Below are 57,671 nucleotides of genomic sequence, written 5' to 3'. Positions count from 1 at the left end.
CGCAGGCTCGCTCACGCTGATCAACCCTACCCCTTACTACCTGACGGTTACTGAACTCAATGCCGGTACCCGAGTGCTTAAAAATGCGCTAGTCCCACCGATGGGTGAAGCCAGCGTCAGTTTGCCGTCCGATGCAGGTAGCGAGATTACCTACCGGACCATTAACGACTACGGCGCGCTGACCCCGCGAATGAAAGGCGTAATGCAGTAATTAACTGGGGAGCAGCGCTCTCCCCTTGAACGATAAAAATACCGATTGCCGGGCGACTTTGGACCGGAGGGACTATGTCACATCTTAAATATGGACTTGACCGTTTGGATACCCGGCGTATGACTCCAGGATCTGCGCGCATATTCGCGCAGATCCCCATTGCCTTTTTACTTGCCTCACCCGTATTTTCCGCGCAGGCAGAACTCTATTTCAACCCACGTTTCCTGGCGGACGATCCCGCTGCCGTGGCGGATCTGTCCGGTTTTGAAAAAGGCCAGGAACTGCCGCCGGGAACCTATCGCGCGGATATTTACCTGAATGACGGGTATATGACCACCCGCGATATCACCTTTAATGCTGGTGAAAACGGCCATGGATTGACGCCCTGCCTCACCCGCGGGCAGCTTAACAGCATGGGAGTGAATACACCTGCCATCCCAGGTATGGGCGCACTGGCGTCTGATACCTGCGTACCATTAACTGAATTGATCAAAGATGCCACTACCCGCTTTGACGTCGGTCAGCAGCGGCTTTATCTGACCATTCCTCAGGTGTTTATGGGGAATCAAGCGCGTGGCTATATTCCGCCTGAACTCTGGGACCACGGAATTAACGCCGGGCTGCTGAACTACAACTTCACCGGCAACAACGTCCACAATGGTGTAAGCGGCAGCAGCAACTACGCTTACCTGAACCTGCAAAGCGGGCTGAACCTCGGTGCGTGGCGTCTACGTGACAATACTACCTGGAGCTACAGCAGCAGCGGCAGCTCGTCGACCAATGAAAACAAGTGGCAACACATCAACACCTGGCTTGAGCGCGATATCACCGCGCTCCGTTCGCGCCTGACCATGGGCGACAGCTATACCAACGGCGATGTTTTTGATGGCATCAACTTCCGCGGCGCGCAGCTCGCCTCCGATGACAATATGCTGCCGGACAGCCAGAAGGGATTTGCTCCGGCGATCCATGGGATCGCCCGCGGCACGGCCCAGGTCTCCGTGAAACAGAACGGCTATGAGATCTACCAGAGTACGGTACCGCCAGGCCCGTTCACCATCAACGATCTTTATGCTGCAGGCAACGGCGGCGACCTGCAGGTGACCATCAAAGAGGCCGACGGCAGCAGCCAGGTTTTCACCGTCCCCTACTCTTCCGTTCCGGTCCTCCAGCGTGAAGGTCATACCCGCTACGCCGTCACCGCCGGGGAGTACCGCAGCGGTAGCAATCAGCAGGAAAAACCAAAGTTCTTCCAGGGTACGCTGCTGCACGGGCTTCCAGCAGGCTGGACGCTATACGGCGGTACCCAACTGGCGGACCGCTATCGCGCCTTTAATCTCGGCGTGGGTAAAAACATGGGCGAACTGGGTGCCCTGTCTGTGGACATCACTCAGGCCAACGCCACCCTGCCCGATGACAGCGATCATCAGGGGCAATCGGTACGTTTTCTCTATAACAAATCGCTGGCAGATACCGGAACCAATATTCAACTGGTGGGCTACCGCTACTCCACGCGCGGCTATTTCAGCTTAGCTGACACCACTTACAGTCGGATGAGCGGCTACAACGTCGAGACCCAGGACGGCGTGATTGAAGTGAAGCCTAAGTTCACCGACTACTACAACCTCGCTTACAACAAGCGCGGAAAAATACAGGCCAGTATCACCCAGCAGTTGGGGCGTACGGCCACCTTCTACCTGAGCGGTAGCCACCAGACCTACTGGGGCACCGATAAGGCCGATCAGCAGCTACAGGCCGGACTGAACGCCGCCATCGATGATATCAACTGGACATTGAGCTACAGCCTGACCAAAAACGCCTGGCAGCAGGGACGTGACCAGATGCTGGCGGTCAACGTCAATATTCCGTTCAGCCACTGGATGCGCTCGGACAGTAAATCCGTCTGGCGGCATGCCAGCGCCAGCTACAGTATGTCGAACGATCTCAACGGCAGAACAACCAGCCTCGCAGGCCTGTACGGCACGCTACTGGAGGACAATAACCTGAGCTACAGCGTGCAGACCGGCTACGCGGGCGGCGGCGAAGGCAACAGCGGCGGTACCGGCTATGCGGCACTGAACTATCGCGGCGGCTACGGCAACGCCAACGTGGGTTACAGCCACAGCGATAACATTAAGCAGTTTTATTACGGCCTGAGCGGCGGCGTGCTGGCCCACGCCGACGGTATCACCCTGAGTCAGCCAATGAATGACACCGTCGTGCTGATCAAAGCCCCTGGTGCAGATGGGGTAAAAGTAGAAAACCAGACCGGTGTTCAGACCGACTGGCGCGGTTACGCCGTGCTGCCCTATGCCACCGAATACAGGGAAAACCGGGTGGCGCTGAACACCAACAGCCTTGCCGATAACGTCGATCTGGACGATGCGGTGGCCAGCGTGGTCCCGACCCACGGCGCGATTGTCCGCGCTGAATTTAAGGCCCACGTCGGACTCAAGCTGCTGATGTCGCTTATCTATAACGGTAAGCCGGTTCCCTTTGGCGCACTGGTCACAGCGGATGGCAGCCAGGGCAGCAGCATCGTCGCCGATAACGGCCAGGTCTATCTGAGCGGAATGCCGCTGATCGGCAAAGTACGGGCGAAGTGGGGCGAGGGTCCGAACGCCAGCTGCGAGGCCGACTATAGTCTGCCGCCAGAAAGCCAGAACCAGACGCTAAGCCAGCTGTCAGCCGAGTGCCGCTAAGGAAATCATGATGATGAGAAAAACACTTTACCTGCTGAGCGCCGTTATATCGCTGGCGGTTGCCAACGCCAGAGCGGCGGACAGCACCATCACCATCAGCGGCTACGTTCGCGATAACGCCTGCGCCGTCGCCGCTGAATCAAAGGATTTTACCGTTGACCTGATGGATAACGCCGCAAAGCAGTTCCATACGCCTGGAGCCACCACGCCCCTCGTGCCCTTTCGCATTGTTCTCTCGCCCTGCGGCAGCTCGGTCACGGCGGTGAAGGTAGGCTTTGTTGGTATTGCCGATAGCATCAATACCGAGCTGCTAAAACTCGACGGCGGAGCGACAGCCGCAGCGGGCATGGGCGTGCAAATCCTTGACGCACAGCAGGCAGTGCTGCCGCTCAACGCAACATCATCCACCATCCAGTGGACCACGCTGACCCCCGGTCAGACCAACACGTTGAACTTTTATGCCCGACTGATGGCCACTCAGGTACCGGTGACCGCCGGACACGTAAATGCAACCGCAACATTCACTCTCGAATTTCAGTAAGCGGAGGCTCTGATGAAATTTACCCACGCTGGGTGGCTTCTGGCCACGGTGCTGGCAGCGTCTACCCCAACGCTACAGGCCGCCGACGTCACCATTACCGTTAACGGCAAAGTGGTGGCCAAACCGTGTACCGTTTCCACCCTTAACGCCACCGTTGATCTCGGCGACCTCTACACCTTTAGTCTGGTGTCTGCCGGCTCCTCTTCGCCGTGGCACAGCGTAGCGCTCAACCTGAGCAACTGCCCGGTCGGCACGTCCCGGGTTACCGCCAGCTTCAGCGGCACGGCAGATGCCACTGGCTACTACAAAAATCAGGGTACCGCAGGAAATATCCAGCTTGAACTGCAGGATGACGGCGGTACCACGTTGAATACCGGCGCGAAAAAAGAGGTCCAGGTGGATGATGCAACCCAGTCCGCCAGCTTCCCGCTGCAGGTCAGAGCGCTGACGGTCAACGGCGGGGCCACCCAGGGAACTATTCAGGCAGTGATTAACGTCACCTACACCTACGCCTGAGCCAGGAGAACAGAGTAATGAGAAAAATATTAACCCTGCTGATGACGCTGCTGCTGGCGGGCTGGTCGCTCAGCGCCTGGTCATTCGCCTGCAAAACCGCAGCCGGTGTCACTATCCCCATCGGCGGCGGTACCGCGAACGTTTACGTGAATCTCGCCCCGGCGGTCAGCGTCGGACAGAACCTGGTCGTTGACCTGTCAACACAGATTTTTTGTCATAACGACTTTCCGGATACGATTACCGATTACGTTACCTTACAGCGCGGATCGGCCTACGGCGGCGTGCTGTCGAGTTTTTCCGGTACCGTCAAGTATAACGGTACCAGCTATCCGTTTCCGACAACCAGCGAAACGGCGCGGATGACTTATGATTCCATCATGGATAAACCCTGGCCTACCGTCCTTTACCTGACACCTATCAGCACCGCAGGCGGGGTGGCAATTTCCGCCGGATCGTTAATTGCTGTGCTCATCCTGCGTCAGACCAACAACAAGGATAACGACGACTTCCAGTTCGTGTGGAACATTTACGCCAACAACGACGTGGTGGTTCCGACGGGCGGCTGCGACGTTTCTGCCCGCGATGTGACGGTGACGTTGCCGGAATATCCCGCTTCGGCCGCAATTCCGCTGACGGTTTATTGCGCGCAAAGTCAGAAACTAGGCTATTACCTCTCCGGCACTACGGAAGGCGCTGGCAATTCTATATTTACCAATACCGCGTCGGCCTCCCCGGCCCAGGGAATTGGCGTTCAGCTGACGCGCAATGGCAGCGTCGTTCCCGCTAACAGCATTGTGTCGTTAGGATCCGTGAGCACCTCAGCGGTCAGCCTGGGATTAACCGCCAACTATGCACGTACCAGCGGACAGGTGACAGCGGGTAACGTGCAGTCAATTATCGGGGTGACTTTTGTTTACGAGTAACGCCTCTGACCCAGGCAGCGGGCCGCAGCTCAACTACATACTGTCACCCTGCTCGCTGGTCGCCGAAGGACTGGTACGAATAATAGAGGAAGGTGGCACACGTCCCGTCGTGCTGCAGTCAGAGTTGCCGGCAATACCCGCCAGCCCTCGCCGAGTTATCGTATTTTTGCCAGAAGCCCCCGGCAGGCTGCTTATGACCCTACAGCAGGCTGCCTCGCTGCTGGAGCTGTCTGCGATACCGCTGCCGATGCTGATCCTCAGCCGCAGCCCGGCCAGCTGGCTGTGGCATACCCTGCTGCACCAGGTTAACGATCGCGGTCGGCTTTCTAAAGTGCAGGCCGCCGCTTCCGACCTACCGGTTCCCTGCCTGGCCACGCTGCTGCGGGACTCCATCCTTGAAAAATATCCATCACTTGAGCAACTGGCTGAGGAAGAAACGCGGGTTGCCGGAAAACGTCCAGGCGGACTCACCCGACCGGAACTCAACGCCATCCTCGGGTTGCTCTGCGGATACAGCGCCAGCACGCAGGCAAAACGCCGCGGCATCAGCCACAAAACCCTCTACAACCAAAGAACTGCAGGACTGAAAAAAATGGTGGAACACCACCCTCAAATGGCTACCCGTTTTCCCGGCAACCAGATAAGAGAACAGAAAAGCGAACCCACCGCCCTCTCCGCTTTTGAGCGCGAGTTTGTTCATGCCATCCATAGCCGACAAATTTTCCCGGTCTTCCAGCCCATTACCGATGAACATCTACAGGTACGGGGAATAGAGATCCTCTCACGCTGGAACCGAAACGGAAACGTTCTGCCTGCTGGTGATTTTCTTCCGCAGGTACATTCTGAGTACGCGTGGCTGGTACTAACCGCTTTTGTGCTTCAGGAAGCCGTGCAAAATATTAATCAGCACCATGGTGAGTTTTATTTCTCGGTGAATATTCCCGCCGCTATCGCCAGCAATGAAAACCTGATCCGCATGATGGAAACAGCCCGCCAGCAGCTGCACCAGCGGCAAATGGCAGAAAGACTGGTGCTGGAGTTAGCCGAAAACACCGACCTCAACCGCCATGATAAAATAGCCGAGAATATAACCCAGCTACAGAAGCGCGGCTTTCGTATCATGCTTGATGACTGTTATTCACAAAGCAGCGTGATGTTTCCGGTACGCACGTGCAGGTTCAACGCCTACAAGCTGGATATGGGCATTGTCAACGATATGCAACGCGATCCGCACGCGCTGGTCCTGATAAAGAGCCTGCTCTACTATTGCCAGCTAACCGGTAGCCAATGTATCGCCGAAGGCGTAGACAGCCGGGAAAAATTCGACCGATTGCAAGCGCTGGGAGTCGACCGCTTCCAGGGATATTACATCTCTGTGCCGGTAGAAAAAGAGAGCGTGGCTGATCTGATTTTCCAGCTTTCGCAGGGGATGGAAGGTCGGTTCGACGATGCGCAAAATGCTCAGCTCTCCCCCTACCAGCCGCAGACGTTGGTCTCTTCATCAGACTCGTAGCCGCGCACGATATTGATCAGGTCTTTAACCGCATCAGCGGCGATGGTTGGATCCTGCAGCTCAGCCAGAGTAGCAAACTCGTTATCGACCGATACGCCGTTATTATTGTTGGTGACCGTCAATATAAATCCTTTTCCCCCAACGTTATCCGCTGACAGTGTAGAAATAAGCTCCGACACGGCCTGCACGGCGATATCAGGAACATAAAGCGCCATCGGCTTAAGATACACTTTTTCTTTTTTATCTTTGTTATTACCGTTAATAACCGCTAACGCATAACCTTTATTTTCACTGTTCATAATATTGCTTATCCCTCGATCAGAATTTTAGGGTCAACGTAAAAATCGACATTAAAAACGGTATCCTCCGTTAACGCCTCAATGCAGTGCCATTTTTCGGGTGGAAAAACGCCAAACTCACCTTCGGCAATCGTCAGCGTTTCCACCGGATCGGCGCTGGTCTCATCAGCAAAGCCCAGATAGCGTATCGCCCCTTTCATTACCGACAGTCGCGGATAGACTCCCTGGCGGGTGCCCGCATCGAGATGGCGTTTCCAGATCGACGCTGGGGCCGTTTCTTTCGTCCACAGCGGCGTGCTACGGGTATGCACATAGTGGGTCGGAATAATGATTCGCTGCATGATTCTGCCTCTCTTTACGCATCATAAATACGGTCGGAAATGGGAAAATATGTTGCATATCATATACCCCTTTTAATCACTGAGGGTATTATTTTTTGCCGATATTTTTCCCTACCTCTATTTATACCCATTAGGGATTACGTAAAACCAAATATAAATACGGAAGATTTCAGATAGACTAAAATCGTCCGTATAAAAGAAAACGTGTTATTTATTATCTGCGGGATTAAGCGGCCCAGGCTTACCGATCAAATACCCCTGCACCAGGTCGCAGCCTAATTTACGTAACGACTTCAGCTGTTCTTCTGTTTCAACACCTTCGGCCACAATACGCATATGCAGACTTTTACCCATGCTGATGATCAGCCGCACAATGTCCAGGTCATCTTTCTGACCGGGAATATTAACGACAAAAGAACGGTCGATTTTTATCTTATCAAACGGGAAGTAGCTTAAACGCGACAGTGACGAGTACCCGGTACCAAAGTCATCAATGGAGATCTGCACCCCAAGCTCGCGCAGTTGGCTAAGGATCTCCAGCGAACGGGTATTTTCGTTAAACACATCGGACTCGGTTATCTCCAGATCCAGGCGATACGGGTCAAGCCCGGTGCTTTTCAGTATGGATATAACGGTATCGGTCAATGAGCTGTTAATCAGCTGAATAGGCGAAACGTTAACCGAGACCTTTAGCGGCGAAGACCAGCTGGCAGCCGTCTCGCAGGCGGTTTTCAGCACCCACTCGCCCAGCGGATTAATCAGGCCAATTTTCTCCGCCACCGGGATAAACTCAGTGGGCGGAACGCTGCCGCGTAGCGGATGAAACCAGCGTACCAGCGCTTCGTAGCCGTATATTTCGCCATTAACCGCATCGGCAATCGGCTGGTAGTAAACCCTGAACTCACCTTTATCAAGCGCCTGCACCAGATCGTCTTCAAAGGATTTGTTCTCCTGCTGGCGCTGAAGCATTCCCGGGCGAAATATCTGTACGTTGCCGGTACCCTCTTTTTTGGCTTCATACAGTGCCAGGTCAGCGCACTTGTAGAGATAATCGGTGCGACTCTCCCCATCTGAAATAACAATCCCGATACAGGCGCCAATATGGATCAGCGAATCATAAATCTGGTACGGCTGGCTAATCTTTTCACGGATAACGTTTGCCCGCTCAAGCGCCATCTCTTCGCTTAAGTCGTGTGAAACCAGGGCAAACTCGTCCCCGCCCAGCCGATAGAGCGTTTCTGACGTTTTGCGAAAGAATGAGAGACGACTGGCCAAATCCTGCAGCAGTTTATCCCCGGCATCGTGCCCCTGGGTATCGTTGACGTCTTTGAAATTATCCAGATCGAACAGCATCACCACTGCCGAACCGTTATAGGGTCGCACCTGGTTGACGACTTCCTGCAATCGTTGCCAGAAAGAGAGTCTGTTAGGCATACCGGTTAACGAATCATGATAGGCATCGTACTGCAACCGACGGTTCTGCACCTGCAGCTTCTCTTTGGAAACCTGAAGATCGTTGGCCAGCAGTTTCATGCGCACATGGGCACGACGCAAAGTATTATTCTGTCTTAGCATCAACAGACCAAGCGTAATACTGAGAATAATCAGCAGGATAGAAATAGCCGAATAGATGTAATACAGATTCTGTATTTTATCGTGGGTCAGGTTAACAATATTAATATCCTGGGCAAGCGAGGTTGATGCGATAGACGTCATCGGCCCGTCCAGGGTACTCATCTCCTGCAGCACGGTTTTTAGCTGCGCGGGGCTCATCGTTTCCAGTTGCTTATCCAACTGGTTCAGGAGACGAATTAAACTATCGACCGTCGCCTTACGCTGTTGGTCCTTACCAATAAACTTTCCCAGATCGCCCTGCTGGAGTAATGCTATCTGGCTCAGCATAATCTCCAGGCGCAGACGCACCTCATCGCGGTTGCTGCCCTCCACTCCCAATCCCATCGCACTTAATCGCGCTTCAAGGCGCATGTATTCGGAGACTATCTGGGACACGGACCACGAATCGGTATAGCGAGTTAATTTTTGTAGCTCACTTTGCCGCTCGTGTACCAGATAAGTAATGTAACCGGTAACAATGAAAAGCGACAAAATAATGGCAGTGAGTATTCGATTCAAGATCAAACCCTTACTCAATTATAATCTTAGAAACCTGCCAGGCCGAACGGGAATAATAGATCTGATTCTGCAATTCCGGGCTACTGTCATACGGGTATACAATAAATAAAGGCCCTTTATCGCGAATGCGCATATATTCGCCGTTCATTTTTAAAGCCAAAATTACCGGAAATTTATGAAAGTCATCAAGCGGAACGATCGTCGTATAATCGTTAAGCGCCAGCACCCTGGCCGATTTGCCTTTCGCGCCAACTAAATCCATGAGTTTACTGAGGGAAACGCCGTCAAACCGGACCTTTCCCGAGTACCATGGGGTGGTTGTCACGACCGTTTTCAGGCCCAGTTTTTCTAATGCCGCAACGTCAAAAACGGCAGTATTGCCCTCATTCGTATTACCAATCAGGCCAGAAATAGTTAAAACAGGTTTGCCCACAGGCGCTGGCAGTTTTTCTGCAAAAGCGGAAGGCAAAATCATGGCACAAAATAAAGCTGCAAAAATTAAACGCATTTAACTCACCCTTCCGAATCTGGAGATTAGTTAATTGTAAACCATTTAAGTCATTTCTTAAAAGCCGTCCTCATTAGGTGCAAAAATTAAAATTAAAAACAATAAGCGAACTCTGAAGCTCACATTCTGAGCGCTTCAGTGAACCACCGTCCTCCCCTCGGGCATGCGCTTTATGCCTTTAAAAGCGCCAGGCAAGTAAAAATCTTTTCTCTTGTCCGTCTGCGCGGTAGTCTCAATGCAGGCGCAAATCTGGAAAGCGTCTCATTCCAATAATTAAAAACTCAGCAACAGACAGGACAGGTATGGACTCAACGTTAATTTCTAACCGCCCCGGCAAGGAGGCATGTTCGCTCAATCGCGCCCGCAGGGCGGCCTGGGGTAGCTTCGCAGGAGCCGTGGTCGATTGGTACGATTTTCTCCTCTATGGCATCACCGCCGCGCTGGTGTTTAACCGGGAGTTTTTCCCGCAAATCAGCCCGGCGATGGGGACCCTCGCCGCCTTTGCTACCTTTGGCGTCGGGTTCCTCTTTCGCCCGCTGGGCGGCATTATCTTCGGCCATTTCGGCGATCGCCTCGGGCGCAAACGCATGCTGATGATGACCGTCTGGATGATGGGGATCGCCACCGCCTGCATTGGCCTGCTGCCCTCGTTCAACCAGATTGGCTGGTGGGCGCCGGTTCTGTTGGTTCTGCTGCGCGCAGTTCAGGGGTTTGCAGTTGGCGGTGAATGGGGCGGCGCGGCGCTGCTGGCGGTAGAAAGCGCACCGAAAAATAAGAAAGCGTTCTACAGCAGCGGCGTACAGGTAGGCTACGGCGTAGGGCTGCTACTCTCAACCGGCCTGGTGTCGCTGATTAGCTCATGCACGACCGATGAACAGTTCCTCAGTTGGGGCTGGCGGCTGCCGTTTTTGTTTAGCGTGCTGCTGGTGCTCGCGGCGCTGTGGATCCGCAACGGCATGGCGGAGTCTGCTGAATTCGAACAGCAGCAGCGCGAACAGCAGGTACAACCCAAAAAACAGCGTCTGCCGGTAGTGGAGGCCCTATTCCGCCATCCGGGCGCGTTTTTAATGATTATCGGTCTGCGCCTGTGTGAGCTGCTGACGATGTATATCGTCACCGCCTTCGCCCTTAACTATTCGACGCAGAATCTCGGTCTGCCCCGAGAACTATTCCTTAATATCGGCCTGCTCGTCGGCGCCATCAGTTGCCTGACTATTCCCTGCTTCGCCTGGCTGGCGGACCGCTTTGGGCGACGTCGGGTGTACATCACCGGAGCGCTGATCGGTACGCTTAGCGGTTTCCCATTTTTTATGGCGCTCGAAAGCCAGTCCTATTTTTGGATCCTGTTCTTCGCGCTGATGCTGGCGAATATTGCGCACGATATGGTGGTTTGCGTCCAGCAGCCGATGTTTACTGAAATGTTTGGCGCCAGCTATCGCTACAGCGGAGCTGGGGTCGGGTATCAGGTCGCCAGCGTCGTCGGCGGCGGCTTTACGCCGTTTATCGCCGCCGCGCTGGTCACCTTCTCCGGCGGCTCCTGGCACAGCGTTGCCATCTATTTAACCGCGGGCTGTCTGCTTTCCGCCCTGACGGCGCTGTTGATGAAGCCCAGCCGCCACGCCGAATAGTCGTTAAGGAGATATCATGGCTCAGGATCCCTGCTGGCCGACGCGCTTTAGCCACCCGCAGCTGCCGGTTCACTACTGCGCCGATCCGACGCTGGCTGAACAACCGCTGTTTGACCGTGCTCGCGACGGGGAAGCCGTCGCTCAGCTCTGGCAGGCTCCGCAGGGGTTTGTGGTTCCCGGAAGCTACCGCAAATTTGCGCAACTGTCGGCGGTGAGCGAACTGTTTTCCCGGCAAGGATGGCCGGTCTGGCTACGCCGCTCCGGCGGCGGGCTGGTGCCGCAGGGGCCAGGAATTATCAATCTCAGCCTGGCCTGGCCAGTTTATCAATCGCTGGGCGAAGCCGCAGAACCCATTTATCTTTTCCTCTGCGGCCTGTTACAGCGAACGCTGGCGAGCTTCGGCGTAGCCAGCCACTTTCAGGCGGTCAGCGGTTCATTTTGCGACGGTCGCTATAATCTGGCCTGCGGCGAGGGCGAGCAGGTGCGGAAAATCGCCGGTACGGCTCAGTACTGGCGACCCATGCCGGAAGGTAAAGGCCACGTGGTGCTCGCTCACGCGGTAATATTACTGGACGCCGATCTGGCCTCTGCCCATCTGGCAGCCAACGATTTTGAAACCCGACTCGGCAGCGGGCGACGATATCGCGCCGATAAAACCGTCACGCTGGCGAAGCTCATCCCGGACGAAACCGATTTGCTCCTCCGTTTTCGCGAGGCGCTGGCGCAGCAGCTACAAAATATCAGCTGAAGGTCGCCTTCAGATAGCGGCTAAAGGTCTCTACCGCCCGCGATACGCGCGGCGTGTAGGGACGGATAACGTAAAGACTTTCCGCAAACACATCCACCGGTCGCCAGCCCGGTAGCAGCTCCTGTACCAGCCCACGACCAATGGCGTCTCTGGCGCTAAAATCCGGCAACAACGCAATTCCCAGCCCCGCCAGCACCGCATCGCGCAGGGATTCGCTATTATTGGTGGCAAACGGCCCTTGTACTTTTACACTCACCCGTTCATCGCCGCGCTCAAAGGTCCAGTGCGGGCTTTGCGGCCCACGCGGATAGGTCAGACAGTGATGCTGGCGCAGTTCATCAGGTGACTCAGGCCTGCCAAAACGGCGAATATAATCCGCCGAGGCAACCACCAGGGTCGCCGTCCGGCACAGCGGCCACGCCACGTGAGTCTCCGGTAGCAGTTCCCGGCGACAGTGGCGAATAGCGAGATCAAATCCTTCGCTGGCCAGCGATACCAACCGGTCGGTCACCTCCAGCTGGAGATGAAGCTGCGGATGCTGGTGTAAAAAAGGTGTGATCGCCGGGACCAGCTGCTGGCGCGAAAAGGCGACCGGCGCGGTCAGGCGCAGCGTTCCACGTAGCGGCCCGCCCTCATCGTCACAGGTGCCGGTAAAGATCTCGCGGATCTGCCCAAACGGCTCGTTAAGCTCCGCCACCAGCCGCAGGCCGTCATCGCTTAAGGTGACGCTACGGGTGGTTCGATGCACCAATGTCTTACCGGTTACCCGCTCCAGCTCGCTAATTTTCTGGCTAATGGCCGATTTGCTCACCGCCAGCTTTTCCGCGGCGCGGGTATAGCTTTTTTGTTCCTCCAGCACCGTAAGCCAGTACAGATGGGTCCAGTAAATTTCCGGGCGGATCTCGCTCATATCGATTGTTCACATAGAAAAACAATGAGTTCAAATATAGCGGTTTTTACCTGAATCAGCATTGGTTAGCATCACTTCACAGACCGTTAATCCGACAATAAGGACCATCTGCTATGCCATTACTGACGTTTGATATCATTGAAGGCCGTACCGAAGACGAGATAAAAACCCTGCTGGACGCGGCACACCGCGCTGTCGTGCAAGCGTTTAAGGTACCGGAGCGCGACCGCTACCAGATTGTTCACGAAAACAAAGCCCACCACATGATCATTGAAGATACTGGCCTGGGGCTGATGCGAAGCCGGGATGTGGTGGTGGTGAGAGTCTATACCAGCCCGCGCAGCGAAGAGCAAAAGCAGCTTTTCTATGCCACCCTGCAGGCTGAGCTACAGGAACACTGCGGGTTAAGCGGCGATGACCTGATGATCTCGGTGATCAGCAACCACAAAGGCGACTGGAGCTTTGCCCGCGGAGTAGCACAGTACATCACCGGCGAGCTCTAACCCTGGTGGCGATGCGACTGGCGCACGATCGGTTCCCCGGTGCGCCACGCCGCCGCCAGACCTTCGGTGGCATCGATTAGCCGATTCAACGCCTCCTCAACCAGACACTCGCGTCGCTGATCGTAGGTAGTCAGCTGCCATTCCGGCGCCGCCGCCTCGTCGATATTATCGAAACCGACAATACCCATCTTTAAATCGCGCTCTCGCAGCGCCTGCAGTGCGCCAATCGCCAGAATATCGTTTTCGCAGAATAAGGCGTCGACCCGTTCGTCTGCGGGCGTCGCGTCAAGATAGTCGCTCATCACCGTATATCCCCGGGTACGCAAATATTGTCCCGCGACCAGCAAGGTATCAAGCCGGCAGCCCGCTTTCTCTAGCGCCGCCTGGTATCCCTCCATCCTCATTAAATGGTGCGAGGCGGTATCCGGCCCTTTCATATAGCCAAATGTACGATGCCCCTGAGCCAGCAGCAGCTCGGCAATCTGCTTTCCAGCAAGCATACCGTCAATGTTCACCACCTGGATTTCCGGGTTCTCGGTATTACGGCCAATCTGCACTAGCGGTACGCGATGAATTTCAGTCGCAATAGCAATCAGTTCTGGCGTCAGCACCGTTGCCATAAACAGAATACCGTCGACCTGAAGCTGGTAAGCCAGCGCCATCGCCGTGCGGGTGTTTTCCTGGTCGGTGACGTTTATTACCAGCGCCATGTAGCCGCGATTTTGCAGCTGGCGGGTCACTTCGTTAAGCAGCAGCACCATGTTGGGATTGCGTAGCTCGTCTACCGCCACACCGATGATATGGGTTTGTTTTTGCGTCAGACTGCGTGCCAGCAAATTTGGCCGATATCCCAAAGTATTGGCGGCTTTCATCACCTCTTCTCGGGTTTTTGGCTGGATGGAGGCCCCGGGGGTAAATGCCCGGGAAACGGTCCACTTTGAGACTCCCGCCAGTAACGCAACGTCGCTGGCGGTCGCTTTTTGTCGTTTAGGGGCGCTCATACTCGGTTTTAACGTTCCTGATAAATAACATCCAATAGAACGTAAAATACAGCAAGATAGAATCTGCTCAACAAAAAACGCGCCGCGTTCTCCCGCCCCCCGGAGGGAAAACGCGGCCCGTTGTCACTGACTTAACGTTGCGTTGAGGGCATCAATCGACGTCCGCAGCCCCGCTTCAACGCTCATTGTCAGGTCCTCCATCTCCAGCGACACATAGCCGTTGTATCCGGTCATGCGCAGCACCGAGAAGAACTCTTTCCACCACTTCAAATCCTGTCCGCAGCCAACCGCCACGTAGTTCCAGGTACGACTTTTGGTTTCCGTCACCGGCTGATACTCCAGCAGGCCATCGACATCCGCCAGCCCACGCTCAATACGCGCGTCTTTGCCATGGACGTGATAAATCACCCCTTCCAGCTTCCGGGCAGCGGCAATCGGATCGGCCCCCATGGCAATCAGATGCGACGGATCGAGGTTCATCCCAATAATGTCGCCAACCGCATCGCGCAGGCGCAGCAGCGTGCTTGGGTTGTACACCAACTGACTGGGGAACTCTTCGAGGGCAATCTGCTCAATGCCATGCTCGGCCGCATGACGGGCAAAAGCCTGCCACCACGGGATGGCAACCTCATTCCACTGGTAGTCGACAACGCCTGGCATATAGTCCGGCCAGGAAACCGTTGAGGTTATCCAGTTAGGGATTTTATCGTCCGGGCCGCCGCCCGGCAGACCGCTCATCATGACAATCTTTTTCACGCCGAGCTTCGCCGCCAGCTCAACAGTACGATAGCTGCTGGCGGTATGCTTCTCACCCAACGCACCGGGGGCCAGCGGGTTACCCGAACAGTTCAGCGCGACGATTTCGATTCCGCGTTTTTCCAGCTCCCCGCGAAACGCCGCCAGCTTAGCCGGAGAAGCCAGCAGTTCCTCGGTTTTAACGTGCGGACAAGGCGACCAGCCGCCAGCGGTCATCTCCACGCCGCTGATCCCGTACTGCTTAACGCGGTCAAGCATTTCGGGGAAAGCCAGGTCAGCAAGAACATCAGTACAGAGTGCCAGTTTCATAGTCTATCCTTCTTAAATGAGTGACCTTCGAGGATCTGCATAAACGCGTCTTTGCTGTCGGCGCTGGCCAGCAGCGTTGTTTTCACTTCATCATCAAGCAGGTCAGCCAGATCCGCGATAACATCAATGTGTTCGTTATTTTTTGCCGCCACGGCGACCACCAGGAAAGCTACCTTGCCTTCCCCCCAGCCCACGCCATCCGGAAACTGAAACAGCTGGAAGCCGGTTTGCCGTACCAGGTCAATGCCCTCTTTGCTGCAGTGAGGCATCGCCACGCCCGCCCCGAGCCAGGTAGAGAGCACCTTTTCGCGCTCCACCATCGATTCAAAAAAGCCTTCGCTGACGTAGCCGCTGGCCTGCAGGGAGTCTGCAGCGATACGCAGCGCTCTTTTCTTTGAATTCGCCCGACAGCCAATAAAAATATCTTCTTGCTTAAGGGTTAACATGCGCCTCTCCCGTACGTTAAAGGGTTAGCGATACAACGCCGGGCATTCAGGCAGAGAGACGGCATGCTTTTCGCCATCCGTCAGCGAAGCCAGCCCGGCATCGCACACCATCGCCACCACAAACCCATCCCAGGAGGATGGCCCGGTCATTTCCCCCCCTTCATTCACCCGGTCAACAAAATTCTGCACCTCACGGTCGTAAGCGGTAGCGAAACGTTCCATGCAGGTTTGGGGGATTGCGCGGCTATAGCCTTTCGCCGAACGGGTCGTAGTGAGCGCCTGCTCGGTCAGCGCGCTAATGGCGTTTTCACCAATCACTTCACAACGAATGTCGTAACCGTAGTCACAGTTCACAAACAATTCATCATCGATGCGTACGCCAGATTCGGTTTCAAAAATCACGATCAGCGGATCCTGCAGATGCGCGCAGGCTCTGTGCGTTTTCTTACGCGGCTTATCCACGCGCACCGATACGATATTTTCGTTGAGCAGATAGCGAATAATGTCGATTTCGTGGGTAGCCGAATCGTTAATCGCCATTTCCAGGGTGTAGCTCTCCGGAACAGAGGCGTTGCGGTGGGCGCAATGGATAAGCAAAATCTCACCCAGCTCGCCGCTGTCCAGAGTCGCTTTAAGCTGGTTATACCCCGGGTCGAAACGGCGCATGAATCCAAGCTGCAGCATACGTTTACCGCAGGCCACTTCAGCGTCGATAATCGCTTTGGCTTCATCAGCGGTCGGGGTCAGCGGCTTTTCGCAAAATACTGGCTTACCCGCTTTAATCGCCGCCAGTATTTGCTCTTTGTGAACCGGACCAATGGAACAAATAAAAACGGCATCCACGTCGTCCGACTGAATCATCTCCACCGCATCGTAATAAGCCTGTGCGCCATATTCGCGGGCAATAGAGTCGGTCACGTTACGATTGATATCGCAGACGGCGCTGACTCTGGCGTTCTGAATAACCGACTGGAAACGCTGTAAATGGTCGCGACCAATCATACCCAAACCAATTAAACCGATATTCACTGTCATATACATTCCTCCATATTTCTAAATCAGAATCTGAATTTTTGTTCAATCTGTTCAAGGGTTAACCCGCGGGTTTCCGGTAGGAATTTCACCAGCAGAATCAACATAATGACGTTGGTACCGGCGAAGAAACCGAAGGTCATTCCACCGCCATAGTTGTTAAGTAAAATCGGGAACACGGACTGAATGATGAAGTCAAAAATCCATAGCCCGAATACCGCAAAGCCCATTCCCAGGCCGCGCATCCGCAGCGGGTAAATTTCAGCGAGCATTAGCCAGAACACCGGAGCAATCCACCCCTGCATAAAAGTCAGGAACACCAGCATCAAGGCAAGAATGATGTAGCTGGCGCCGGCAAAGTTGGCCTGCAGGCCGCTAACACCATCAACGGTTTCCATATGGAAGAAGAGTTTGAAAGAGAGGCCGATCAGCACCAGACTCAGCGTGACGCCAATCTGCCCGGTGAAGAACATTTTGCGCCGGGAGTGTCTGCCAATCAGCAGCATCCCTAACAGGGTCGCCAGGATAGAAACCACGCCGTTGGCCACCGCGCCGGTTACCGCCGCCGCATCGCCCAGACCGGTAGCCTTCAGCACCGTCGGAGCGTAGTACATAATGGTGTTGACCCCAGTGACGCGTGTCGCCAGCACGATCATCAGGCCAATTAAAATCAGCTGTAGCACCCACCTCTTCTTCAGCTCATCAATAAACCGCCCCTGGATAGCGCCTGCCTGGCTTACCTGCTGAATATCGCGGATCTCCTGCTCCACCTCTTCCGGACGACGAATGGTTTTCAGCACCGCAACCGCTTTGTCGATTTGCCCCTTACGCACGAAGAAACGCGGAGACTCCGGCATTACCAGCATGCCTATCCACAGCAGTGCCCCGGGCAGCGCCGGGATCGCCAGCATTAAGCGCCAGTTGTGCGACATGTCAGGGTAGAAATTGACGATGGAGGCATTAACGGAGTAGGCGAGAAATTGCCCGGTGACAATCATCAGTTCATTGACCGTCACCAGCCGTTCACGCTGGGAGGGGCGGGCGAGTTCGGAAATATAAATCGGCACCGTCACCGATGCGCAGCCCACCGCCAGGCCAAGGATAAAGCGGGCGATAATCATCGATGACATATCCCACGCGATAGCGGTACCGAGCGCGCCAAAGATAAAAATAACCGCAACCCAGAGGATATTTTTCCGCCTGCCCTGCCGGTCCGACAGCCAGCCGCCGCCCACAGAGCCGATTGCAGCGCCGAATAATAAGAACGATGTCACCAGCCCTTCCTGCAATGGGCTGAGGCCAAGATCGTTCTTCATAAAAATCAGTGCGCCGGAAATAACCCCGGTGTCATAACCAAAGCACAAACCGCCGATGGTAGAGACAAGGGTTATTAATCTGATTTTCTTATCATTATCTGTTTTACGACTTTCAGTTATCACATGATCGGTCATTTTGTTGTCCTGTCAGGGATGAGCGTTCTATCGTTTTGTTTTTATGAATAAAAAGATCACATTGCCAATGCAGAGACAGCAGGTTCTGACATCGGAAATCAGTTGCACACCTCTTTGCACCCGGGTGCATAATTTAACAACTTTGTTATACGCTTACGAATTAAAAAATCCATATCAATTTATTTTGGAATTTTCATTTCGTTAAGGGCGTCAACTTTTTGCTCATCAAATGGACGATTTTCTCGATCGCAATCACGATCCAGAGAGTTTTGTAAGTACAGGGCGTGAAGAATTGCCTGACTCGGCGATGGGTCGGGAGGAAGTACAATAAAAAAGGGAACGCGAAGTAAATTCACGTCCCCTGGTGACAGGAAAGAAAATCAGGAGCGTCGCGTGCTGGCAATCCGCAGCCTGGCTTTCTGCTCGATATTCTCCAGCAGCTCCTGGACGTCGTCTTCGTCAATATCGAGAAACTGGCCGTCCAGCAGCGCCGCGTGAATATCTTCTCGTGTTACCGCCAGGCCAAGCGGTACCGTTTTTGCCTTCACCTCTTCCGCTGCCAGCGGATGCGGATAGCGTCGTCCAACCAGATTATTGAAGACAATCGCCAGCAGCGCCAGCATCAACGAATTGAGCAATACCGGGGTCAGAACAAAGTGGTAGCCTTCGCTCTGCACCCCCGCACCACCGAGGATCGCCGTTAACGCCACCGCCCCTCCCGGCGGATGCAGACAGCGCAGAAAGTACATTCCGGCGATCGCTAACCCTGCCGCAACGCCGCAGGCTAGCGCAAGATCGGGTATCAATATGCCCACCGTCACGCCAATCAACGCCGATAGCACATTGCCGCCGACTATCGACCACGGCTGGGCTAGCGGACTGCTCGGAACACCAAACAACAGCACCGCCGATGCACCCATTGGCGCGATAAACCAGAGGTTGACTTCACCTAATAGCCAGTGGCTGAACATACTGGTTACCGCCAGCCCTGTTCCGGCACCGATCGATGCCAGGACAATGTGTTTTCTGGCGACCGGTAAGGCATGCGGCTTAAGGCGGCCGAGGAAAATGCGGATCCGCGAAAAGAGCGATCCGGGCAAAACGCTTAACATCGTACAGCTCGCTTACGTCATAATAAGAACTTATGTTTCATTTTCTTTTTTTAACCATAATTTAACAACCATGTCTTTATCGTGGCTTTACGGTATTCATTTTGTGAATATAAAAAATTTACACGCTACGTTAAAATCACTCTCCCCGTCGGGGTATCACCTATTCTATGGATTGAAGGTCAACCACATTGAATAACAAAACAAACTTAGAGAAAGAAGTGGCATGGGCCAGTCAGAATATGCCGCGCACCCTGCGCCAGGTTGCCGCCCTGCCCGACCTCAGCCAGGTCCGCCTGGCCTGCTGCATGCATCTTGATATGAAAATGATCCCGCTGGTACAAGGGATCCTGGAGAAAGGCGCTAAAGTTTTCCTCACCACCTGTAACCCAACAACCGTGCAGGATGACGTTGTCGCCTGGCTGGTGGAACGCGGCGCACAAGCCTGCGCATGGCGTGACATGAGTGATGTCGACTGGCAGCACTCATGGGAAAAAGCGATTGCCTGGCGGCCGACGCATCTGTGCGAAATGGGCGCGGATATTACCACCCTGCTGCATCAGCGTGGCGAGTTCGGCAACATCGTGGCCGGGCTTGAAGCGACCGGCTCTGGCGTCAGTCGCCTGGGTGATATCCGTCCCGGCTATCCGATTTTTAACTGGGATGATTTACCGGTTAAAGAGGGGCTGCACAACCGTCATATGGTTGGCCTGACCGCCTGGCACACCTTCTTCCAGACCACTCACCTGACCCTGCACGAGAAAAAAGTGCTGGTCATCGGCTATGGTCTTGTCGGCCAGGGCGTCGCGGCGGCGGCTAAGGCTTTTGGCGGTCAGGTGATGGTAGCGGAAATCGATCCCGCGCGTAGATTACAGGCGGCCTACGATGGCTGGCACGTGGTTGAATTGCAGGAGGCAATTGCCTCGGCAGACGTCGTTGCCACGGCAACCGGCGGTAAGAAAGTGGTCAACAGCCGGGCGCTGGATAAGGCCAAAGATGGCGTGTTCATCCTCAACGTCGGGCACGTGGCGGAAGAGATTGACTGCGAGTACCTGCGCCAGTTCAGCCATGAAGAGGTGATGCCATATATCAACGCCTACCGGATGGGCGATAAAACCGTCTATCTGATGGCTAACGGCTCAATGCTCAACCTGACCGCCGGTTTTGGCGATAGCCTGAACGCCTTCGACGTGACTCTGGCGGTAATGGCCAGCGGCATTCAGCATATCGTGACCGAGGGCATGAATGCGCCAGCGGATGTTTATCTGCTGCCGCAGAGCGTGTGGCAAAAAGCGCTGTAGGCGTATGCGCTGAACAACTTCCCGGAGGCGGCGCGATGCGCCATGTCCGGGCTACCGGCCCTGGACAACGCTAAACCCGTAGCCCGGTCAGCGCCACCGGGAAGAAAGCAATTCCTATAGCAGCGCCAGCAGAAAAATCACTTCCCCCAGCTCAATCGCCGCGCCTAATGTATCGCCGGTTTGCCCGCCCAAAGTACGCTTCAGCGCCTGACCCAACGCCCAAACCAGCACCAGCGTAATGATAGCCGCCAGCAGGCCGTTGACGCCAAGCAGCAGCGTCGCCAGCGCCAGGGCAATCGCCATGGTGATCAGCGTCTGACGCAGCGTGATTTTACCGATAAACAGATTGCCCAGCCCCTCTTCACGGGCATAGCGTTGACGATACATCAACAGCACCGCCATCCCCCGGCCTACGGCGCAGGCCGCAGCCAAAGCGGCAACCGACGACGTACCGCGTAGCGCAACTTCGCTCACCACCAGCACTTTAGCAACCAACACAAAAATCAGCGCCAGACCGCCGTGGGTTCCCAGGCGACTATCTCGCATAATCTCCAGCATCCGCTCGCGGCGACGGGCAGAGAAGATACCATCACAGGTATCCGCCAGACCGTCGAGATGAAAACCACCGGTCAGCAGCGCCAGCGCCAGTACGCCGAGCAGTGCGGCAAGCGGACCGCCGCACCAGGGCTGAAGCAACATCACCACGACGCCGCCGATGGCCCCTAGCAGTAATCCGACAAAAGGAAAAGTAACGATACTGCGTTGATATTGTTCTATTTCCAGCCCTTGAGATAAACGCGCCGGAACCGGCAGGCGGCTAATGAACGATAATGCGGCAAAAAAAGACTTAATCATTGAAAGATGACTCCTGTCGATAAACCTCACGGCCAGCGGTTATTCATCACCGACCGTTACCCGATGTATCCACGCTGCTGTGGCGCGGAAAAAGACTGGCAGCGTTCTTCAAGACGCCAGTGGGCAAGCCGGGTATCGCGGTGGTGTTGAATACGTACGGCAATTTGGTTGTCGGAAATCCGGGAGGTAGCGATGTAAATAGCCGAAACGAAAGAGTTGAGTAGAGATTCGGCATTACGCCGTTGGTCGCTAAGCGCACCACCGGTAATCAGTATCATCGCGGCGGCACCTGTTGCAGGGACAGCATGAGATAAACCCTTCCGATATCAATATGTTTACGGCGGAAGTATACCAAATTCCAGGGGAAAGATTCAGCGTCAGACGGACTGTTTTACTCAAGATTTGCGAGATGGTGCAGGAACCGGGGAGAAACTCCGGCAGCGGGAGCCACCGGAGCGCTAAAACGTGGATTACTCGGCAGATTTATCTTCTACTTTCGCTTCGCCCATCGCTTTCAGCTTTTTAGAGATGTCGCGACGCTCTTTGGAGATCTCGGCATTCTTGATGATGTAATCATCAACGCGGTCTTCGTAATCGCTCTTCATGCTGGCGATGATGCCCTGGATAGCTTCAACGCTCATGCCCGGCTTGATGTAATCGCTGAGGTTGTCCAGCAGCAGTACGCGCTTCTGGTTATCACGGATCTTTTTCTCAACGTCCTGAATTTCACGCTGCAGTTTGTTCTTACGACGGTACAGACGAACAAACTCCAGTACGTCCTGGAAAGAAGGCTTAGTTGTTTCCATTTTTAATACCCCTAATATTTGAGATTCGGATTCGCTAAAGCGACTGCTACATAGGGCTAACATAACTGTTAGCAGCCGCTGATGACAATGTTTTTCCTTTGCCTCTATCATAACCCTAAACGCTGCTGAATCGAAACAAGCGATAGGAAAACCCCGCGTGTCTGGTCTTTATTTACGCAATGCCCGGCAGATTAAATGCGACAGCAGTTCAAGCTGACGCGCCAGCTCAATAGTTAGCCAGACATAACCATGGATCGGCGTTTCGGAGAAATTCTCATCCTGCTGCTCTTTGATGAGCTGGCGCAGTTCGGCAACAATTTCGTTCAGCTTTTCATTATTAGCAAGAATCGGCTGTGGGTTCCCCTCATACAGGGCATGGGCAATGGTCAGCAGAGTTTGTTGAGTCATTTGCTGGGTTTCGCGTAGCGTATGGGCATTAAGCATCACGAAGTGACCAGGCCTTGAGGCCCAGTAAGCATTGATTTGCAGCTCCAGCATACACACCAGATTGCGGCTGACGGTCTGAATCGCCTCGAAGATGGATTTCTGGATATGCGTTTCTTTGCTGGCCGGGGTGATTAATCCACGCATTTTGACGACGTCGTTGAGCACCCTTTGCAGATGCTTCTCCAGACGCGGGCGTTCAACGAGATTCGGCGAAAATCCGGCCTGATAAAGCCGGTTGAAAGCAGTGACGTAGCTTGCCATCTGGATGCGCCAGTGCAGAAACGCCCGTTGCGGCCAGATACCCGTAAACAGCATTGCCAGCAGAGAGCCAAAGATAACGTCGCCGCTTCGCCAGAGCGCGGTATTCATATCCCCCGGAGGCGCACCAACCACCACCGCCAGCGTAATACCGATAAGCAGCGCCTGGTAAGGCTTTTTACCCAGCGCCAGCCAACCGCAAAGGAACATCGCTGCCGCGCACCACAGCAGCATGATCGGCAGAGAGATAAGCTCCAGCTTTAATGCCACCAGCCCGAGGGCCGAACCGAGAATGGTGCCGCCAATGCGCTGAAACGCACGCGGCACTACGTTCCCCCAGAAGGAGATTGGCCCCATCACCACCACCAGGGTGATAAGAGGCCAGGTCCCTTCCGGTACATTCAACAAGCGCACCAGCATAAAGGTGAGCACGAAGGCCAATGCGATTCGCACGCCATGAACGATGCGATAATGGCGATACAGCCGAATTTCGAATGGCTTAAGTGATTTATCCGCGCGCACAACCGACTCCGACACAACGAAAACGCCAATTGTAACTGCTTTTTCGCCGCAAGCATCACGCGAATGTAAGAAACCTTGTCCACTGAGGGGACAAAGCCTTAATTCACCGAAGGCTCGACTGCAATGTACATCTCGATATCCCAGTAGCCATCCTTATCACCGTCGTTAAGATAGACTTCAAAACAGGGGTCCATCGTCATCTGATACTCTTTGCTTTGCATCAGGCTATCGAAGAACTGACACCACGGCGTCTTGAAATCAAAATTTTCGACTCTGGCGCGGGCGACAGCATAATCTCCGGCGGCGATTTCAGTCATCATCACACCTTCGCTGTTAGCGGGGAGCTCATAGCCTTCCGCCACCGTGACGGCAGTATCGCAGCGCAGTTTTTCCGCCGGGACTTCATCAGGGTTATCGTAATAGACAGCAACCCACTCCTGCGCCGGAACCTGGCTGTTATCAACCCACATCATCAGCTGTTCAAAGCCCTGCTTTACCGTTTGTTCCCAGGGACCGACCAGATGAAACCCAGCGATCTTTCTTTTGCCCACGGATTTAACGTTATAGTCCATGCTACCTCCATCGTTGATAAAATACTGTATAGATATACATATAATCTAACAGTACTATCACCCATAGTATGTGCGGTTATTCACAAAATCGCGCGTGAAAAAGCCTAAAAGCCAGCCATAAATCGATTATAAATTGAACGGCAGCTCAACACCGATACTGGCGCCAAGATCATCGCTGGCGCTGTGATTAGCATCGGTGTACCAAAGGGAGGTATTCAGACGAACCGTCGGCATCACGTCACCGCTCCAGCCCAGCTGTACGCCTTTGAGCGTGTCGGCGCGCGGGAAGGCTTTATTAATCCGCTGGTTTTTCGGGTTCACCTCGGCGTACACCAGACGCGCGCTCCAGCGCTGGTTCTCCTCGGTCACCAGCTCCACCTTACCGGCATACAGACGCCCATCGCCGCCCATCGCATCGCCCAGCGGATAACCCTGCTGGTAGTAGCCATCTTTGTAAATAAAGTGGTTATAGATGTAGTTGGTACGCCCCATATTCGAGCGGGTATCGTGGGCTTCCAGGTACCAGTTGACCGCATTGCTGTTCCACTGATGATGCCCTTCCACGCCGCCAAGATAGAGATGCGCCGAGGGCAAATACCCGGCTTCATCTTCGCCGATCATCTGACCGTAAATACTCACCGGCCAGCCCAAAGTTGGCTGAAGCTTCAGTTTAAAATCGAAACCTGCCAGCTGGTTGCCGGGATCCTCGGCCGATTCGCCGGTGTTGTCATTGCCGGTGATACCGTCCCAGAAGCTGCTGAACGAGGAAGGTCGCCCTTCTCCTCCCCACTGCATAATGCGCGAAGCACCCAGCTCCAGAGAGGTCAACGGTGAAAACGTCAGGCGACCGCCGAATATTTTGGTATGCGGTACGGCGGCATACTGGTTCATCTGGCTGGCGGAAAGTTGATACTGCCACGGACCAATCCAGCTTAGCCATGACGTCTCCGGTGCGCTCTGCTCGGCACGCTGTAGCAGAAAACCGGTCATCGGTCGCGCGGCATCGGAACGAATCAGGCTGCCCTCATAGCCCGGCCCCCACCACTGCGGGATCTGCCCGAACGCCAGCCACTGGTTCCACAGTTTTACCGCACCGTATGCGCCGTTGGCGTTAACGTTAGAACCGTTGCTGATACGCTTGTCCCCTTCAACGTTGCCCTGTAAGTGCAGATCCCACCATTCACCGCTGTTATTCAGTGCGAGAGAAAGGGCCTGATCGGCAGGATAAGATTGGGCAAAACCCTGTGGGGTTCCCGGCTTATCAGTGGAGCTATAGCCGGTGAGGCGCACGTCGGCTTTGAGCGATCTTAATCGTTCATTCACCCGACTCAGTACCACCCGCTCTGCGGATGTTGTCGGATGAGCGTTAGCCAGCGCCCGGTTAATCTCCTCCTCGCTCAAAGGCCAGGTCGACAAGCTTAAAGAGAGGGTTCCGCGGTCGGATAACCAGGCTAAATCATTGCGAAATTCGTTATCGGCCAGAACCAGGCCAGAGGCAAAGCAAGAGGTGCTAAAAACGGCGAACAATCCCAGAGAAAGCGCACTACGCGCGAAATATTTCATCTTCCCAGCTCCATTTTTGGGCGCAAAAGCGACAGGCTATTTCCTGAACGGTGACCGGGTAAGGTAATGGATTGAAACTAAACGAAGCACCAACCGAAGTGGCATAATAATCAAACAGCTACGAGATGCCGCTCCAGAACGGAGCGGCAGGAGAGTTACAGTTTCTGATGCAAATAATCGCTAAAACGTGAGAAAACACCGCCCTTGCCGACGCTTTCCAGCGTCACCAGCGGCCAGTGGGCCACCACTTTATCACCATCATAAAGCGAGATTTCACCGACCCGCTGATGGGCGGCAATAGGTGCTTCCAGCACTTTGTTATTCAGCACATATTTTGCTTTGATGCGCGAAACCTCCGACTTCGGTAGCGCTAACCAGAAATCCTGATCGGTGCCCAGCTTAATCTGCTCCTTATCGCCATACCAGATGCGCTCAATCCCGACCTGCTTGCCATCCTGCAAAACCTGGACGGTATCGAAGTTTTGCTGGCCCCAGTGCAACAGCTTCGCCGCCTGCTGTTCACGTCCTTTCGGGCTTTCGGCCCCCATCACCACCGCAATCAGCCGACGCTGGCCGTCTACCGCCGAGGCGATCAGATTAAATCCAGCCCCGGAAGTATGGCCGGTTTTCAGGCCATCAACGTTCATGGTTTTATCCCACAGCAGGCCGTTGCGGTTCTGCTGGGTGATGCCGTTCCAGGTCAGGCTTTTCTGGCTATACATATGATATACGTCCGGCTCGCCGTGAATAATCGCCCGTGAGAGCACGGCCAGGTCGTAGGCCGAACTGTGTTGCCCCGGCGCGTCCAGGCCGTGAACGGTTTCGAAATGGGTATCCTTTAAATGCAGTTTTTCCACGTAGCTGTTCATCAGCGCAACAAACTGCGGCTGACCGCCCGCAACGTAGTCCGCCAGCGCTACGCAGGCATCGTTGCCAGAATCAACGATCAGCCCGCGGCTTAAATCACGCACGCTGACCCGGTCGCCGGGCTTCAGGAACATCAGCGAAGATCCATTAAATACCGGGTTACCCTGTGCCCAGGCGTCTTTGCCCACCGTGACGATATCGTCGAAGGTGATGCGGTGGCTGTCGATCGCGCGGTCAACCACGTAGCCGGTCATCAGTTTGGTCAGGCTGGCGGGATTACGCTGTTGATGTTCGTTACCGGCGGTCAGGATCTGGCCGGTGGTATAATCCATCAGGACCCAGGAACCGGCCTGAATGGAAGGCGGCGTCACGTTGACGGGAAAATCATTGGCGGCAAATGCGCAGGAAACGCTCGCAGCGAGCAAAGTTACAGCAATAAACAAACGGCCTTTCAACGGCATATCCTCTAAATTGACAGATTCGCCGTCCTTTTTACGGAACTTCTCGTTTCATATCAGGGTTTAATTGCAAGAAAATATGACACCGACGGCGACAAGTGGGGCCGATTCCCTTCTGATGCCCAGGCAAATCGTTTACCATGATGGCTGCTCGCCACCAGGGATAATGAACAGATTATGCAAGATAGCGCCAACCAGCCCGGATTTTTGTTTCACGATTACGAGACCTTCGGTACCAGTCCTTCGCTCGACCGACCGTCTCAGTTTGCCGCCATTCGCACCGATGAAGATCTGAACGTTGTCGGTGAACCTGAAGTATTTTACTGCAAGCTTGCCGATGACTATCTGCCTCAGCCGCAGGCGGTGATGATAACCGGAATAACGCCGCAGGAAGCTATCGCTAAGGGTGACAACGAAGCCGCCTTTGCCCGCCGCATTCACGATCTGTTCACGGTGCCGAAAACCTGTATCGTCGGTTATAACAACGTGCGCTTCGATGACGAAGTGACACGTAACATCTTCTATCGCAATTTTTACGATCCTTACGCCTGGAGCTGGCAGCACGACAATTCTCGTTGGGATCTGCTGGACGTGATGCGCGCCTGCTATGCGCTGCGCCCGGAGGGGATCAACTGGCCGGAAAATGAAGATGGTCTGCCAAGCTTCCGCCTGGAGCATCTGACCGTCGCCAACGGAATCGAGCACAGCAATGCTCACGATGCGATGGCCGACGTTTACGCCACTATTGCGATGGCGAAACTGGTCAAAACCCAGCAGCCGCGCTTGTTCGACTATCTTTATGCCCACCGCAATAAGCGCAAGCTGGCGACGCTGATTGACGTGCCGCAGATCAAACCGCTGGTGCATGTTTCCGGCATGTTCGGCGCGGCGCGCGGCAATACCAGCCTGGTGGCCCCGCTGGCGTGGCACCCGGATAACCGCAACGCGGTGATTATGGTCGACCTGGCCGGAGATATCGCTCCCCTGCTGGATCTGGATGCCGATACCCTGCGCGAGCGGCTGTATACGCCGAAAAGCGAGCTGGGCGACCTGGCCGCAGTACCGATTAAGCTGGTGCATCTCAATAAGTGCCCGGTGCTGGCGCAGCAAAACACTTTACGCCCGCAGGATGCCGACCGGTTGGGCATCAATATTCAGCGCTGTCTGGATAACGCCCAGCGGCTGCGGGCCAATCCACAGGTACGCGAAAAAGTGGTGGCGATTTTTGCCGAAGCAGAGCCTTTTGTGCCGTCTGAAAACGTCGATGCGCAGCTCTATAACGGCTTTTTTAGCGATGCCGATCGCGCAGCGATGAAAATCGTGCTCGAAACCGAGCCGCGTAATCTGCCAGCGCTGGATATTACCTTTGCCGATAAGCGCATTGAGCGCCTGCTGTTTAACTATCGTGCGCGCAATTTTCCCGGCACTCTCGATGAAGCCGAGCAGCAGCGCTGGCTGGAGCATCGTCGTCAGGTATTTACACCGGAGTTTTTGCAGGCCTACGCCGATGAGCTGCAGATGCTGTATCAGCAGTATGCGGATGATAAAGAGAAGCTGGCGCAGTTGAAGGCGCTGTGGCAGTACGCGCAGGAGATTGTTTGATTGGGAGAAATTCCCGGAGGCGGCGCTTGACGCGCCTGTCCGGGCTACTCGTCTGATAGATGGTAGCCCGGACAGATGCGCAGCATCGCCTCCGGGAAGGTTGCTTAGCCTTTGGCGCGGCTGGCGATAATCGCCTCAGCCACGTTGCGCGGGGCTTCAGCGTAGTGGTGAAATTCCATACTGTAGGTCGCCCGGCCCTGAGACATCGAACGTAGCGTGGTGGCATAGCCAAACATTTCGGCCAGCGGCACGTCGGTGCGGATAATCTGGCTGCCGAAGCGCTCCTCCATCCCCTGCACCATTCCGCGACGAGAAGAGAGATCGCCCATAATGTTACCGGCGTACTCTTCCGGCGTTTCCACTTCAACATGCATTACCGGCTCAAGGATCACCGGATCCGCTCTGCGCGCCCCTTCCTTGAAGCCGAATATCGCCGCCATGCGGAAAGCCATCTCCGAGGAGTCAACGTCGTGATAAGAACCAAACGTCAGAGTCGCTTTGATATCCACCACCGGATAGCCCGCCAGCACGCCGGTACCCATCGCTTCGCGCAGCCCTTTTTCCACTGAAGGGATGTACTCGCGCGGCACCACGCCGCCTTTGGTGGCGTCTTCAAACACGAAACCGCTCCCCGGTTCCAGCGGCTCAAGGGTTAATACCACATGACCGTACTGCCCTTTCCCACCGGACTGGCGGACGAACTTGCCTTCCACCTCTTTCACCGTTTTGCGGATCGTCTCGCGATAAGTTACCTGTGGACGGCCGATATTCGCCTCAACGCCAAACTCACGTTTCATGCGATCGACGATGATCTCCAGATGCAGCTCGCCCATGCCGGAAATAATCGTCTGGCCGGACTCTTCGTCAGTATGCAGACGAAACGACGGATCCTCCGCCGCCAGCCGCTGCAGGGCGATCCCCATTTTCTCCTGATCGGCTTTGGTTTTCGGTTCAATCGCCAGCGAAATCACCGGTTCCGGAAACTCCATCCGCTCAAGGGTAATCACCGCATCCGGGTCGCACAACGTGTCGCCGGTAGTGACATCCTTCAGACCGACGCAGGCGGCAATATCCCCGGCGTGCAGCTCGTCCACCTCGTGGCGATCGTTGGCCTGCATCAGTACGATACGCCCGATGCGCTCTTTCTTGCCTTTGACCGGGTTCCACACCGCATCGCCTTTTTTCAAGGTTCCGGAATAGACGCGGATAAAGGTCAGCTGTCCGACGTAGGGGTCGGTCATCAGCTTGAAGGCCAGCGCCGAGAACGGCTCGTCGTCGCTCGGGTGACGTTCGGCGGGCTGCTCTTTCTCATCAACGCCCTGAATCGCCGGAATATCCAGCGGCGATGGCATCAGCTCAACCACCGCATCAAGCATCCGCTGTACGCCTTTGTTTTTAAACGCGCTACCGCACAGTACCGCCTGAATTTCGCCTTTCACGGTGCGCTGACGCAGCCCGGCGACGATTTCCGCCTCGCTCAAATCACCGGTTTCCAGATATTTATCCATCAGTTCGTCGCTGGCTTCCGCCGCCGCAGAGACCATTTTTTCTCGCCACAAGCGGGCGGTATCCACAAGATCGTCCGGCACCGGCACATAGCTGAAGGTCATACCCTGAGTGGAGTCATCCCACAAAATGGCGCGCATCTTGATAAGATCCACCACACCGGTGAAGTGCTCTTCCGCGCCAACAGGAATAACCACAGGCACCGGGTTCGCCTTCAGGCGGTCGGTCATCATCTGCACCACGCGGAAGAAATCCGCGCCGGGGCGGTCCATCTTGTTAACGAAGGCCAGCCGCGGGACATGGTATTTATTTGCCTGCCGCCAGACGGTTTCCGATTGCGGCTGTACGCCGCCGACGGAGTCGTAAACCATCACCGCGCCGTCCAGTACTCGCATGGATCGTTCCACTTCGATGGTGAAATCCACGTGCCCGGGGGTGTCGATAATGTTAATTCGATGCGGCTCAAAGCTACGGTCCATGCCGGGCCAGAAGCAGCTCACCGCCGCAGAAGTAATGGTTATCCCGCGCTCCTGCTCCTGCGCCATCCAGTCGGTGGTTGCCGCGCCATCGTGTACTTCCCCCAGCTTGTGGCTCATCCCGGTATAAAACAGGATGCGCTCGGTGGTGGTGGTTTTGCCGGCATCGATATGCGCGGAGATACCGATGTTGCGATAACGTTCGAGGGGGATGGGTCGGGGCATGATGCGTCCTTAGTCATTTTGACTGTCAGTAAGCGGCCGGAATTGGCCGCGATTCATTTAACGCCATCTATCATAGTACAACTGTACGAGTATATTCGAACTATTTTTGCTATCGTTACTATCGGTGAAGCTGCGACGACGCGCGTGGCTTTAAAAAAGCAGTTTGGGTATATTATCGGCCAGCCGCCGATACGGGCCGCTGCTCGTAAGGCAGCGCAACCGCCGACACAGGAATAGTATGATCGCCAATCACCCCGAACGTGAACAAATTCGCCTCGAAAATGTCCTTTTCGCCCTCGGTAACCCGCTACGGCTTGAGATAATTCGCATTCTTGCCGACGGCAGCGAGCAAAGCTGTAACGCCCTACGCCATGAAGATGTGGCCAAGTCGACCATGACCCATCACTGGCGCGTCCTGCGCGATAGCGGCGTGATTTGGCAACGGCCTCAGGGGCGGGAGAATTTGATTTCGCTGCGCCGGGAAGATTTAGACGCGCGCTTTCCTGGATTGCTGGATACGCTGCTTAAGGTGATGCAGCAAGAGAAGTAGACCGTCCCCATTTCTGCCGTATCTCCCGGAGGCGATGCTGCGCATCTGTCCGGGCTACCAGATCGTAGAAACCCGTAGCCCCGGTAAGGCGACAGCCGCCACCGGGGAATCAGCGAATGCCGGACACAAAAAAGCCGAAGGTTTTCCCTCGGCTTTTCTTATCACAACGCGTGATTAAGCAACGTCTTCGTACTGCGGTACCGGGTTGCGGAAGCTTTTGGTCACGCAGGCCAGGTAAACCAGACCAATACCGCCCCAGATCAGGCCGAGAACCATGGAGCTCTCTTCCAGGTTGATCCACAGTGCGCCAACGGTCAGCGCGCCGCACACCGGCAGAACCAGGTAGTTGAAGTGGTCTTTCAGCGTCTTATTACGTTTTTCACGGATCCAGAACTGAGAGATCACCGACAGGTTAACGAAGGTGAACGCCACCAGCGCGCCAAAGTTAATCAGCGCCGTCGCCGTCACGAGGTCAAATTTAATCGCCAGCAGAGCAATCGCGCCAACCAGCAGCACGTTCCATGCCGGAGTACGCCATTTCGGATGCACGTAGCCGAAGAAACGCGTCGGGAACACGCCGTCGCGGCCCATTACGTACATCAAACGGGAAACGCCAGCATGCGCGGCCATACCGGATGCCAGAACGGTGACGCTGGAGAAAATCAGCACGCCCCACTGGAAGGTTTTGCCCGCAACGTACAGCATAATTTCAGGCTGCGACGCGTCCGGATCTTTAAAGCGCGAGATATCCGGGAAGTACAGCTGCAGGAAGTAGGAAGCGCCGATAAAGATCAGGCCGCCAATCAGCGCGGTCAGGAAGATAGCCTTCGGAATCACGCGCTCTGCGTCTTTGGTCTCTTCAGACAGAGAAGAGATACCGTCAAAGCCGAGGAACGAGAAGCACAGAATAGTCGCGCCGGTAATCATCGGCACCACGTGCGCACCCTCAGACCAGAACGGACGGGTGCTGGTCAACGTGCCCGCGCCTTCACCGTGCGCAACACCGTAGATAATCAGGCCAACAATCACCGCCACGATACCCATCTGCAGGATAACGATCAGGGTGTTGAAGTTCGCCACGGTTTTGATGCTGCGCAGGTTAGAGATGGTCATAAAGGCCACCAGCGCGACAACGAAGATCCACGACGGAATGGAAGGCACCAGCGCTTCAAAGTAAATTTTCGCCAACAGAATGTTAATCATCGGCATGAACAGGTAGTCCAGCAGCGATGACCAGCCAACCATAAAGCCGACAGCCGGGCTAATGGATTTCTGCGCGTAGGTATAAGCGGAACCCGCCGACGGGAAACGGCGAACCAGTTTACCGTAGCTCAGTGCCGTGAAGAGAATGGCGATCAGGGCGAAAGCGTAAGCCGTCGCGACGTGACCATCAGTCAATCCAGAGACGATACCAAACGTATCAAACAGCGTCATTGGCTGCATATAGGCCAGGCCCATCATGACAACCGGAATCAACGTAAGCGTTTTACGTAATTCCACGCGAGAGGTTTTTGGAGTAGCGTTATGCGACATAGTTATCCCCTTTTACGGTGAATGCCAGCGCGTAAGCAAAAAATTGCCCCATTTCTTTGTATTCCTCAGCGACAACCACTGTCGGTTTTTAGTAAATATCTATCCGGTACGAAGCCCGGCCTCTTGGTATTGAATGATGTGTCTTTCAACCAAAAAAATAACCGACACTTTAAAAAAGCGTCGGCCAGTTTCTGATTTTCAGGACGCGTATTTTGCAACAACTACTGGCACGATGACAAGATGTTGCAAGGCCTAATAATCACAGCAATTCTCTAACAGATTAATATTCATACAATTTTAGTATTATAGACCTGACGAATAGCACTATTTGCTAATATCTCATTTCGCCACCACTCGCCCGTAAGCCCGCAGATATCTTCATTCCAGCCAATCCACGCGCAATTTAGCGGTTCAGGCACCGTCGTCTTGATTATTTGTAAGTCGCCGTTCGCTAATAAAGGCTGAACCTGAAATAACGGCAAATAGCCCCATCCCAGCCCGGCGCAAAGCAACATCAGCTGGCTGGGGAGATCAAATACCGTCAGGCTATCCTGACTTTCACCTTGCGACCATAGGGGGTGGGTAATAATTGCACGATGGCGCCGCAGCGCTTGCCAGCCCAAGGTTTTGGTAGACTGAGCAAGCGGGTGCTTTGGGGAAACAACAAACGCCTGAGCCAGCGCGCCCAGAGAGGCAAAGCCGTAGCCGCTCAATGCCGGAGGGTCGCTCAACGCCCCGAGCAAGAGATCCGCCCGCCCTTCCGTGAGTGGCTGCCAGCCTGCAGAGGTGTTGTCACGACGGAATTCAAGGCGAATAGCGGGGTGCTGCTGATAAAACGCCATCAACAACGGAGCTAATAAAGAGAAAGGAAAAGTGTTATCGACGGCCAGCACCAGCGTATTTTCCCAGCCCTGATGCAGCTTTACCGCCTGCTTTTCCAGCTCGCGGACGGTATGCAGCACATCGCGCCCTTTTTCCAGCAGCATCTGTCCGGTACGGGTAAAACGCGCCCGGTGGCCGCTGCGGTCAAGAAGTTGGATATTGAGATTGTTTTCCAGCTTATGAATGGTATAGCTCAGCGCCGAAGGCGTTTTATAGAGCTTCGCCGAGGCGGCGGCAAAACTGCCCTCTTTGTCGAGGACATCAAGGATCACCAGCACATCCAGCAGTGGTTTCATCGCTATCCCCTTACGGTAGGCGATTCGCCGCTGGCGGATTACTCCATCGGCATCACCAGCGGGTCGGGGTATTGATATTCAAACCCCAGTTCGTTGCAAATACGGTTGCCATCAACGATCTTGCCCGTACCATTCTCCGGATTATCACTGAATACCGGCACAGGAAGCCCAAGTTCGCGAGCCATCTGCGGGTAAAACACGCCGCGCGCAGGATGCTTAGGCGCACATATATTATAGATGCGCCCGCCTTTCGGGGCCTGTAATAACAGCTCAATGGCGGCAATCACATCCTGGAGATGCACCAGATTGACGCCGTGCTGGCCGTCCGGCGCGGACTTCCCGGCAAAGAAACGCCCCGGATGGCGCGATGGTCCTACCAGCCCGGCAAGGCGCAAAATGTCCACCGACGTACCAGGAAGGTTATGCAGCCAGTCCTCCAGCTCTTTCAGCACGCGCCCGCTGGCGGTTTGCGGGTCGCGCGGTGAGTTCTCTCTCAGCGTGCCGCTGGCGTTACCGTAAACGGACGTTGAGCTGGTAAATATGATCCGCGGCACGTGATGCGCCAGCGCGGTATCAACGATTTCCTGTACCGCCTGCAGGTAAAAATCCTCCCCCGGCCCGGTGCGGCGCGCCGGTAAGGTGAGCACCAGCGCATCAACGTTCATTAATGCATCCAGGTCTTCGGTGTCACACACCAGCTGCGGCTCCAGGCGAAGCGGATAGCTGTCGATACCGCACATCCGCGCCGCTTCCACGCCATCCTGCGTGGTCTTACTGCCGGTCACCTGCCATCCACGCGACATCAACGACAGCGCAAGCGGCATACCTAGCCATCCTAAACCTACAATTGCGACCTTTTTCATCCCCTTGCTCCTGACTTTTCGCTGTGCTGACTTAAGGCTACGCCAGGCGGCGGCAACTGACAATTTCTTCGGTCAATATGAAATGAATTAATGATAGAAAAAAGCCCTTGCTTTATGCGAGTGAAGTGGTTTAGGTTAAAAGGCATCAAATGCATAGTCATTCACAGAGAATTTTATGAACAGCGTTCAATTTAAAAACCACCATCATCACCATCATCCTGACTAGTCTTTCAGGCGATGTGTGCTGGAAGACGTTTGGATCTTCCAGTGGTGCATGAACGCAAAGAGAGCCCCCGGAAGATTCACTTCCGGGGGCTTTTTTTTGGACCGAATTCGGACAGATTCAGACAGGTATACAGAGGAAAACAAGAATGTTAGACAACAGCCGTTTACGCATAGCTATTCAGAAATCAGGGCGTTTAAGTGAAGATTCACGCGAATTACTCAGCCGCTGCGGCATCAAAGTGAATTTGCACACCCAGCGCCTGATCGCGATGGCGGAAAATATGCCGATCGACATTCTGCGCGTGCGTGATGACGATATCCCGGGCCTTATCATGGATGGCGTGGTCGACCTGGGAATTATCGGCGAAAACGTGCTGGAAGAAGAACTGCTGAGCCGCCGCGCTCAGGGCGAAGATCCACGCTACTTCACCCTGCGCCGTCTCGATTTCGGCGGCTGCCGCCTGTCGCTGGCAACGCCGGCGGATGAAAACTGGGATGGCCCGGCAGCGCTGGACGGCAAACGCATCGCCACCTCCTACCCGCACCTGCTGAAGCGTTATCTCGATCAGAAAGGCATCAGCTTTAAATCCTGCCTGCTGAACGGTTCGGTTGAAGTCGCCCCGCGCGCCGGTCTGGCCGATGCGATTTGCGACCTGGTCTCTACCGGCGCGACCCTCGAAGCGAACGGCCTGCGCGAAGTAGAAGTCATGTTCCGCTCCAAAGCCTGCCTGATTCAGCGCGATGGCGAGATGGCCGACGCTAAACAGCAGTTGATTGACCGCCTGCTGACCCGTATCCAGGGCGTGATTCAGGCCCGCGAATCAAAATACATCATGATGCACGCGCCGACCGAGCGTCTGGAAGAAGTGGTGGCCCTGCTGCCGGGTGCCGAGCGTCCGACCATTCTGCCGCTGGCAGGCGACAAGCAGCGCGTGGCGATGCACATGGTCAGTAGCGAAACCCTGTTCTGGGAAACCATGGAAAAACTGAAAGCGCTGGGCGCCAGCTCCATTCTGGTCCTGCCGATTGAGAAAATGATGGAGTAATCCGGCGGGTCGGTAACGGGATAAACAGGGGAAACAAATCATGAGCTTCAACACAATCATCGACTGGAACGGCTGTAGCGCAGAACAACAGCAACAACTCTTAATGCGCCCGGCAATTTCCGCCTCCGAAAGCATCAGCAAAACGGTGTCGGAGATCCTTAATAATGTGAAAGACAACGGCGATGCGGCCCTACGCGAGTACAGCGCAAAGTTCGATAAAACCGACGTCAAGGCGCTGAAGGTCAGTGAAGAAGAGATTGCTGCTGCCAGCGCACGCCTGAGCGATGAGCTTAAAGAGGCAATGGCCGTCGCGGTTAAAAACATCGAAACCTTTCACAACGCGCAGAAACTACAGGCCGTTGATGTGGAAACTCTGCCAGGCGTACGCTGCCAGCAGGTGACCCGCCCTATCGCCTCCGTCGGCTTGTATATTCCCGGTGGCTCGGCACCGCTGTTTTCAACGGTACTGATGCTGGCGACGCCTGCGCGCATCGCCGGTTGCCAGCAGGTGGTACTGTGCTCGCCGCCGCCGATTGCCGATGAAATCCTCTATGCCGCCCAGCTGTGCGGCGTGCGCAATATCTTTAACGTCGGCGGCGCGCAGGCGATTGCCGCCCTGGCCTTCGGCACTGAATCGGTAGCGAAGGTGGATAAAATCTTTGGCCCGGGCAACGCCTTTGTGACCGAAGCCAAACGCCAGGTGAGCCAGCGTCTCGACGGCGCGGCGATCGATATGCCCGCCGGGCCATCGGAAGTGCTGGTGATCGCCGACAGCGGCGCCACCCCGGATTTTGTCGCCTCTGACCTGCTTTCCCAGGCGGAGCACGGCCCGGATTCGCAGGTGATTCTGCTGACGCCGGACGCCGATATGGGCACCCGTGTTGCGCAAGCCGTCGAGCGCCAGCTGGCTGCGCTACCGCGTGCGGAAACTGCCCGTGAAGCGCTCTCCGCCAGCCGGATTATCGTGGCCCGCGATATCGCCCAGTGCGTTGAGATTTCCAACCAGTACGGTCCGGAGCACCTGATCATTCAGACCCGCAACGCTCGCGAGCTGGTCGACGGCATCACCAGCGCCGGTTCCGTGTTCCTTGGTGACTGGTCGCCGGAATCCGCAGGCGATTACGCCTCCGGTACCAACCACGTGCTACCGACCTACGGCTACACTGCGACCTGCTCCAGCCTTGGCCTTGCGGATTTCCAGAAACGCATGACCGTGCAGGAGCTGTCGCGCGAAGGTTTTGCCGCCCTCTCCTCCACCATTGAGATTCTGGCCGCCGCCGAGCGCCTGGATGCCCACAAAAACGCCGTTACGCTGCGCGTCGCAGCCCTTAAGGAGCAAGCATGAGCATCGAAGATTTAGCCCGCGCCAACGTTCGCGCGCTGACGCCGTATCAATCTGCTCGCCGTCTGGGCGGAAAAGGCGATGTCTGGCTGAACGCCAACGAATTCCCCACGGCGGTAGAATTTCAGCTAACCGAGCAGACGCTGAACCGTTACCCGGAGCCGCAGCCGAAAGCAGTGATTGAACGCTACGCGCAGTATGCTGGCGTCAAGCCAGAGCAGGTTCTGGTCAGCCGCGGCGCTGATGAAGGTATCGAACTGCTGATACGCGCCTTCTGCGAACCGGGTCAGGACGCGGTGCTCTACTGCCCGCCAACCTACGGCATGTACAGCGTCAGCGCAGAAACCATCGGCGTGAGCTGCCGCACGGTACCAACGCTTGCCGATTGGCAGCTGGATCTGCCGGGTATCGCGGCGAATCTCGATGGCGTTAAAGTCATTTTCGTATGTAGCCCAAATAACCCGACCGGGCAGATTATCAACCCGAAAGATTTTCGCACCCTGCTGGAGATGGCGCGCGGTAAAGCTATCGTGGTGGCGGATGAAGCCTATATTGAGTTCTGCCCGCAGGCGACGCTGGCAACCTGGCTGAGTGAGTATCCGCACCTGGTGGTCCTGCGAACCCTGTCCAAAGCGTTCGCGCTGGCCGGGCTGCGCTGCGGCTTTACCCTCGCCAACGCCGAAGTGATTAACGTGCTGCTGAAGGTTATCGCCCCTTACCCGCTTTCTACCCCGGTTGCCGATATCGCCGCCCAGGCGCTCAGCGCGGAAGGGATTGCCGCAATGCGGGCACGCGTGGCGCAGATCCTCGACGAGCGCGATTATCTGGTCAGCCAGTTGCGCAACATCGCCTGCGTTGAAGAAGTGTTCGACTCCGAGACTAACTACGTTCTGGCGCGGATTACCGCTTCCAGCGCGGTGTTTAAATCTTTGTGGGATCAGGGCATTATCTTACGTGACCAGAATAAACAACCTTCATTAAGCGGCTGTTTGCGTATCACTATCGGTACCCGTGCAGAGAGCCAGCGCGTCATTGACGCTTTGACTGCGGAGAATGTATGACCCAGAAGTTTCTCTTTATTGACCGTGACGGTACGCTGATTTCCGAGCCACCGGTTGATTTTCAGGTAGACCGCTTTGATAAGCTGGCCTTTGAGCCGCAGGTGATCCCGGCCCTGCTGAAGCTGCAGCAGGAAGGCTACAAGCTGGTGATGATCACCAATCAGGACGGTCTGGGGACCGCCAGCCTGCCGCAGGACGAGTTCGACGGTCCGCACAACCTGATGATGCAGATTTTCACCTCGCAGGGCGTTAACTTTGAGGAAGTGCTGATTTGCCCGCATCTTCCGGCCGAGAACTGCGATTGCCGCAAGCCGAAGACTAAGCTGGTGCTGCCGTGGCTGGCAGAAGGCGTGATGGATACCGCCCACAGCTACGTGATCGGCGACCGCGCCACCGACATTCAGTTGGCGGATAACATGGGCATTATCGGCCTGCGCTATGACCGCGAAAAGCTCGACTGGCCGACGATCTGCGAACAGCTGACCCGCCGAGACCGCTACGCCCACGTTGAGCGTATCACCAAAGAGACGCAGGTTGATGTCAAAGTGTGGCTGGACCGCGAAGGCGGCAGCAAAATCTCCACCGGGGTCGGCTTCTTCGATCATATGCTTGACCAAATCGCCACCCACGGCGGCTTCCGTCTGGAAATCAACGTCGGCGGCGACCTCTATATCGACGATCACCACACCGTGGAAGATACCGGTCTGGCGCTGGGCGAAGCGCTGAAGCTGGCGCTCGGCGACAAGCGCGGCATCGGCCGTTTCGGCTTTGTACTGCCGATGGATGAATGTCTGGCCCGCTGCGCGCTGGATATCTCCGGCCGCCCGCACCTGGAATATCGCGCCGACTTTACCTATCAGCGCGTTGGCGACCTGAGCACCGAGATGGTTGAGCACTTCTTCCGCTCGCTCTCCTACACCATGGCGGTGACTTTGCACCTGAAAACCAAGGGCAAAAACGACCACCACCGCGTAGAGAGCCTGTTTAAAGCCTTTGGCCGAACGCTGCGCCAGGCGATTCGCGTCCAGGGCGACACGCTGCCGTCTTCAAAAGGGGTACTGTGATGAACGTGGTGATCCTTGATACCGGCTGCGCTAACCTCAATTCGGTGAAATCTGCGGTAAGCCGCCACGGCTATGAGCCGGTGGTCAGCCGCGACCCGGACGTGGTGCTGCGCGCCGACAAGCTGTTTCTCCCGGGCGTCGGTACCGCTCAGGCGGCAATGGACCAGCTGCGCGAGCGCGATTTGATCGAGCTGATCAAAGCCTGTACGCAGCCGGTGCTGGGCATCTGTCTCGGCATGCAGCTACTGGGAAAACGCAGCGAAGAGAATAACGGCGTCGACCTGCTGGGCATTATCGAACAGGATGTGCCGAAAATGACCGACCACGGCCTGCCGCTGCCGCATATGGGCTGGAACCGGGTGTACGCCAAAGCGGGCGACCGTCTGTTTCGCGGTATTGAGGACGGGGCATATTTCTATTTCGTCCATAGCTATGCAATGCCGGTTAACGCCAATACCATTGCCCAGTGCCACTACGGCGAAGCCTTCACCGCGGCGGTGCAGAAAGATAACTTTTTTGGCGTCCAGTTCCACCCCGAACGCTCCGGCAGCGCCGGGGCGCAGCTGCTGAAAAACTTCCTGGAGATGTGATGATCATTCCTGCTTTAGATTTAATTGACGGCACGGTTGTCCGTCTCCATCAGGGCGATTACGGCCAGCAGCGCGACTACGGCAACGATCCGCTGCCGCGCCTGCAATCCTATGCGGCGCAAGGGGCCGAAGTGCTGCACCTGGTCGACCTGACCGGCGCAAAAGATCCGGCGAAGCGCCAGATCCCCTTACTAAAAACGTTAGTTGCCGGAGTCAATGTGCCGGTGCAGGTTGGCGGCGGCGTGCGGACGGAAAAAGACGTGGCAGCCCTGCTTGAAGCGGGCGTGGCGCGCGTGGTGGTGGGTTCGACGGCAGTGAAGTCGCCGGAAGTGGTGAAAGGCTGGTTTAAACGTTTTGGCCCACAGCACCTGGTGCTGGCGCTGGACGTGCGCATCGATGCCGAAGGTAATAAGCAGGTGGCGGTTAGCGGCTGGCAGGAAAATTCCGGCGTCACGCTGGAAGAGCTGGTGGAAAGCTATCAATCCGTCGGCCTGCAGCACGTCCTGTGCACCGATATTTCCCGCGACGGCACCCTGGCCGGGTCAAACGTCTCGCTGTATGAGGAAGTTTGCGCTCGCTATCCGCAGGTAGCGTTTCAGTCCTCCGGCGGCATTGGCGATCTCAATGATATCGCCGCGCTGCGCGGTACCGGAGTGCGCGGGGTGATTGTCGGTCGCGCGCTACTGGAAGGTAAATTTAACGTAACGGAGGCCATTCAATGCTGGCAAAACGGATAATCCCCTGTCTCGACGTTCGCGATGGCCAGGTAGTGAAAGGCGTGCAGTTCCGTAATCACGAAATCATCGGTGATATCGTCCCGCTGGCAAAACGCTATGCCGACGAAGGCGCCGATGAGCTGGTGTTCTACGATATTACCGCCTCCAGCGATGGCCGCGTGGTGGACAAAAGCTGGGTGTCGCGTGTCGCGGAAGTGATCGACATTCCGTTCTGCGTCGCTGGCGGTATTAAGTCGCTGGACGATGCTGCGCAGATCCTCTCCTTCGGTGCGGATAAAATCTCCATCAACTCCCCCGCCCTGGCGGACCCAACGCTGATTACTCGCCTCGCCGACCGTTTCGGCGTGCAGTGTATTGTGGTAGGCATCGATACCTGGTTTGACGCCGAGAGCGGCAAGTATCACGTCAACCAGTATACTGGCGATGAGAGCCGCACGCGGGTGACGCAGTGGGAAACGCTAGACTGGGTGCAGGAAGTACAAAAGCGCGGGGCTGGCGAGATTGTCCTTAATATGATGAACCAGGACGGCGTGCGTAACGGCTACGATCTGGAACAGTTAAGCAAGGTGCGCGCCGTATGCCATGTTCCGCTGATCGCTTCCGGCGGCGCAGGCACCATGGAGCACTTCCTGGAAGCCTTCCGCGACGCCAACGTCGACGGTGCGCTGGCCGCCTCGGTGTTCCATAAGCAAATTATCAATATTGGTGAACTGAAAACGTACCTGGCAGCACAGGGCGTGGAGATTAGGGTATGTTAACTGAACAGCTGGATTGGCAAAAAACCGACGGTCTGATGCCGGTCATCGTGCAGCACGCCGTTTCCGGGGAAGTGCTGATGCTGGGCTATATGAACCAGGACGCGCTGGCGAAAACCGAAGAAACCGGCAAAGTGACCTTTTATTCACGGACTAAACAGCGTCTGTGGACCAAGGGCGAGACGTCGGGCAATTTCCTCAACGTGGTGAGCATCACCCCGGACTGTGATAACGACACCCTGCTGGTGCTGGTCAATCCGATTGGCCCAACCTGCCATAAAGGCACTTCAAGCTGTTTCGGCGATACCGGCCACCAGTGGCTGTTCTTGTATCAGCTGGAGCAGCTGTTGGCGGAACGCAAGCACGCGGACCCTGAGAGCTCTTACACCGCGAAGCTGTACGCCAGCGGCACCAAGCGTATTGCGCAGAAAGTGGGAGAAGAAGGCGTGGAGACCGCGCTGGCCGCGACGGTGCATGATAAGTTCGAGCTGAAGAATGAAGCGTCGGATTTGATGTATCACCTGCTGGTGCTGCTGCAGGATCAGGGGCTGAATTTGACGGATGTGATTGATAATTTGAAGAGTCGTCACTGATGCCTTTTGCCCCCGCGCAGGCGGGGGCGCAACGCTGGAAATCAGGATTTCTTTTCCAGTAATGTGTTGTAGAGATTAACGTAAGCATCAATCATATGTTCTGCGGTAAACATCTCCTCAAAGCGACGGCGTGAATTAGCGCCATAGCGCGCAGCCGTTTCATCACTGTTCCACAACTCGTTCATCGCCTCAACCAATGCCGCGCTATCATCGGGTGGAATGACGCAGCCATTGACCTTATCCTGATTAATAAACGAAGTTCCGGTACCAATCTCACAAGAGATCAGCGGGCGGGCGAAGCGCGCCCCTTCCAGTAAGGTAATGCCAAAAGCTTCTGAACGCAGGTGAGAGGGAAAAACCACCCCGCGACAAAGATGAAAGAGAATATATTTATCCTCATCATCAAGCATCCCGGTAAAAATGACGTTGCTCAGACCACGTTGCTCCGCCTCCCGGCGAACTTCCGCTTCCAGCGGCCCGCCGCCGACAATCACGATTGGCAGTTGGCTACGTTCAGCGGCTTCCAGCAGAATATGCAATCCTTTGTAATATCGGAATGCACCGACAAACAGGAAAAAGCTATCGCCGACTTTCTCACGCCAGTAGGCCAGGCGCTGCGGGTTATGCTGTACATCCTTTTGCTCAAGGCCGAAAGGAATCACTACTGTTTTATCAAGGTACTTTTGCAGCGTCTGACTTGAAGCAACATAGTTAGGTGAAGATGCCACAATACAGTCCACGCTGGAGAGAAATTGCTCCTGCAATGGTTGATATAATTTCATTAACCGCTTCTGTTTCACAATATCGGAATGATAGGTGACAACAGTTTTCGCTTTGGGATGCGCCATAAGATGCAGCATATCCATAAACGGAAATGGAAAGTGGTAATTAATGATATCGTAGTTATCTTTAATCTTATTAAATCGCTTTAACGCGCTCAGGGAAAATGGTGTAGAGGCGATTTCAATCAATTGCTTATTATAGATGACCTGATGTTCTTCATAAGCCACAGGCCCAGTATTTTTATCCGGGCAAAAGGTAAATACGTCGGCAGCAATTCCCCGGCGAGCGCTGCCCTGGCACAACTGATAAATGACCTGTTCAATACCACCATAGGTATTCGGATAATAGGTCTTATAGACGTGTAAAACTCTCAACTTGCACCCTTAGAGTAATTTATAGGCATTGATCGTCTGGGCCGTACAGGTTTCCCACGAAAACTGTTGTGCCTGAATAAAACCGCGCGCTACTGCTATCTCCCGCCAGTATTCATCCTGCAGACTTTGCAAAATATGAGCGCTTATCGCATCTACATCATTAGGGTCCGATAACAACCCCGCATCCCCGGCAACTTCAGGTAACGAAGTTACATTGGAGCATACTACCGGAATACCGCAAGACATTGCTTCAAGAATAGGTAATCCGAATCCTTCATAAAATGAAGGATAAATAAAGGTTCTGGCTGCCGCATATAAATACGGGAGATCGTCATCCGGCACGTAACCCAAATAATGTATCCATCCTTCACGCGTTCCGCGTTCAACAATCTGCCACAGCGCATCGTCTTCCCACCCGCGGTAGCCGCTAAGGATCAGCGGATAGCGCATACGCGTCTCCATCGGTAGTAGCTGATAGGCCTGTAATAAACCACGAATATTTTTCCGTGGTTCCATAGTGCCGATATAAAGCGCATAGCGCTGCCACTCTAGCTGATATTTCTGCAGTACTGGCAAGCACTCAGCCTGACTGCGTGGAATATAGTCGCTGCTACAGGCAAGCCGGGTCGTCACAATCCGTTCAGCGGGGTAGTTAAACAGCCGAATAATCTCACTGCGGGAGAAGTCAGACACGGTCAAAATCAGCTTTGCCGATGCCAGACTTTCACGTAGTGATTTTTCCATATAACGTACCCGCTCTTTGGGATGGAATTCAGGGCGTGTAAATATAGAAATATCATGAAAAGTGGTTACTGCCCGCTCCAGTTGATGCGGTAGATAAAAATTAGGACCGTGATAAATATAATCTTTATAATCGCGCAGAGCCCATGCCTGACGACGAGGGTGTAATATACGGTAGGCTTCAATAAATAATGGCTGGCGACGTAAAAAAGCCGATAGCTTACCGTGGTTGCTGGCCCTGGCATCCGTTTTATTTTCAACCTGTGGAATGCTGTCAATAAATGAAGAGCCATGAAATAACTTAAGCTCTTCAATTTCGCTGGCAACCGTAAGTCTCTTTACCAGCTCAAGGGAATAACGACCAATACCCGTTAGTGGGTATTTAATTGGCTCAGTTGCAAATATAATTTTCATAAAATTTCTTGACCGCGAAACAGAATACCACCACGATTAATATTGTTTAATTATTCGCGTCAGATTTAATTACCGGAAGATTCTCCACCAGGAATTGAGCGCTTTGTTTCCATGTCAACCAGTTAATTTTTTCAGAGCGAGGATGAGCGTTTTTCTGATATAAATCCAACCACTCTTCAATCGCTTTTGAAATGTCACCAGGTTCTTCACCAGAGAAATAGAATGCATGATCTTGAGCAATCTCTATAAACACTGGAATATCACGGATGATTACCGGTAATTTTTTCTGCGCGGCTTCGATTAATGGTAGTCCAAACCCTTCGCCGAGAGACGCGAAGATTAGCGCACTAGACTGAGCATACAACTTCGCAAGGAACTCATCGCTAATATTTTGTAGCCAAAATAATCTCTTATTTAGCTGTGGGTGGTGACGTAAACGTTCACATAAATCATCAACATGCCACCCCTGTTTACCAATGATAAACAGATTGTAGTTCTTGCCCTGCCGCCACAATTCCTCAAATGCCGCTAGCGTCTGCGCATGGCCTTTGCGAGGTTCCATCGTTCCCACCATAATAAAGGAGGGTTCAGCAGCCATCTTATTCAGCAAGTCATTCGCGTTATCCGGCATACCCACAGAAGGAACGCTGGCATCCAAGTCGGCGCCAAGATGGAAATTACTCACCTGCAGCAATGGATTAGGTTTAACCCAGTTGGCATTTTCAGCAATCCACGATTTCACATCCTCTGCTACGCTTGCAGAAACACAAATCAGACGGTCAGCATGCTGCGCAATGCAGGATAACCAAATGGGGAAAACACGCTGCATTCCCTCATCGCTCCACTCCGGCCTTCTCAGAGGCAAGATATCATGCACAACAAAACAAACCCTGGCGCCGGATAAACGAATAAAATCCAGCTGGGCAGTAAGTTCAGGAAACAGGTGTGCAGTCAGATCGGTAGCAACCAGAATATCATCTTTGGTAAACAGTACCGGTTCATCAGGCCCGAACTGACCGTTAAAATGGGCATTCAGATATTCGTTGGCATAACGATAGCATTCACCCGGTCGATAATAAACCGCACTGACGGTGTAACCAGCAACGCCTGATTTCAGTAACTCACTAAGTATACTGCGGGAAACTCGTTGAATCCCCGTTTTTGCATCATGTTCAACAAGGACAGAAATATCAACCAGCAGCTTGCGCTGATGCGTGGCAAAGCTGTTACGAGTAATAGCCCAGGCTGTTTGTAAGCGTTCGGCTTCACCTAATTCCGCAATATTTTTAATTTGATTAATGGTGTTTGTGGTGAAACTAATGATATCCAGAGGCTCTGAAGCAGAAGCCGTATCCACAAGCCTTTCAAATCCCTTTAATGCGAGTTGCGCGGTGTGATCCCATGTGAATTTTGCCGCCTGCGTCGGAGCATGAGCTTTCAACGCTGAGTAGAACTCATTATCGGTCAAAGCCCTTTGCATAACACGGCAAATATCGTGAACATCCAGCGGGTTAAATAAAGCCTCTTCCATACCGATGACCTCCGGTAAGCTGGTCACATTTGAACCCAGCGTAGCCGCGCCGCAGCGCATAGCTTCTAGTGGAGGCAGGCCAAACCCTTCATGTACAGAGGGGAAAACAAAAATTTTGCACAAATTGTAAAGTGCAATAAGGTCACCGTCGTTTAAGAAACCGGTAAAAACTAGCTGATTGCGGGATAAACCATAGTTCTCTGCAACACGGTACAGCCTTTCCTTTTCATCAGTGCTAATTTTATAAGCTAAAACTAAGGGATAACTCTGTTGCAGGGCATGCGGTAATAAACTATACGCATGAATCAGTGCCTCAATATTTTTACGCGGCTCTATCATTGCCAAAGAGAGAATAAACTCTTGAGGCAGATGATATTTGTTACGTAAAGCATTGATATCGTCTTGAGTATAATCTGTAATATTAAATAAATCGCTAACTCCAGATGAAATATTAATAATCTTATCTGCAGGAATTGATGTATAATCAATAACTTCCTGCATGGATGATCTGGAAATAGCAAAAATAGCGTCTGACCTTTCATATTCAGCAAGTTTATCAAGATAATACTGACGGAAGTTCGGTTCGCCCAGATAGCGTTCTTTATTAAGTAACGGAATGAGATCGTGGCAAACACAAACTGTCTTCCACGGCACTGTAGTTTGAGGAATTGAGACGGTGTAACTGTCGTCAAAACCTTCGTAGAAATTAATGACAAACACAATGTCGGGGTTGATGTTAGCAATAGCAAGATCGCGAGCTAGTTTAGCGGCAACACTCCGCGGATGATTTTCACGGTCGCGAAGAGCTGTCGGGCCCGCAGCTGAAAAAATAAACATTTCTTCCTGCGGTAGAATATCACCCCAGCTATGTTTAATTTCATTAATACTGTCAATCGAATACATGCCGTTCATTAAAATGCTGACTCGATGCTGGCCAGCATTTTTTATGATCGCACGACTCATTTCATAAGTGCTGCGACCAACTCCACGGAATTTACTTTCCGACTGATATCCTTGTACATCAATCAAAATATGCAAGTGACTCACCTTATCCCTTTTTTTTAAGCTCGCTAAAAATTGAATTAACTTCCGGAGGCAATAACTCTGGATGTAATATCTGTTTTTCAGTCTGTGACTGATTTTGTGAGTCGTTTTGATAAGGGTTATGTGAACCAGGATTTATACGACGATGCAAACGATAAGCAAAGTCATAAATACCAACTTTATGCAGTAGATTGATAACGCTCTGCTTTAGCCGTGGATGTGCACGCAAAAAAAAGAATATTTTACCAAGTACTCGTTTCAGTAGATGCTTACAACGCTGCCTGAAGCCATACTGGCGAAGTAAATAGTACTGCATGCCAGCATAACGATACCACTTCGTCATTTTCCATGAGCGACTATTATGGATTTTAGCGATTTCATGGCTGAGATTATCTACTTCTTGTCGCGCATCATTGAGTTGAGTATGGAGTTGCATAACCTCTTCAGAATCCACGGTTTGACTCTGCTCAACCTTGACGCAGTGCTGTGCATCGGTGATAACGTCTTGTGGCGGATACTCACGCTTCTCAAGCGTCTGAATACTCTCACCCATCATATTAATCAGGGATGTGAGTTCATTGATTTGCGACTCGAGACGGACAACCCGCGCATCCGTATTGCGTATTTGCGTTTGACCTTCCAACAATACGGGCTCCTGAGCCCGGACCCATAGATCAGAAGCGTCCATAGCGGAGCTCGCAGCCGGTAGAGTATCTTTGGTATTAAAGAGTTGTTGGAGTAAAGCAAAGTTCCACTCACCAACAGGATGTTTCCAGAATGCTGTTAACCAATTTGAATATGGTTCAGGCAACTGGAAAGGGCTTAATGGGGCGGAACGCCAGAACCCTCCCCAGGATTTATTTTCACTAAACATTTCATTTACAAAAATAATGAACGACTGGAAAATATTAACTGGCCAGCTGCAGTCTTGTTGCACACGTCCAACCGAACCAAAATCTATTAAACGAGCGCTGTCATTATCGTCAATTAAAACATTCCAGGTTCTGAAATCATCATGATACAGACCATGTTCTTCCAAAATAACCAACTGGTCGAGAAGATCGGAAATAACTTTTTCCCGATCAATATGCCGTCCGCTGGACAGAACGTCGTTTAACAGATCTCCGGGTATTTTTTCCATTACCAGCCATCCTGCTGCTTCATTCCCCCCGGAAGTAAACAACGCCGGCACTTTTAAGCCAGATGGCGGAGATTTGAGAAAATCTTCTTCATGAGCGAGTTCTGTACGATTACGCTCGCTCTCCTTATCAGTTAGTAAACCACTTACCGTACTATAACGATAGAACTTACATATGAACTCAGAAGAGAAATAATAGCGACGGCTCTGCTTATGCGCAAAACCGGCCCCGCGATAAGGGCTGTCGCGCCATGAAGTAAAAGGCTGATTAAATTTAGGAAGAATAACCCTGTGGTTACTGATAATATACATCGGACGTGAAATATTAGACAGATGAGTGTCAAATATTCCAATCAATCGATAGAAAGCACATTGTTCAATAAGCTCACGCGGATCTTCTGGCTGGGATTCCCCCCAATACAGCGGTTCCTCTTTAACAGCGAGTTCGAGAATCATCGCCTGCGTCAGGTTTGCCAATCGCTCTAGCAGCGTTCTGACTTCCGCAATCCCATGCAGATGAACTATGTGGTGAAAAACACTTAGCCCAATGGCAAGATCGAACTGGTTTTCTTCCAGAGTACTGATAATGTCTTCGATGCGCCCGACTTGAAATCTAACATCACAATGTGGATTTTCTTCAGCAAGCGCCTGGCAAACATCAATGTTCTGTTGCAGAAAGTCGATACCTAATACGCTGGCGCCCTTACTTGCCAGACTTAAACTGAAGAATCCCTGCGCACAGCCCAGATCGAGAACCCGCAGCGGCCTGCCTAACTCTCTGGACAAGCTGTCATATTCTTCACTAATTAGCGCGAGCCGTTCATTACAGTCGCGTGCAGCATCACCATCCCACTCAGGATGCCCAAAAATAGTCTGATAAATCTCAGGTAATTCGCTAACCAATTTATGTGTATTAGTAGTCATGGAATATTTTTTCTCATCTTCATTGGTAACTATTGAACGTCGACTTCAGGTCAATCACACCCCAGAAATCCATACTCTTAGTTACATGCAAAATGATGGAGTCATAGCGACGATCGAGCGGTGTCATATCGGTTTGCGGGCTCCCCTCTGAAATGCCAAACGACAGAAGATAGTCACCACTATTTAAATCAACCGGAAAACTGAATTTAAATACCCGAACGTCCCCACGTGATACCGAAATATTTTCCCGACCTTCCGAGGCCAGGAAGGAATTGGTACCATAGAGAAATAAGCCATCCAAGGTCTTGATTAACAAACCAGGCACTACGCAGTCAAAATCATATTCAAAGACAACTTTCATCATGAAGTCAGTCTGCTGGTTTCCAGTCAGTGACGGTGGATAATCTACTCCGGAGCTTTGGATATGATAATCAATGATCTTTGCGCCTCCCTGCCCCCAACGATATTCCTCTGGTCGATAGCCTGGGCGGGTATGGAAAACGTCAGCAACCTCATCAAGTGACATATGGACGCCACTGTCACTATTTTTTGGTTTTTTAGCCACTTGCGCAGCATTTTTGTCCGCTTTACCGAATAACTCATCAAGATAACGGTTGGTCACTTCACGCGCGGTGCCATCGAGGCAAATATTACCATCTTTCAAGAAGATAGCACGATCGCAGTGCTTAACTATGTCACCGGCGCTATGAGATACGAGCAGTAAGGTTGTCCCCTGCTTTTTGAAATCAGCAATCCGTGCATAGCATTTAGCCTGGAAGCGAGAATCACCAACGGACAAGGCTTCATCGACGATCAAAATATCCGGGCGGGAAGCAGTGGCGACCGCAAAAGCCAGACGCATCTGCATACCGCTCGAATAGATGCGTACCGGCTGGTTTATATAGTCGCCTATATCAGCAAAGGCCTCGATTTCCGGCATTAAACGCTCGATATCTTCGCGATTTAAACCCATCATTAAGCCAGACATATAAACATTCTGAATACCGGTGAAATCAGGATGAAAACCCATCCCTAACTCCAAAAGAGCAGCCACCCGGCCATGAATTTCAATTGACCCCTCAGTAGGCTGAGTCGTGCCGGTTAACAATTTTAATAAGGTGCTCTTCCCGGCGCCATTAACCCCGACGATGCCGATAGACTCGCCAGGTTCAACGTTAAAGTTAATATCCTTGAGTACCCATTTTTTGCTGTGTCGCGACTTATTACCCGGTAATAGTTTCTCAATAACCCGGTACCATTTCGATGAGTAATATTTATACGCCTTGCCGACGTTCTGAACTTTAATGGTCATGATCAAATCTCGTCCACAATATCAGCAGAGTGTTTCTTAAACAGGCGCCAGGCAAATAAGAACAGAATAAGGGATAGTATGGTTACCGGTAGCAAAGCCATCCAGTTAGGGCTTTGGTGGTACAACATCACATTCTGGTAAGACGTTATAATTGTTGCCATTGGGTTATACGCCAGCAGTCCCGAAACCCATTCTGGTAAAGTTTTAGAGACATAAACAATGGGAGTGAACCAGAACCAAAACTGGAGCAATATGTTAACAAATTGCCCAACATCACGGACAAAAACATTCAATACCCCGAGGATAATGCCCAAGCCCAAAGTAAACAGCATCTGTATCATCAACACCGGAATAATTTCGAAAAAGATCCAGCCTGGAAAATTACCGGTAATAAGCAAAAACAGTACAAACAGGCCAAATATGATCAAAAAGTTAATAAATGCAGAAGCAGTGATAATAATTGGCAAACAGATGCGCGGAAAGCTAAGTTTTTTGAGAATATTGGCATTCGACAAAAAAACGTTGACGAGATTGTTAAGCGTTTCGGTAAACAATCCCCACGTCAATACTCCCGAACAGAGATAGATGCTGTAAGCAAAGGGGCCATCCATACCGGCTAAACGCGCCCGCATCAGCTCAGAAAAGATCAGAGTATAGACGGAAATCATGGCAACAGGCTGTAAAATCAGCCATGCAGCCCCCAAAAAACTCGTTTGATAACGAGACTGGAAGTCTCGTTTAACGCTGTCAATGATAAAACCACGATAGCGATAGATCGCTGAAAACATCGGACTCAAAGCGATTCCTCTTTTAGCATATTGAGCAACTCGGCAGTTTTCTCCTTCATCAACGCGGTATCAGCTTTTGACTCCACGTTGAGACGCACTACCGGCTCGGTGTTCGAGCTGCGCAGGTTAAAGCGCCACTCCGGGTATTCAATACTGATACCGTCGGTGGTGTCCACATTGACCGCATCTGCCTCATAGCGCTCACGGATGCGCGCAATGGCCGCCGCCGCATTCTCCAGCTTGCGGTTAATTTCCCCCGAGGCCGGGAACGCCGTCTGCCGGTCCGCCACCAGCGCCTTCAGCGGGCTGTTCTTCACACACAGCAGCTCCGCCACCAGCAGCCACGGGATCATCCCGCTGTCGCAGTAGGCAAAATCACGGAAATAGTGATGCGCGCTCATCTCCCCGCCGTAAATAGCATCTTCCTGGCGCATACGCTCTTTAATAAACGCGTGCCCGGTCTTCGACATCACCGGCGTGCCCCCGCTGCGGGTCACGATATCCATCGTGTTCCACGTCAGCCGCGGGTCATGGATAATCTTCGCGCCCGGCTGCTTCTGCAGGAACGCTTCCGCCAGCAGGCCAACGATATAATACCCTTCGATAAATTCCGCATCGTTATCAAACATAAAGCAGCGGTCAAAGTCGCCATCAAAGGCAATCCCCATGTCCGCACCGTGCTCGCGCACCGCATCCGCGGTGTCCTGGCGGCACTCCGGCAGCAGCGGATTCGGGATACCGTTCGGGAAGTGGCCGTCCGGCTGGTGGTGTACCTTAACAAAGGTCACCGGCACGCCGGCCGCCACAAAACGCTTTTCCACTTCATCAATCACATGCCCGGCTGCGCCGTTGCCGGAGTTCACCACCAGCTTCAGCGGACGGGTGAAATTGGCCAGGTTCACGTAACCCATCAGGTGGTCCACGTACGCCTGAAGAACCGAAACCTGGCGCAGCGTGCCGCGACGGGACGCGTCAACCGGCGCAAACTGGTTCTCTTCTGCCAGACGCTGGATATCGCGCAACCCGGTATCGCCGCTGATGGGCTTCGCGTTTTCACGCACCAGCTTCATGCCGTTGTAGTTCATTGGATTATGGCTGGCCGTCACTTCAATGCCGCCGTCCACGCCCAGGTGGAACGTGGCGAAGTAAATCTCCTCGGTGCCGCTCAGTCCGATATCCAGCACGTCGGTGCCCGCATCCATCAGGCCGTTGGCCAGCGCCAGCTTCAGGGACTCGCTGGTCAGACGGACATCGCCGCCCACCACGATTTTTTTTGGCTTCAGGAACTCACCGTAGGCCCGCCCGATGCGGTAGGCGATATCGTCGTTTAATTCTTCGCCCAGTTCGCCGCGAATATCGTAGGCTTTAAAGCAATTAAGCTGTGTCATTCTGAATCAATGTCCTGCAAAAGTTAGCAACGACCGTACTGGTCTTTAATACGGATAATGTCGTCTTCGCCCAGATAGGATCCGGACTGAATCTCCAGCACTTCCAGCGGGATACGTCCCGGGTTTTCCAGGCAGTGTTCGGCACCGATGGGAATAAACGTCGACTGATTCTCCGTGAGCAGGAACTGCTTGCCGTTAACCGTTATCTGCCCGGTGCCCGCGAGGATCACCCAGTGCTCGGCGCGGTGGTGATGCATCTGCATGGAGAACGCCCCACCCGGCTTGACGGTGATGCGGTTGACGTTAAAGCGCGGCGTCTGCACCACCACATCGCAGCGCCCCCACGGACGGTAGATTTCGCGGTGACGTTTATATTCGCTGCGCTGGTGGCTCTTCAGGTACTCAACGACCTTTTTCACATCCTGGGCGCGATTTTTGTTCATCACCAGCACCGCGTCCTTGGTGCTGACAATCACCAGGTCCTCAACGCCAATCGCTGCCACCAGCTTTTCGTCACTGTTGATGTAGCAATTCTGGCTGTTGTGTACCCAGGCATCTCCCTTTAACACATTTCCCAGCTCATCCTTCGGGCTGACGTCCCACAGGGCTGACCAGGAGCCGACGTCGCTCCAGTCCGCATCCAGCCCCACCACCACCGCATCGGCGGTCTTTTCCATCACCGCATAGTCGACGGACTCATCCGGGCAGACGCTGAACACGTCGTGCGGGATACTGATAAAATCGCTGCCGCAGTCGGCGGCCCGGACGGCGGCCGTGCAGGCTTCCAGAATATCCGGGCGGAATTTCGCCAGCTCGGAGAGATACTTTTTCGCCCGGAACATAAACATGCCGCTGTTCCAGTAGTAATCGCCAGAGGCCAGATAGGACTGTGCACGCTCCAGGTCAGGCTTCTCGACAAAACGGGCGACCTGGTAAGGGGTGTGCTCCCCCTGCCCCAGCGCATCGCCACGCTGGATATAACCGTAGCCGGTTTCCGGGGTATTCGGCACGATGCCGAAGGTCACCAGGTGGCCGGCCTGCGCATACTGCTCCGCCACGCGGATGGCGTCGTGGAAAACCGGCTGATTATTAATGATATGGTCAGCCGCCAGCACCAGCATCAGCGGGTCATCGCCATTCTGCGTGGCCTGCAATGCCGCGAGCGCGATAGCCGGGGCGGTATTGCGGCCTACCGGCTCAAGGATGATATTTTTCGACAGCTTATTGAGCTGTCTCAGCTGCTCGGCTACCAGAAAACGATGCTCTTCGTTGCAGATGACCATGGGCTCATGGATATCCAGCCCGGAGAGGCGCGAGATGGTTTCCTGCAACATGGAGTTCTGTCCATACAGTCGCAGGAACTGTTTTGGATAGAGCTCACGGGACATCGGCCACAGGCGGCTACCGGTGCCACCAGCCATAATCACAGGAAGTAACATGATAAAATCCTTAAATAAATAATCGTTTTGTTTACTATCAATTACCCGGAGACATCTGACTTCAGACTATATTTTGAGCACGCTACCGCCCTTGGCTATCGCAACCAAATCGCGTCAGGCTTTATCGCTGTGCCCACAATTTCGCGGTATAAGCCGCAGAAGCTGCGCCAACACCAGTTAAGCTAATCCTCGAGCCTCGTAAGAACAGCGCTAACTAACTTGTCGCTAGCAAGCCCTGCCTGAGTGCTCAGTAAAACTAAAAACAGAGATATGCCAGCTGCCATATCTCTGTTTTCAAACTACAACCGCAAATTCAACCCGCCAAAAAACGATAGATACTCTCCCCGTTTATAGGATGGACATCTATCAGGACTTTCTCATTTAGTAATAACAAGGTCCTGCCGTTACCAGCAGTGAGGGTGAATCGAGGCGACTTGATATCAGTGTTGGAAGTACCCTGAGAAAAAATCTGAATGGTGGAATAAACCGCGGAGTTGCAACATAAGACCAAGTTCCACTTTTGGCCAACAACATCAGACCAAAGCAGATCGGCTATCTTTTTGGGTAAAACGCTCACGATATGTTCCAGAAGATGGGATAGATAGATCATACGCCAACAACACATACACCAAACAGATGAATTATCTGCATAGTATAGCTCTGGTTAGTCAGAATAAAAATGGGAAAGCTTAATAATCGATTCACAAAAAGAATGGATGATAAAAGACAATCAATTGGGCATCACAAAGAAATCACACAACTCCATTATAAACAGGAAGTTACATAATGTAAAAAATCAAACAAATAGAATTCACGAATGATTCCTGCGGAAACACTCGGATAATACATAATTTCTAACAATATAAAACCTCATCAGCTTAACGCTTTTGATAGCGCATTCAATGTACAAATAAATCACTTCAAAGCATAAAAACCATAATGTTATTATTTGAATGCTAATCTCATTTCTTGATGATAATAATTATTATTTACCAATAACCACATGACTTTGAACCTTCTGGGGGCCTTCTAACTGGCCACATCTATAGCAACAACATAGCCTGCGCTGGGAAAGCGGGTGATCCACACGGCAAGCCAGTGTAAAATCGATGATTATATTGAGCGGGGCACAGCAAACCCGGAGGATAGATATGAAGTTTTTAGTGACTGGAGCCGCAGGATTCATCGGCTTTCACGCGTGCAAGCGCCTTCTGGAGGCGGGTCATGAGGTTGTCGGTATCGACAATATGAACGACTACTACGACGTCAATCTTAAACAGTCTCGCCTGGACTTACTGCAATCTCCCCTGTTCAGTTTTCACAAAATTGATCTGGCCGATCGTGAAGGTATGGCTCAACTTTTCGCTAGTGAGAAGTTTAATCGAGTGATCCATCTCGCCGCCCAGGCAGGTGTACGTTATTCCCTGGAAAATCCGTTCGCTTACGCTGATTCGAACCTGATTGGTTATCTGAACATTCTGGAAGGTTGCCGACATAATAAAGTTGAGCACCTGCTCTACGCCTCATCCAGTTCAGTTTATGGTTTAAACCGCAAGATGCCGTTCTCAACCGACGATTCGGTTGACCATCCGGTTTCTCTCTATGCGGCAACTAAGAAAGCCAATGAACTGATGGCCCATACCTACTCTCACCTGTACGGTATCCCGACGACAGGACTAAGGTTCTTTACCGTCTATGGTCCATGGGGCCGACCGGATATGGCGCTCTTCAAGTTCACAAAGGCCATGCTGGAAGGAAAGAGCATTGATGTATACAACTACGGGAAGATGAAGCGCGACTTCACCTACATTGACGATATCGTTGAGGCCATTGTGCGGATGCAGGATATTATCCCGCAACCTAACCCTGAATGGACCGTCGAAACAGGTTCACCTGCTGATAGTTCAGCGCCCTACCGGGTATACAACATCGGTAATAGCTCACCAGTTGAACTGATGGATTATATCACTGCACTGGAAGAGGCTTTAGGGATGAAGGCTGAGAAGAATATGATGCCGATTCAGCCAGGCGATGTACTTGAAACCAGCGCGGATACTAAGCCGCTGTATGATATGGTGGGATTCAGGCCGCAAACCTCGGTCAAGCAAGGAGTTAAGAACTTCGTTGACTGGTACAAGGCGTATTACAAGGCGTAACAACGTAAGGTAGTGGATTTATCTATAGCCGCAGTGGGACTCCATAGCGGCTTTTTTATACCGAAAAAGTTATGCAACTGTCATATCCTTTAAGGCGCTATTGATAGCACCAACGTATGCATCACTCGTCTTCAAACTGGAAACATCAACAAAGCATTAACTCAACAAAATAGAAACAAACGCACTTATAATCATCATTCAAGCCACTTCCATTACAATAAAAGAAGGGTATTACCTCATAAAAACAACAAAAGCTGGTCAATCAAACTAACATTAAGAACCGTTTTAGAGGCATGATTTGCCATTGAGTAGTAGAAACGATTTTTTCACTTTCCTGAAAAAAATCATAAACACCATATAGGAATTTTCTTAAATTCAGGGTATGTTAATCAGGCAAAAGATACCTTTGCATATGCTCTATTAGGTCGCAGGCAAATGGATTTATAACACTCCTTTCATTCTGGTACGCATTATGGCAAACATAATTTTCTTAGCAGTCGCTGCCATCCTGTTGATTGTTTCAGTTTATTTTCTGATTTCTTATATTAAAGATCAGAAAAAGACCAAGCTGACGTTTAACAAACGCAGATGGTGAAACGAAAACTTAATATAATTATAATACAGGCATAGGAAATAATAATATAAGAATAAAACACTGCCAGCGGTGGGGATCGGTACAGTCTTCTCAACTGGCATTGAATGCTGCCTATTTAACGCTACAATATTTTTGTCAGGCAATTAAAACAATATGATACTTTTATGATGGTTAATATCTTTTGCTTGCTATGACTTGACGGCACATCCTCTAGTACACCCTCTCATTCTATCATCAGTAAAAATTCCAATCATCAGCCAGGAGGATATGTAAGTATCCCGGCAAAACGAACCATTCACTTTTAGAGATCTTCCGACATACTGATAATGTCCCCTGAGGAGATCGCTATGCGTAAGATCCGATTCACTGAACACCAGATCATCGCCGTTCTGAAGTCCGTCGAAGCCGGACGTACCGTCAAGGATGTGTGCCGTGAGGCCGCTATTTCGGAAGCCAGCTATTACAACTG

General features: G+C 53.2%; 55 protein-coding genes and 1 other annotated feature (1 of these 56 running past the window's edge). Of the genes, 24 read left to right on the top strand and 31 right to left on the bottom strand.

Annotated features, from left to right (window positions below; translation table 11 throughout):
* From FN082_RS22995 to FN082_RS22970, 6 genes are all read left to right on the top strand, one after another.
* Window positions 1–211, top strand: the 3' portion of a protein-coding gene (locus tag FN082_RS22995; RefSeq protein WP_371336007.1) for a fimbria/pilus periplasmic chaperone. It extends 491 nt beyond the left edge of the window; only the last 211 of its 702 coding nucleotides appear in the window; its start codon lies off the left edge, out of view; it ends in the stop codon at window positions 209–211.
* A gap of 74 nt (window positions 212–285) precedes the next feature.
* The gene (locus tag FN082_RS22990) at window positions 286–2,913 is read left to right on the top strand and encodes a fimbrial biogenesis usher protein (protein WP_139536434.1); all 2,628 of its coding nucleotides are present in this window, start codon (window positions 286–288) and stop codon (window positions 2,911–2,913) included.
* Between the two features lie 13 nt (window positions 2,914–2,926).
* Complete coding sequence (fimF, locus tag FN082_RS22985; RefSeq protein WP_180349492.1) at window positions 2,927–3,454, top strand: type 1 fimbrial adaptor subunit FimF; 528 nt, start codon at window positions 2,927–2,929, stop codon at window positions 3,452–3,454.
* Between the two features lie 12 nt (window positions 3,455–3,466).
* Entirely contained in the window at window positions 3,467–3,970 is a 504-nt protein-coding gene (fimG, locus tag FN082_RS22980) for a type 1 fimbrial minor subunit FimG (protein ID WP_139536436.1), read from the top strand.
* Between the two features lie 17 nt (window positions 3,971–3,987).
* Window positions 3,988–4,893: a fimbrial protein gene (locus tag FN082_RS22975; RefSeq protein WP_142982434.1), complete on the top strand. Its 906-nt coding sequence runs from the start codon at window positions 3,988–3,990 to the stop codon at window positions 4,891–4,893.
* Window positions 4,880–6,406, top strand: a complete 1,527-nt coding sequence (locus FN082_RS22970) for an EAL domain-containing protein (protein WP_180349485.1) — start codon at window positions 4,880–4,882, stop codon at window positions 6,404–6,406. The genes FN082_RS22975 and FN082_RS22970 overlap by 14 nt, the downstream gene beginning before the upstream one ends.
* Here the strand turns inward: FN082_RS22970 and FN082_RS22965 are convergent.
* The 4 genes from FN082_RS22965 to FN082_RS22950 form a co-directional block, all read right to left on the bottom strand.
* A complete protein-coding gene (locus FN082_RS22965) occupies window positions 6,367–6,705 on the bottom strand; it encodes a DUF1869 domain-containing protein (RefSeq protein ID WP_142462749.1) in 339 nt (112 codons plus the stop codon). The two genes, FN082_RS22970 and FN082_RS22965, sit on opposite strands and share 40 nt — an antisense overlap.
* 8 nt (window positions 6,706–6,713) lie before the next feature.
* Window positions 6,714–7,046 carry a DUF1971 domain-containing protein gene (locus FN082_RS22960; RefSeq protein WP_112216580.1) on the bottom strand — a complete coding sequence of 111 codons (333 nt, stop codon included), beginning with the start codon at window positions 7,044–7,046 and terminating at the stop codon, window positions 6,714–6,716.
* Window positions 7,047–7,253: 207 nt separating this feature from the next.
* Entirely contained in the window at window positions 7,254–9,179 is a 1,926-nt protein-coding gene (locus FN082_RS22955) for a putative bifunctional diguanylate cyclase/phosphodiesterase (RefSeq protein ID WP_142982433.1), read from the bottom strand.
* Between the two features lie 10 nt (window positions 9,180–9,189).
* On the bottom strand, window positions 9,190–9,687 hold the full coding sequence (locus FN082_RS22950; RefSeq protein ID WP_142982432.1) for a molybdopterin-dependent oxidoreductase: 498 nt from the start codon (window positions 9,685–9,687) through the stop codon (window positions 9,190–9,192).
* A gap of 302 nt (window positions 9,688–9,989) precedes the next feature.
* On the opposite strand from FN082_RS22950, the gene shiA reads away from it, so the two are divergent.
* Both shiA and FN082_RS22940 read left to right on the top strand, forming a co-directional pair.
* Complete coding sequence (shiA, locus tag FN082_RS22945; RefSeq protein ID WP_139536441.1) at window positions 9,990–11,315, top strand: shikimate transporter; 1,326 nt, start codon at window positions 9,990–9,992, stop codon at window positions 11,313–11,315.
* Window positions 11,316–11,331: 16 nt separating this feature from the next.
* Window positions 11,332–12,063 carry a lipoyl protein ligase domain-containing protein gene (locus tag FN082_RS22940; RefSeq protein ID WP_142982431.1) on the top strand — a complete coding sequence of 244 codons (732 nt, stop codon included), beginning with the start codon at window positions 11,332–11,334 and terminating at the stop codon, window positions 12,061–12,063.
* Here the strand turns inward: FN082_RS22940 and FN082_RS22935 are convergent.
* Window positions 12,056–12,973, bottom strand: a complete 918-nt coding sequence (locus FN082_RS22935) for a LysR family transcriptional regulator (protein WP_139536443.1) — start codon at window positions 12,971–12,973, stop codon at window positions 12,056–12,058. The genes FN082_RS22940 and FN082_RS22935 overlap by 8 nt on opposite strands.
* A 113-nt stretch (window positions 12,974–13,086) precedes the next feature.
* Here FN082_RS22935 and FN082_RS22930 point away from each other — a divergent pair, with 113 nt between their 5' ends.
* Window positions 13,087–13,476 (top strand): tautomerase family protein, encoded by a 390-nt coding sequence (locus tag FN082_RS22930; protein WP_139536444.1) that lies wholly within the window; start codon window positions 13,087–13,089, stop codon window positions 13,474–13,476.
* On the opposite strand, the gene FN082_RS22925 is transcribed toward FN082_RS22930, so the two are convergent.
* The 6 genes from FN082_RS22925 to FN082_RS22900 all read right to left on the bottom strand — a co-directional run bounded on the left by FN082_RS22925 (window position 13,473) and on the right by FN082_RS22900 (window position 19,583).
* Complete coding sequence (locus FN082_RS22925) at window positions 13,473–14,477, bottom strand: LacI family DNA-binding transcriptional regulator (RefSeq protein WP_139536445.1); 1,005 nt, start codon at window positions 14,475–14,477, stop codon at window positions 13,473–13,475. The genes FN082_RS22930 and FN082_RS22925 overlap by 4 nt on opposite strands.
* Window positions 14,478–14,600: 123 nt before the next feature.
* Window positions 14,601–15,542, bottom strand: coding sequence for a sugar phosphate isomerase/epimerase family protein (locus tag FN082_RS22920; RefSeq protein ID WP_139536446.1), 942 nt, complete (start codon window positions 15,540–15,542; stop codon window positions 14,601–14,603).
* Window positions 15,539–15,988, bottom strand: a complete 450-nt coding sequence (locus tag FN082_RS22915; RefSeq protein WP_139536447.1) for a PTS sugar transporter subunit IIA — start codon at window positions 15,986–15,988, stop codon at window positions 15,539–15,541. The genes FN082_RS22920 and FN082_RS22915 overlap by 4 nt, the downstream gene beginning before the upstream one ends.
* A 24-nt stretch (window positions 15,989–16,012) precedes the next feature.
* Window positions 16,013–17,023, bottom strand: a complete 1,011-nt coding sequence (locus FN082_RS22910) for a Gfo/Idh/MocA family protein (RefSeq protein ID WP_139536448.1) — start codon at window positions 17,021–17,023, stop codon at window positions 16,013–16,015.
* A gap of 23 nt (window positions 17,024–17,046) precedes the next feature.
* Window positions 17,047–18,471, bottom strand: a complete 1,425-nt coding sequence (locus tag FN082_RS22905; RefSeq protein WP_139536449.1) for a sugar porter family MFS transporter — start codon at window positions 18,469–18,471, stop codon at window positions 17,047–17,049.
* A 380-nt stretch (window positions 18,472–18,851) separates the two neighbouring features.
* The gene (locus FN082_RS22900) at window positions 18,852–19,583 is read right to left on the bottom strand and encodes an HPP family protein (protein ID WP_139536450.1); all 732 of its coding nucleotides are present in this window, start codon (window positions 19,581–19,583) and stop codon (window positions 18,852–18,854) included.
* Between the two features lie 188 nt (window positions 19,584–19,771).
* Between FN082_RS22900 and FN082_RS22895 the strand changes: the two genes are divergently transcribed.
* Window positions 19,772–20,881 (top strand): adenosylhomocysteinase, encoded by a 1,110-nt coding sequence (locus FN082_RS22895; RefSeq protein WP_142462755.1) that lies wholly within the window; start codon window positions 19,772–19,774, stop codon window positions 20,879–20,881.
* A gap of 114 nt (window positions 20,882–20,995) precedes the next feature.
* Here FN082_RS22895 and cobS read toward each other — a convergent pair whose 3' ends face one another.
* From cobS to dacD, 7 genes are all read right to left on the bottom strand, one after another.
* Window positions 20,996–21,736 carry an adenosylcobinamide-GDP ribazoletransferase gene (gene cobS, locus FN082_RS22890; protein WP_139536452.1) on the bottom strand — a complete coding sequence of 247 codons (741 nt, stop codon included), beginning with the start codon at window positions 21,734–21,736 and terminating at the stop codon, window positions 20,996–20,998.
* Between the two features lie 56 nt (window positions 21,737–21,792).
* Window positions 21,793–22,014: a bifunctional adenosylcobinamide kinase/adenosylcobinamide-phosphate guanylyltransferase gene (locus FN082_RS22885; protein WP_139536453.1), complete on the bottom strand. Its 222-nt coding sequence runs from the start codon at window positions 22,012–22,014 to the stop codon at window positions 21,793–21,795.
* A 192-nt stretch (window positions 22,015–22,206) separates the two neighbouring features.
* A complete protein-coding gene (locus FN082_RS22880) occupies window positions 22,207–22,542 on the bottom strand; it encodes a DUF496 family protein (RefSeq protein ID WP_004103624.1) in 336 nt (111 codons plus the stop codon).
* Between the two features lie 168 nt (window positions 22,543–22,710).
* The gene (locus FN082_RS22875) at window positions 22,711–23,769 is read right to left on the bottom strand and encodes an FUSC family protein (protein ID WP_139536454.1); all 1,059 of its coding nucleotides are present in this window, start codon (window positions 23,767–23,769) and stop codon (window positions 22,711–22,713) included.
* Between the two features lie 98 nt (window positions 23,770–23,867).
* Entirely contained in the window at window positions 23,868–24,341 is a 474-nt protein-coding gene (gene sbmC / locus FN082_RS22870; RefSeq protein WP_139536455.1) for a DNA gyrase inhibitor SbmC, read from the bottom strand.
* A gap of 126 nt (window positions 24,342–24,467) precedes the next feature.
* Window positions 24,468–25,904 (bottom strand): capsule assembly Wzi family protein, encoded by a 1,437-nt coding sequence (locus tag FN082_RS22865; protein ID WP_142982430.1) that lies wholly within the window; start codon window positions 25,902–25,904, stop codon window positions 24,468–24,470.
* A gap of 155 nt (window positions 25,905–26,059) precedes the next feature.
* Complete coding sequence (gene dacD / locus FN082_RS22860) at window positions 26,060–27,226, bottom strand: serine-type D-Ala-D-Ala carboxypeptidase DacD (RefSeq protein WP_180349486.1); 1,167 nt, start codon at window positions 27,224–27,226, stop codon at window positions 26,060–26,062.
* A gap of 180 nt (window positions 27,227–27,406) precedes the next feature.
* On the opposite strand from dacD, the gene sbcB reads away from it, so the two are divergent.
* On the top strand, window positions 27,407–28,831 hold the full coding sequence (sbcB, locus tag FN082_RS22855; protein WP_142982429.1) for an exodeoxyribonuclease I: 1,425 nt from the start codon (window positions 27,407–27,409) through the stop codon (window positions 28,829–28,831).
* 104 nt (window positions 28,832–28,935) lie between these two features.
* Here sbcB and fusA read toward each other — a convergent pair whose 3' ends face one another.
* Window positions 28,936–31,038 (bottom strand): elongation factor G, encoded by a 2,103-nt coding sequence (gene fusA, locus FN082_RS22850; protein ID WP_142982428.1) that lies wholly within the window; start codon window positions 31,036–31,038, stop codon window positions 28,936–28,938.
* Between the two features lie 238 nt (window positions 31,039–31,276).
* Here fusA and FN082_RS22845 point away from each other — a divergent pair, with 238 nt between their 5' ends.
* The gene (locus FN082_RS22845; RefSeq protein WP_004103633.1) at window positions 31,277–31,588 is read left to right on the top strand and encodes an ArsR/SmtB family transcription factor; all 312 of its coding nucleotides are present in this window, start codon (window positions 31,277–31,279) and stop codon (window positions 31,586–31,588) included.
* Between the two features lie 174 nt (window positions 31,589–31,762).
* Here FN082_RS22845 and FN082_RS22840 read toward each other — a convergent pair whose 3' ends face one another.
* The 4 genes from FN082_RS22840 to FN082_RS22825 form a co-directional block, all read right to left on the bottom strand.
* Window positions 31,763–33,121: an APC family permease gene (locus FN082_RS22840; RefSeq protein ID WP_180349487.1), complete on the bottom strand. Its 1,359-nt coding sequence runs from the start codon at window positions 33,119–33,121 to the stop codon at window positions 31,763–31,765.
* Window positions 33,111–33,173: a membrane protein YoeI gene (gene yoeI / locus FN082_RS30495; protein WP_096335043.1), complete on the bottom strand. Its 63-nt coding sequence runs from the start codon at window positions 33,171–33,173 to the stop codon at window positions 33,111–33,113. The genes FN082_RS22840 and yoeI overlap by 11 nt, the downstream gene beginning before the upstream one ends.
* A 235-nt stretch (window positions 33,174–33,408) precedes the next feature.
* Window positions 33,409–34,299 carry a LysR family transcriptional regulator gene (locus tag FN082_RS22830; protein ID WP_142982427.1) on the bottom strand — a complete coding sequence of 297 codons (891 nt, stop codon included), beginning with the start codon at window positions 34,297–34,299 and terminating at the stop codon, window positions 33,409–33,411.
* Between the two features lie 38 nt (window positions 34,300–34,337).
* A complete protein-coding gene (locus FN082_RS22825; protein WP_142466454.1) occupies window positions 34,338–35,162 on the bottom strand; it encodes an SDR family oxidoreductase in 825 nt (274 codons plus the stop codon).
* Between the two features lie 175 nt (window positions 35,163–35,337).
* Between FN082_RS22825 and hisL the strand changes: the two genes are divergently transcribed.
* From hisL to hisIE, 9 genes are all read left to right on the top strand, one after another.
* Window positions 35,338–35,388 carry a his operon leader peptide gene (hisL, locus tag FN082_RS22820; RefSeq protein WP_009654477.1) on the top strand — a complete coding sequence of 17 codons (51 nt, stop codon included), beginning with the start codon at window positions 35,338–35,340 and terminating at the stop codon, window positions 35,386–35,388.
* Window positions 35,364–35,486 (top strand) — a sequence feature (His leader region). (Overlaps the previous gene by 25 nt.)
* Window positions 35,487–35,533: 47 nt before the next feature.
* Entirely contained in the window at window positions 35,534–36,433 is a 900-nt protein-coding gene (gene hisG / locus FN082_RS22815; protein ID WP_142462761.1) for an ATP phosphoribosyltransferase, read from the top strand.
* 40 nt (window positions 36,434–36,473) lie between these two features.
* The gene (gene hisD / locus FN082_RS22810; RefSeq protein WP_142462762.1) at window positions 36,474–37,778 is read left to right on the top strand and encodes a histidinol dehydrogenase; all 1,305 of its coding nucleotides are present in this window, start codon (window positions 36,474–36,476) and stop codon (window positions 37,776–37,778) included.
* Window positions 37,775–38,836 carry a histidinol-phosphate transaminase gene (gene hisC / locus FN082_RS22805; protein WP_139536465.1) on the top strand — a complete coding sequence of 354 codons (1,062 nt, stop codon included), beginning with the start codon at window positions 37,775–37,777 and terminating at the stop codon, window positions 38,834–38,836. The genes hisD and hisC overlap by 4 nt, the downstream gene beginning before the upstream one ends.
* Window positions 38,833–39,900 (top strand): bifunctional histidinol-phosphatase/imidazoleglycerol-phosphate dehydratase HisB, encoded by a 1,068-nt coding sequence (gene hisB, locus FN082_RS22800; RefSeq protein ID WP_139536466.1) that lies wholly within the window; start codon window positions 38,833–38,835, stop codon window positions 39,898–39,900. The genes hisC and hisB overlap by 4 nt, the downstream gene beginning before the upstream one ends.
* A complete protein-coding gene (hisH, locus tag FN082_RS22795; protein ID WP_142982426.1) occupies window positions 39,900–40,490 on the top strand; it encodes an imidazole glycerol phosphate synthase subunit HisH in 591 nt (196 codons plus the stop codon). Before hisB ends, hisH begins: the two co-directional genes overlap by 1 nt.
* The gene (gene hisA, locus FN082_RS22790; RefSeq protein ID WP_139536468.1) at window positions 40,490–41,227 is read left to right on the top strand and encodes a 1-(5-phosphoribosyl)-5-[(5-phosphoribosylamino)methylideneamino]imidazole-4-carboxamide isomerase; all 738 of its coding nucleotides are present in this window, start codon (window positions 40,490–40,492) and stop codon (window positions 41,225–41,227) included. The genes hisH and hisA overlap by 1 nt, the downstream gene beginning before the upstream one ends.
* Complete coding sequence (gene hisF / locus FN082_RS22785; protein ID WP_131048088.1) at window positions 41,209–41,985, top strand: imidazole glycerol phosphate synthase subunit HisF; 777 nt, start codon at window positions 41,209–41,211, stop codon at window positions 41,983–41,985. Before hisA ends, hisF begins: the two co-directional genes overlap by 19 nt.
* Window positions 41,979–42,575: a bifunctional phosphoribosyl-AMP cyclohydrolase/phosphoribosyl-ATP diphosphatase HisIE gene (hisIE, locus tag FN082_RS22780; RefSeq protein WP_139536469.1), complete on the top strand. Its 597-nt coding sequence runs from the start codon at window positions 41,979–41,981 to the stop codon at window positions 42,573–42,575. The genes hisF and hisIE overlap by 7 nt, the downstream gene beginning before the upstream one ends.
* A 41-nt stretch (window positions 42,576–42,616) precedes the next feature.
* Here the strand turns inward: hisIE and FN082_RS22775 are convergent, their stop codons facing one another.
* The 8 genes from FN082_RS22775 to FN082_RS22740 are packed head-to-tail and all read right to left on the bottom strand — an operon-like array spanning window position 42,617 to window position 54,451.
* Entirely contained in the window at window positions 42,617–43,732 is a 1,116-nt protein-coding gene (locus FN082_RS22775) for a glycosyltransferase family 4 protein (protein WP_142982425.1), read from the bottom strand.
* Between the two features lie 9 nt (window positions 43,733–43,741).
* Window positions 43,742–44,887 carry a glycosyltransferase family 4 protein gene (locus FN082_RS22770; RefSeq protein ID WP_142982424.1) on the bottom strand — a complete coding sequence of 382 codons (1,146 nt, stop codon included), beginning with the start codon at window positions 44,885–44,887 and terminating at the stop codon, window positions 43,742–43,744.
* A 46-nt stretch (window positions 44,888–44,933) separates the two neighbouring features.
* A complete protein-coding gene (locus FN082_RS22765) occupies window positions 44,934–47,456 on the bottom strand; it encodes a glycosyltransferase family 4 protein (RefSeq protein ID WP_142982423.1) in 2,523 nt (840 codons plus the stop codon).
* Between the two features lie 10 nt (window positions 47,457–47,466).
* A complete protein-coding gene (locus FN082_RS22760; RefSeq protein ID WP_142982422.1) occupies window positions 47,467–49,524 on the bottom strand; it encodes a class I SAM-dependent methyltransferase in 2,058 nt (685 codons plus the stop codon).
* A gap of 19 nt (window positions 49,525–49,543) precedes the next feature.
* The gene (locus tag FN082_RS22755; protein WP_142982421.1) at window positions 49,544–50,836 is read right to left on the bottom strand and encodes an ABC transporter ATP-binding protein; all 1,293 of its coding nucleotides are present in this window, start codon (window positions 50,834–50,836) and stop codon (window positions 49,544–49,546) included.
* Between the two features lie 2 nt (window positions 50,837–50,838).
* Window positions 50,839–51,624, bottom strand: a complete 786-nt coding sequence (wzm, locus tag FN082_RS22750; RefSeq protein ID WP_023321275.1) for an O9 family O-antigen export ABC transporter permease subunit — start codon at window positions 51,622–51,624, stop codon at window positions 50,839–50,841.
* A gap of 5 nt (window positions 51,625–51,629) precedes the next feature.
* The gene (rfbK, locus tag FN082_RS22745) at window positions 51,630–53,012 is read right to left on the bottom strand and encodes an O9 family phosphomannomutase RfbK (protein ID WP_142982420.1); all 1,383 of its coding nucleotides are present in this window, start codon (window positions 53,010–53,012) and stop codon (window positions 51,630–51,632) included.
* A 23-nt stretch (window positions 53,013–53,035) separates the two neighbouring features.
* Window positions 53,036–54,451, bottom strand: a complete 1,416-nt coding sequence (locus FN082_RS22740) for a mannose-1-phosphate guanylyltransferase/mannose-6-phosphate isomerase (RefSeq protein ID WP_142982419.1) — start codon at window positions 54,449–54,451, stop codon at window positions 53,036–53,038.
* 1,151 nt (window positions 54,452–55,602) lie between these two features.
* Between FN082_RS22740 and FN082_RS22735 the strand changes: the two genes are divergently transcribed.
* The 3 genes from FN082_RS22735 to FN082_RS22720 form a co-directional block, all read left to right on the top strand.
* Complete coding sequence (locus FN082_RS22735; RefSeq protein WP_142982418.1) at window positions 55,603–56,607, top strand: NAD-dependent epimerase; 1,005 nt, start codon at window positions 55,603–55,605, stop codon at window positions 56,605–56,607.
* Window positions 56,608–57,079: 472 nt separating this feature from the next.
* Entirely contained in the window at window positions 57,080–57,202 is a 123-nt protein-coding gene (locus FN082_RS22730) for a small membrane protein (protein ID WP_065809845.1), read from the top strand.
* A gap of 347 nt (window positions 57,203–57,549) precedes the next feature.
* Window positions 57,550–57,671, top strand: a 122-nt coding sequence (locus FN082_RS22720) for a transposase (protein ID WP_142981504.1), incomplete at its 3' end; no start/stop codon positions are given.

This window comes from Klebsiella spallanzanii (assembly GCF_902158555.1).
Lineage (GTDB): Bacteria > Pseudomonadota > Gammaproteobacteria > Enterobacterales > Enterobacteriaceae > Klebsiella > Klebsiella spallanzanii.
This window is presented reverse-complemented; position numbering and strand designations above follow the sequence as displayed.

Excerpts from the sequence above, each read along its gene's own strand:
- FN082_RS22990 (WP_139536434.1), top strand. The coding sequence starts at position 286 with ATGTCACATCTTAAATATGGACTTGACCGTTTGGATACCCGGCGTATG.
- fimF (WP_180349492.1), top strand. The coding sequence starts at position 2,927 with ATGAGAAAAACACTTTACCTGCTGAGCGCCGTTATATCGCTGGCGGTT.
- fimG (WP_139536436.1), top strand. The coding sequence starts at position 3,467 with ATGAAATTTACCCACGCTGGGTGGCTTCTGGCCACGGTGCTGGCAGCG.
- FN082_RS22975 (WP_142982434.1), top strand. The coding sequence starts at position 3,988 with ATGAGAAAAATATTAACCCTGCTGATGACGCTGCTGCTGGCGGGCTGG.
- FN082_RS22965 (WP_142462749.1), bottom strand. The coding sequence starts at position 6,705 with ATGAACAGTGAAAATAAAGGTTATGCGTTAGCGGTTATTAACGGTAAT.
- FN082_RS22960 (WP_112216580.1), bottom strand. The coding sequence starts at position 7,046 with ATGCAGCGAATCATTATTCCGACCCACTATGTGCATACCCGTAGCACG.
- FN082_RS22950 (WP_142982432.1), bottom strand. The coding sequence starts at position 9,687 with ATGCGTTTAATTTTTGCAGCTTTATTTTGTGCCATGATTTTGCCTTCC.
- shiA (WP_139536441.1), top strand. The coding sequence starts at position 9,990 with ATGGACTCAACGTTAATTTCTAACCGCCCCGGCAAGGAGGCATGTTCG.
- FN082_RS22940 (WP_142982431.1), top strand. The coding sequence starts at position 11,332 with ATGGCTCAGGATCCCTGCTGGCCGACGCGCTTTAGCCACCCGCAGCTG.
- FN082_RS22935 (WP_139536443.1), bottom strand. The coding sequence starts at position 12,973 with ATGAGCGAGATCCGCCCGGAAATTTACTGGACCCATCTGTACTGGCTT.
- FN082_RS22930 (WP_139536444.1), top strand. The coding sequence starts at position 13,087 with ATGCCATTACTGACGTTTGATATCATTGAAGGCCGTACCGAAGACGAG.
- FN082_RS22925 (WP_139536445.1), bottom strand. The coding sequence starts at position 14,477 with ATGAGCGCCCCTAAACGACAAAAAGCGACCGCCAGCGACGTTGCGTTA.
- FN082_RS22920 (WP_139536446.1), bottom strand. The coding sequence starts at position 15,542 with ATGAAACTGGCACTCTGTACTGATGTTCTTGCTGACCTGGCTTTCCCC.
- FN082_RS22915 (WP_139536447.1), bottom strand. The coding sequence starts at position 15,988 with ATGTTAACCCTTAAGCAAGAAGATATTTTTATTGGCTGTCGGGCGAAT.
- FN082_RS22910 (WP_139536448.1), bottom strand. The coding sequence starts at position 17,023 with ATGACAGTGAATATCGGTTTAATTGGTTTGGGTATGATTGGTCGCGAC.
- FN082_RS22905 (WP_139536449.1), bottom strand. The coding sequence starts at position 18,471 with ATGACCGATCATGTGATAACTGAAAGTCGTAAAACAGATAATGATAAG.
- FN082_RS22900 (WP_139536450.1), bottom strand. The coding sequence starts at position 19,583 with ATGTTAAGCGTTTTGCCCGGATCGCTCTTTTCGCGGATCCGCATTTTC.
- cobS (WP_139536452.1), bottom strand. The coding sequence starts at position 21,736 with ATGATTAAGTCTTTTTTTGCCGCATTATCGTTCATTAGCCGCCTGCCG.
- FN082_RS22885 (WP_139536453.1), bottom strand. The coding sequence starts at position 22,014 with ATGATACTGATTACCGGTGGTGCGCTTAGCGACCAACGGCGTAATGCC.
- FN082_RS22880 (WP_004103624.1), bottom strand. The coding sequence starts at position 22,542 with ATGGAAACAACTAAGCCTTCTTTCCAGGACGTACTGGAGTTTGTTCGT.
- sbmC (WP_139536455.1), bottom strand. The coding sequence starts at position 24,341 with ATGGACTATAACGTTAAATCCGTGGGCAAAAGAAAGATCGCTGGGTTT.
- FN082_RS22865 (WP_142982430.1), bottom strand. The coding sequence starts at position 25,904 with ATGAAATATTTCGCGCGTAGTGCGCTTTCTCTGGGATTGTTCGCCGTT.
- sbcB (WP_142982429.1), top strand. The coding sequence starts at position 27,407 with ATGCAAGATAGCGCCAACCAGCCCGGATTTTTGTTTCACGATTACGAG.
- fusA (WP_142982428.1), bottom strand. The coding sequence starts at position 31,038 with ATGCCCCGACCCATCCCCCTCGAACGTTATCGCAACATCGGTATCTCC.
- FN082_RS22845 (WP_004103633.1), top strand. The coding sequence starts at position 31,277 with ATGATCGCCAATCACCCCGAACGTGAACAAATTCGCCTCGAAAATGTC.
- FN082_RS22840 (WP_180349487.1), bottom strand. The coding sequence starts at position 33,121 with ATGTCGCATAACGCTACTCCAAAAACCTCTCGCGTGGAATTACGTAAA.
- FN082_RS22830 (WP_142982427.1), bottom strand. The coding sequence starts at position 34,299 with ATGAAACCACTGCTGGATGTGCTGGTGATCCTTGATGTCCTCGACAAA.
- FN082_RS22825 (WP_142466454.1), bottom strand. The coding sequence starts at position 35,162 with ATGAAAAAGGTCGCAATTGTAGGTTTAGGATGGCTAGGTATGCCGCTT.
- hisG (WP_142462761.1), top strand. The coding sequence starts at position 35,534 with ATGTTAGACAACAGCCGTTTACGCATAGCTATTCAGAAATCAGGGCGT.
- hisD (WP_142462762.1), top strand. The coding sequence starts at position 36,474 with ATGAGCTTCAACACAATCATCGACTGGAACGGCTGTAGCGCAGAACAA.
- hisC (WP_139536465.1), top strand. The coding sequence starts at position 37,775 with ATGAGCATCGAAGATTTAGCCCGCGCCAACGTTCGCGCGCTGACGCCG.
- hisB (WP_139536466.1), top strand. The coding sequence starts at position 38,833 with ATGACCCAGAAGTTTCTCTTTATTGACCGTGACGGTACGCTGATTTCC.
- hisH (WP_142982426.1), top strand. The coding sequence starts at position 39,900 with ATGAACGTGGTGATCCTTGATACCGGCTGCGCTAACCTCAATTCGGTG.
- hisA (WP_139536468.1), top strand. The coding sequence starts at position 40,490 with ATGATCATTCCTGCTTTAGATTTAATTGACGGCACGGTTGTCCGTCTC.
- hisF (WP_131048088.1), top strand. The coding sequence starts at position 41,209 with ATGCTGGCAAAACGGATAATCCCCTGTCTCGACGTTCGCGATGGCCAG.
- hisIE (WP_139536469.1), top strand. The coding sequence starts at position 41,979 with ATGTTAACTGAACAGCTGGATTGGCAAAAAACCGACGGTCTGATGCCG.
- FN082_RS22770 (WP_142982424.1), bottom strand. The coding sequence starts at position 44,887 with ATGAAAATTATATTTGCAACTGAGCCAATTAAATACCCACTAACGGGT.
- FN082_RS22760 (WP_142982422.1), bottom strand. The coding sequence starts at position 49,524 with ATGACTACTAATACACATAAATTGGTTAGCGAATTACCTGAGATTTAT.
- FN082_RS22755 (WP_142982421.1), bottom strand. The coding sequence starts at position 50,836 with ATGACCATTAAAGTTCAGAACGTCGGCAAGGCGTATAAATATTACTCA.
- wzm (WP_023321275.1), bottom strand. The coding sequence starts at position 51,624 with ATGTTTTCAGCGATCTATCGCTATCGTGGTTTTATCATTGACAGCGTT.
- rfbK (WP_142982420.1), bottom strand. The coding sequence starts at position 53,012 with ATGACACAGCTTAATTGCTTTAAAGCCTACGATATTCGCGGCGAACTG.
- FN082_RS22740 (WP_142982419.1), bottom strand. The coding sequence starts at position 54,451 with ATGTTACTTCCTGTGATTATGGCTGGTGGCACCGGTAGCCGCCTGTGG.
- FN082_RS22735 (WP_142982418.1), top strand. The coding sequence starts at position 55,603 with ATGAAGTTTTTAGTGACTGGAGCCGCAGGATTCATCGGCTTTCACGCG.
- FN082_RS22730 (WP_065809845.1), top strand. The coding sequence starts at position 57,080 with ATGGCAAACATAATTTTCTTAGCAGTCGCTGCCATCCTGTTGATTGTT.